Origin of the sequence: Prescottella soli (assembly GCF_040024445.1) — a bacterium.
Classification (GTDB): domain Bacteria; phylum Actinomycetota; class Actinomycetes; order Mycobacteriales; family Mycobacteriaceae; genus Prescottella; species Prescottella soli.
In genome coordinates this window covers 1,600,814-1,656,429 of sequence record NZ_CP157276.1, presented here as the reverse complement: position 1 = coordinate 1,656,429, position 55,616 = coordinate 1,600,814, and the positions used below count along the sequence as shown (strand labels likewise).

General features: G+C 69.6%; 55 protein-coding genes (1 of these 55 cut by a window edge). 27 read left to right on the top strand and 28 right to left on the bottom strand.

Annotation, left to right across the window (positions count from 1 at the left end; all coding sequences use genetic code 11):
• Positions 1–85: 85 nt before the first annotated feature.
• Positions 86–1,930 carry a DUF4873 domain-containing protein gene (locus ABI214_RS07770; protein WP_348608272.1) on the bottom strand — a complete coding sequence of 615 codons (1,845 nt, stop codon included), beginning with the start codon at positions 1,928–1,930 and terminating at the stop codon, positions 86–88.
• A complete protein-coding gene (locus ABI214_RS07765) occupies positions 1,927–2,823 on the bottom strand; it encodes an AurF N-oxygenase family protein (RefSeq protein ID WP_348608269.1) in 897 nt (298 codons plus the stop codon). The genes ABI214_RS07770 and ABI214_RS07765 overlap by 4 nt, the downstream gene beginning before the upstream one ends.
• Before the next feature lie 202 nt (positions 2,824–3,025).
• Here ABI214_RS07765 and ABI214_RS07760 point away from each other — a divergent pair, with 202 nt between their 5' ends.
• Entirely contained in the window at positions 3,026–3,634 is a 609-nt protein-coding gene (locus tag ABI214_RS07760) for a TetR/AcrR family transcriptional regulator (protein ID WP_408585953.1), read from the top strand.
• A 3-nt stretch (positions 3,635–3,637) separates the two neighbouring features.
• On the opposite strand, the gene ABI214_RS07755 is transcribed toward ABI214_RS07760, so the two are convergent.
• From ABI214_RS07755 to ABI214_RS07745, 3 genes are all read right to left on the bottom strand, one after another.
• Entirely contained in the window at positions 3,638–3,964 is a 327-nt protein-coding gene (locus tag ABI214_RS07755; RefSeq protein WP_348608266.1) for a cupin domain-containing protein, read from the bottom strand.
• Positions 3,965–4,078: 114 nt separating this feature from the next.
• On the bottom strand, positions 4,079–4,561 hold the full coding sequence (locus ABI214_RS07750) for a dihydrofolate reductase (RefSeq protein WP_348608263.1): 483 nt from the start codon (positions 4,559–4,561) through the stop codon (positions 4,079–4,081).
• Positions 4,561–5,319, bottom strand: a complete 759-nt coding sequence (locus ABI214_RS07745) for a thymidylate synthase (protein WP_348611397.1) — start codon at positions 5,317–5,319, stop codon at positions 4,561–4,563. Before ABI214_RS07745 ends, ABI214_RS07750 begins: the two co-directional genes overlap by 1 nt.
• A gap of 97 nt (positions 5,320–5,416) precedes the next feature.
• On the opposite strand from ABI214_RS07745, the gene cobF reads away from it, so the two are divergent.
• The 6 genes from cobF to ABI214_RS07715 all read left to right on the top strand — a co-directional run bounded on the left by cobF (position 5,417) and on the right by ABI214_RS07715 (position 11,175).
• Complete coding sequence (gene cobF / locus ABI214_RS07740) at positions 5,417–6,157, top strand: precorrin-6A synthase (deacetylating) (RefSeq protein ID WP_348608260.1); 741 nt, start codon at positions 5,417–5,419, stop codon at positions 6,155–6,157.
• Between the two features lie 176 nt (positions 6,158–6,333).
• Positions 6,334–7,467 carry an acyl-CoA dehydrogenase family protein gene (locus ABI214_RS07735; protein WP_348608257.1) on the top strand — a complete coding sequence of 378 codons (1,134 nt, stop codon included), beginning with the start codon at positions 6,334–6,336 and terminating at the stop codon, positions 7,465–7,467.
• Positions 7,468–7,491: 24 nt separating this feature from the next.
• A complete protein-coding gene (locus ABI214_RS07730) occupies positions 7,492–8,529 on the top strand; it encodes an SDR family oxidoreductase (RefSeq protein ID WP_348608254.1) in 1,038 nt (345 codons plus the stop codon).
• A complete protein-coding gene (locus ABI214_RS07725; RefSeq protein WP_348608251.1) occupies positions 8,529–9,776 on the top strand; it encodes an aspartate aminotransferase family protein in 1,248 nt (415 codons plus the stop codon). The genes ABI214_RS07730 and ABI214_RS07725 overlap by 1 nt, the downstream gene beginning before the upstream one ends.
• Positions 9,777–9,797: 21 nt before the next feature.
• Entirely contained in the window at positions 9,798–10,268 is a 471-nt protein-coding gene (locus ABI214_RS07720; protein WP_348608248.1) for an SRPBCC family protein, read from the top strand.
• 40 nt (positions 10,269–10,308) lie between these two features.
• Complete coding sequence (locus ABI214_RS07715) at positions 10,309–11,175, top strand: Fpg/Nei family DNA glycosylase (protein ID WP_348608245.1); 867 nt, start codon at positions 10,309–10,311, stop codon at positions 11,173–11,175.
• Here the strand turns inward: ABI214_RS07715 and ABI214_RS07710 are convergent.
• Genes ABI214_RS07710 through ABI214_RS07690 form a run of 5 tightly spaced genes read right to left on the bottom strand, consistent with a single transcriptional unit; the run spans position 11,158 to position 18,170 of the window.
• Positions 11,158–11,598, bottom strand: a complete 441-nt coding sequence (locus tag ABI214_RS07710; RefSeq protein WP_348608242.1) for a GtrA family protein — start codon at positions 11,596–11,598, stop codon at positions 11,158–11,160. The two genes, ABI214_RS07715 and ABI214_RS07710, sit on opposite strands and share 18 nt — an antisense overlap.
• A 58-nt stretch (positions 11,599–11,656) precedes the next feature.
• Positions 11,657–13,126: a carboxylesterase/lipase family protein gene (locus ABI214_RS07705; protein WP_348608240.1), complete on the bottom strand. Its 1,470-nt coding sequence runs from the start codon at positions 13,124–13,126 to the stop codon at positions 11,657–11,659.
• Positions 13,123–14,664 carry a carboxylesterase/lipase family protein gene (locus tag ABI214_RS07700; RefSeq protein ID WP_348608237.1) on the bottom strand — a complete coding sequence of 514 codons (1,542 nt, stop codon included), beginning with the start codon at positions 14,662–14,664 and terminating at the stop codon, positions 13,123–13,125. Before ABI214_RS07700 ends, ABI214_RS07705 begins: the two co-directional genes overlap by 4 nt.
• A gap of 60 nt (positions 14,665–14,724) precedes the next feature.
• Entirely contained in the window at positions 14,725–16,467 is a 1,743-nt protein-coding gene (locus ABI214_RS07695; RefSeq protein ID WP_348608234.1) for an N-acyl-D-amino-acid deacylase family protein, read from the bottom strand.
• A 44-nt stretch (positions 16,468–16,511) separates the two neighbouring features.
• Entirely contained in the window at positions 16,512–18,170 is a 1,659-nt protein-coding gene (locus tag ABI214_RS07690; RefSeq protein WP_348608231.1) for a class I adenylate-forming enzyme family protein, read from the bottom strand.
• A gap of 157 nt (positions 18,171–18,327) precedes the next feature.
• Between ABI214_RS07690 and ABI214_RS07685 the strand changes: the two genes are divergently transcribed.
• A complete protein-coding gene (locus ABI214_RS07685; RefSeq protein ID WP_348608228.1) occupies positions 18,328–18,963 on the top strand; it encodes a TetR/AcrR family transcriptional regulator in 636 nt (211 codons plus the stop codon).
• A 105-nt stretch (positions 18,964–19,068) separates the two neighbouring features.
• Here the strand turns inward: ABI214_RS07685 and ABI214_RS07680 are convergent, their stop codons facing one another.
• Genes ABI214_RS07680 through ABI214_RS07670 form a run of 3 tightly spaced genes read right to left on the bottom strand, consistent with a single transcriptional unit; the run spans position 19,069 to position 20,810 of the window.
• Positions 19,069–19,527, bottom strand: a complete 459-nt coding sequence (locus tag ABI214_RS07680) for an SRPBCC family protein (protein ID WP_348608225.1) — start codon at positions 19,525–19,527, stop codon at positions 19,069–19,071.
• Positions 19,528–19,567: 40 nt separating this feature from the next.
• A complete protein-coding gene (locus ABI214_RS07675) occupies positions 19,568–20,206 on the bottom strand; it encodes an RES family NAD+ phosphorylase (protein WP_348608222.1) in 639 nt (212 codons plus the stop codon).
• A 7-nt stretch (positions 20,207–20,213) separates the two neighbouring features.
• A complete protein-coding gene (locus tag ABI214_RS07670; RefSeq protein WP_348608219.1) occupies positions 20,214–20,810 on the bottom strand; it encodes a hypothetical protein in 597 nt (198 codons plus the stop codon).
• Positions 20,811–20,928: 118 nt separating this feature from the next.
• On the opposite strand from ABI214_RS07670, the gene ABI214_RS07665 reads away from it, so the two are divergent.
• Both ABI214_RS07665 and ABI214_RS07660 read left to right on the top strand, forming a co-directional pair.
• A complete protein-coding gene (locus tag ABI214_RS07665) occupies positions 20,929–21,594 on the top strand; it encodes a class I SAM-dependent methyltransferase (protein ID WP_348611394.1) in 666 nt (221 codons plus the stop codon).
• Between the two features lie 100 nt (positions 21,595–21,694).
• Positions 21,695–21,865 (top strand): hypothetical protein, encoded by a 171-nt coding sequence (locus ABI214_RS07660; protein ID WP_348608216.1) that lies wholly within the window; start codon positions 21,695–21,697, stop codon positions 21,863–21,865.
• On the opposite strand, the gene ABI214_RS07655 is transcribed toward ABI214_RS07660, so the two are convergent.
• From ABI214_RS07655 to ABI214_RS07625, 7 genes are all read right to left on the bottom strand, one after another.
• Entirely contained in the window at positions 21,839–23,290 is a 1,452-nt protein-coding gene (locus ABI214_RS07655) for a dihydrolipoyl dehydrogenase family protein (RefSeq protein WP_348608213.1), read from the bottom strand. The two genes, ABI214_RS07660 and ABI214_RS07655, sit on opposite strands and share 27 nt — an antisense overlap.
• Before the next feature lie 52 nt (positions 23,291–23,342).
• On the bottom strand, positions 23,343–24,125 hold the full coding sequence (locus ABI214_RS07650) for an ABC transporter permease (protein WP_348608210.1): 783 nt from the start codon (positions 24,123–24,125) through the stop codon (positions 23,343–23,345).
• Positions 24,122–25,084, bottom strand: a complete 963-nt coding sequence (locus ABI214_RS07645; protein ID WP_348608207.1) for an ATP-binding cassette domain-containing protein — start codon at positions 25,082–25,084, stop codon at positions 24,122–24,124. The genes ABI214_RS07650 and ABI214_RS07645 overlap by 4 nt, the downstream gene beginning before the upstream one ends.
• The gene (locus tag ABI214_RS07640; protein ID WP_348608203.1) at positions 25,084–25,956 is read right to left on the bottom strand and encodes a DUF4097 family beta strand repeat-containing protein; all 873 of its coding nucleotides are present in this window, start codon (positions 25,954–25,956) and stop codon (positions 25,084–25,086) included. Before ABI214_RS07640 ends, ABI214_RS07645 begins: the two co-directional genes overlap by 1 nt.
• 46 nt (positions 25,957–26,002) lie before the next feature.
• Positions 26,003–26,527 (bottom strand): hypothetical protein, encoded by a 525-nt coding sequence (locus ABI214_RS07635; protein WP_348608200.1) that lies wholly within the window; start codon positions 26,525–26,527, stop codon positions 26,003–26,005.
• Positions 26,528–26,613: 86 nt separating this feature from the next.
• Complete coding sequence (locus ABI214_RS07630) at positions 26,614–27,882, bottom strand: hypothetical protein (protein ID WP_348608197.1); 1,269 nt, start codon at positions 27,880–27,882, stop codon at positions 26,614–26,616.
• Positions 27,883–27,899: 17 nt separating this feature from the next.
• On the bottom strand, positions 27,900–28,667 hold the full coding sequence (locus tag ABI214_RS07625; protein ID WP_348608194.1) for a crotonase/enoyl-CoA hydratase family protein: 768 nt from the start codon (positions 28,665–28,667) through the stop codon (positions 27,900–27,902).
• A gap of 77 nt (positions 28,668–28,744) precedes the next feature.
• Here ABI214_RS07625 and ABI214_RS07620 point away from each other — a divergent pair, with 77 nt between their 5' ends.
• Positions 28,745–29,353 carry a TetR/AcrR family transcriptional regulator gene (locus ABI214_RS07620; protein WP_348608191.1) on the top strand — a complete coding sequence of 203 codons (609 nt, stop codon included), beginning with the start codon at positions 28,745–28,747 and terminating at the stop codon, positions 29,351–29,353.
• 66 nt (positions 29,354–29,419) lie between these two features.
• A complete protein-coding gene (locus ABI214_RS07615; RefSeq protein ID WP_348608188.1) occupies positions 29,420–30,220 on the top strand; it encodes an FAD:protein FMN transferase in 801 nt (266 codons plus the stop codon).
• Between the two features lie 9 nt (positions 30,221–30,229).
• On the opposite strand, the gene pgi is transcribed toward ABI214_RS07615, so the two are convergent.
• Positions 30,230–31,879, bottom strand: a complete 1,650-nt coding sequence (pgi, locus tag ABI214_RS07610) for a glucose-6-phosphate isomerase (RefSeq protein ID WP_348608185.1) — start codon at positions 31,877–31,879, stop codon at positions 30,230–30,232.
• Positions 31,880–31,981: 102 nt separating this feature from the next.
• Between pgi and ABI214_RS07605 the strand changes: the two genes are divergently transcribed.
• The gene (locus ABI214_RS07605; RefSeq protein ID WP_348608182.1) at positions 31,982–33,433 is read left to right on the top strand and encodes an NAD-dependent succinate-semialdehyde dehydrogenase; all 1,452 of its coding nucleotides are present in this window, start codon (positions 31,982–31,984) and stop codon (positions 33,431–33,433) included.
• Positions 33,434–33,520: 87 nt separating this feature from the next.
• On the opposite strand, the gene ABI214_RS07600 is transcribed toward ABI214_RS07605, so the two are convergent.
• Complete coding sequence (locus ABI214_RS07600) at positions 33,521–33,814, bottom strand: chorismate mutase (protein ID WP_348608179.1); 294 nt, start codon at positions 33,812–33,814, stop codon at positions 33,521–33,523.
• Positions 33,815–34,141: 327 nt separating this feature from the next.
• Here ABI214_RS07600 and pcrA point away from each other — a divergent pair, with 327 nt between their 5' ends.
• The gene (gene pcrA / locus ABI214_RS07595) at positions 34,142–36,604 is read left to right on the top strand and encodes a DNA helicase PcrA (protein WP_348608176.1); all 2,463 of its coding nucleotides are present in this window, start codon (positions 34,142–34,144) and stop codon (positions 36,602–36,604) included.
• Positions 36,605–36,681: 77 nt separating this feature from the next.
• On the opposite strand, the gene ABI214_RS07590 is transcribed toward pcrA, so the two are convergent.
• On the bottom strand, positions 36,682–37,782 hold the full coding sequence (locus ABI214_RS07590; RefSeq protein WP_348608173.1) for a M23 family metallopeptidase: 1,101 nt from the start codon (positions 37,780–37,782) through the stop codon (positions 36,682–36,684).
• Positions 37,783–38,045: 263 nt separating this feature from the next.
• Between ABI214_RS07590 and ABI214_RS07585 the strand changes: the two genes are divergently transcribed.
• From ABI214_RS07585 to sucD, 4 genes are all read left to right on the top strand, one after another.
• Positions 38,046–38,612 carry a hypothetical protein gene (locus tag ABI214_RS07585; RefSeq protein ID WP_348608170.1) on the top strand — a complete coding sequence of 189 codons (567 nt, stop codon included), beginning with the start codon at positions 38,046–38,048 and terminating at the stop codon, positions 38,610–38,612.
• Positions 38,555–39,049 (top strand): hypothetical protein, encoded by a 495-nt coding sequence (locus ABI214_RS07580; RefSeq protein ID WP_348608167.1) that lies wholly within the window; start codon positions 38,555–38,557, stop codon positions 39,047–39,049. Before ABI214_RS07585 ends, ABI214_RS07580 begins: the two co-directional genes overlap by 58 nt.
• Positions 39,050–39,193: 144 nt before the next feature.
• Positions 39,194–40,363, top strand: coding sequence for an ADP-forming succinate--CoA ligase subunit beta (gene sucC, locus ABI214_RS07575; protein WP_280762628.1), 1,170 nt, complete (start codon positions 39,194–39,196; stop codon positions 40,361–40,363).
• Positions 40,364–40,378: 15 nt separating this feature from the next.
• Positions 40,379–41,281 (top strand): succinate--CoA ligase subunit alpha, encoded by a 903-nt coding sequence (sucD, locus tag ABI214_RS07570; protein ID WP_280762629.1) that lies wholly within the window; start codon positions 40,379–40,381, stop codon positions 41,279–41,281.
• 99 nt (positions 41,282–41,380) lie between these two features.
• On the opposite strand, the gene ABI214_RS07565 is transcribed toward sucD, so the two are convergent.
• The gene (locus tag ABI214_RS07565) at positions 41,381–42,010 is read right to left on the bottom strand and encodes an IMPACT family protein (RefSeq protein ID WP_348608162.1); all 630 of its coding nucleotides are present in this window, start codon (positions 42,008–42,010) and stop codon (positions 41,381–41,383) included.
• 82 nt (positions 42,011–42,092) lie between these two features.
• Between ABI214_RS07565 and ABI214_RS07560 the strand changes: the two genes are divergently transcribed.
• The 5 genes from ABI214_RS07560 to purH all read left to right on the top strand — a co-directional run bounded on the left by ABI214_RS07560 (position 42,093) and on the right by purH (position 48,295).
• Positions 42,093–43,484 carry a DUF2252 domain-containing protein gene (locus tag ABI214_RS07560; protein ID WP_348608159.1) on the top strand — a complete coding sequence of 464 codons (1,392 nt, stop codon included), beginning with the start codon at positions 42,093–42,095 and terminating at the stop codon, positions 43,482–43,484.
• 82 nt (positions 43,485–43,566) lie between these two features.
• On the top strand, positions 43,567–44,439 hold the full coding sequence (locus ABI214_RS07555) for a DUF5336 domain-containing protein (protein ID WP_348608156.1): 873 nt from the start codon (positions 43,567–43,569) through the stop codon (positions 44,437–44,439).
• 70 nt (positions 44,440–44,509) lie between these two features.
• Positions 44,510–46,051: a cell division protein PerM gene (locus tag ABI214_RS07550; RefSeq protein ID WP_348608153.1), complete on the top strand. Its 1,542-nt coding sequence runs from the start codon at positions 44,510–44,512 to the stop codon at positions 46,049–46,051.
• Positions 46,052–46,140: 89 nt separating this feature from the next.
• Positions 46,141–46,749 carry a phosphoribosylglycinamide formyltransferase gene (gene purN / locus ABI214_RS07545; protein ID WP_348608150.1) on the top strand — a complete coding sequence of 203 codons (609 nt, stop codon included), beginning with the start codon at positions 46,141–46,143 and terminating at the stop codon, positions 46,747–46,749.
• Positions 46,742–48,295 (top strand): bifunctional phosphoribosylaminoimidazolecarboxamide formyltransferase/IMP cyclohydrolase, encoded by a 1,554-nt coding sequence (gene purH / locus ABI214_RS07540; protein WP_348608147.1) that lies wholly within the window; start codon positions 46,742–46,744, stop codon positions 48,293–48,295. The genes purN and purH overlap by 8 nt, the downstream gene beginning before the upstream one ends.
• A 44-nt stretch (positions 48,296–48,339) precedes the next feature.
• On the opposite strand, the gene ABI214_RS07535 is transcribed toward purH, so the two are convergent.
• Both ABI214_RS07535 and ABI214_RS07530 read right to left on the bottom strand, forming a co-directional pair.
• Positions 48,340–48,585, bottom strand: coding sequence for a hypothetical protein (locus tag ABI214_RS07535; protein ID WP_348608144.1), 246 nt, complete (start codon positions 48,583–48,585; stop codon positions 48,340–48,342).
• 334 nt (positions 48,586–48,919) lie between these two features.
• Entirely contained in the window at positions 48,920–49,885 is a 966-nt protein-coding gene (locus tag ABI214_RS07530) for an alpha/beta hydrolase family protein (RefSeq protein ID WP_348608141.1), read from the bottom strand.
• Between the two features lie 85 nt (positions 49,886–49,970).
• Between ABI214_RS07530 and ABI214_RS07525 the strand changes: the two genes are divergently transcribed.
• The gene (locus tag ABI214_RS07525) at positions 49,971–51,365 is read left to right on the top strand and encodes an ATP-binding protein (protein ID WP_408585967.1); all 1,395 of its coding nucleotides are present in this window, start codon (positions 49,971–49,973) and stop codon (positions 51,363–51,365) included.
• 24 nt (positions 51,366–51,389) lie between these two features.
• Entirely contained in the window at positions 51,390–53,333 is a 1,944-nt protein-coding gene (locus tag ABI214_RS07520; RefSeq protein ID WP_348608135.1) for a vWA domain-containing protein, read from the top strand.
• 9 nt (positions 53,334–53,342) lie between these two features.
• On the opposite strand, the gene ABI214_RS07515 is transcribed toward ABI214_RS07520, so the two are convergent.
• Positions 53,343–53,729 carry a VOC family protein gene (locus tag ABI214_RS07515; protein ID WP_348608132.1) on the bottom strand — a complete coding sequence of 129 codons (387 nt, stop codon included), beginning with the start codon at positions 53,727–53,729 and terminating at the stop codon, positions 53,343–53,345.
• Positions 53,726–54,028: an ArsR/SmtB family transcription factor gene (locus ABI214_RS07510; RefSeq protein ID WP_348608130.1), complete on the bottom strand. Its 303-nt coding sequence runs from the start codon at positions 54,026–54,028 to the stop codon at positions 53,726–53,728. Before ABI214_RS07510 ends, ABI214_RS07515 begins: the two co-directional genes overlap by 4 nt.
• 142 nt (positions 54,029–54,170) lie before the next feature.
• On the opposite strand from ABI214_RS07510, the gene ABI214_RS07505 reads away from it, so the two are divergent.
• Both ABI214_RS07505 and ABI214_RS07500 read left to right on the top strand, forming a co-directional pair.
• Positions 54,171–55,589 (top strand): amidase, encoded by a 1,419-nt coding sequence (locus tag ABI214_RS07505; protein ID WP_348608127.1) that lies wholly within the window; start codon positions 54,171–54,173, stop codon positions 55,587–55,589.
• Between the two features lie 21 nt (positions 55,590–55,610).
• Positions 55,611–55,616: the 5' portion of a response regulator transcription factor gene (locus tag ABI214_RS07500; RefSeq protein WP_348608125.1), read on the top strand. 690 nt of this gene lie beyond the right edge of the window; 6 of the gene's 696 nt are visible here — the first part of the coding sequence; the start codon lies at positions 55,611–55,613; its stop codon lies beyond the right edge, outside the window.

The following is a 55,616-nucleotide window of genomic DNA, read 5'->3' as shown; positions in this document are numbered from 1 at the left end:
TTCGGTAGAAATCGGGTGTAACACGTTCCACCCGGCCGCCGATTCATTCCGTGACGTTGTCGTGAGTGGGATCGTGGTGGCTCCCTCACAGCACGTGGCCGTCCGGCGTCGATCCTCGGGGGAGGGGGTCGGTGCCGGACACCCCTTCCGTGGGGCCTCCGTAGACCACCAGGTCGACGAGGGAGAACGGTGGTGCGCCGACTCCGGTGATCCGGAAGTGCCCCCACGGGTCCTGTTCGGCGAGGGTCGCGTCCACGGCGCGACCCTCGCCGATCCGGAGCGTGGGCACCCCGGCGTCCGGCCGCTTCAGGTCCGCGATGCGCTCGTCGCCGATCACCCGGCCGTACCAGTGGTAGCGCCCGTCGAGCGGGTCCATGTGCCCGGTCAGGTGCACGTCGACGTCCAGGGTGCGACCGCCGCCCTCGAGCACGGCGGGCCCGCGGTAGTCCTCCTCGTCGCGTTCGGCCGCGCTGCTCAGGTCGAACGCGTCGACGTCCGGGTGCCGTGTCCGCAGCCAGTACGACACGCTCGACCTGGGCCACGCCGCACGGTTGCGGCCGGTCCGGTCGAGGTACCAGCTGTCGCAGCCGCCCGAGTTCCACACCGACCGCTCGAGCTTGTGGTGGATGCGGCGGTTGAAGTCCCGCTGGGTGCCCGCCCGGACCTCGATGCGGGTGGCGTCTCGGCGGTCCATCATCTGCAGGCACTCGAGGACGTAGTGCGACTGCGCCTCGATGACGAACACGATGGACTGGTTCCCGCCGCCCGAGTTGGGGCCCATCATGAGGAAGAAGTTCGGGAATCCGCTCACCGCCATCCCCAGGTACGCCTCCATGCCGCCGCGCCACGCGTCCTGGATGGTCAGCCCGCCCCGGCCGACGATGTGGTCGGTCTCGAAGCGGTCCTCGATCGCGAAGCCGGTGCCGTACACGACGACGTCGGCGGCGCGTTCGACACCGTCGATGGTGCGGATGCCGGTCTCGGTGAAGCCGTCGATGCGCGCTGTCACCAGGTCCACGTCGTCGCGTTGCAGCGCCGGATAGTAGTTGCTGGACACCAGGATCCGTTTGCAGCCGATCGTGTAGTCCGGTGTCAGGGCCGCGCGCAGTTCCGGGTCGGGCACCTGGCGGCGCAGCAGTCCGCGGGCGACGCGCTCGAGCACCGTCATCAGCCGGGGATGCATGAAGCCCGCGATCAGCGACTCGTGGCTCCAGTAGATCGCGCCGCGGTACGCCTTCTGACTGCCGGGGACGGTGCGGAAGAGGCGCTTCTCGGTCGGCGTGATCGGTCGATCGAGTTTCGGGACGATCCAGTGCGCGGTGCGCTGGAAGACGTCGACGTGTGCGGCCTCCTTCGCGACTTCCGGCACGAACTGGACCGCGCTGGCGCCGGTCCCGATCACCGCCACCCGCTTGCCGGCCAGATCGACCGAGTGGTCCCACTCCGCGGAGTGGAAGGCCGTGCCCGTGAAGCGCTCCCGACCGGGGAAGTCGGGGATGCTGGGCTTGTGCAGGGGCCCGAGCCCGGCCACGACGATCCGCGCACGGTACGCGTCCCCGCCGCGGGTGCGGACGGTCCAGCGGTCGTCGGACTCGTCGAAGTCGTAGGCCACCACCTCGGAGTCGAAGCGGATGTGCGGGGTCAGGCCGTACGCGTCGACGATCCGGCGGATGTAGTCGAGGATCTCGGGCTGCCGCGCGTACATCCGCGTCCACCGCCGGTTCGGGGCGAACGAGAACGAGTACATCAGCGACATCACGTCGCACCCACAGCCCGGATAGGTGTTCTCGCGCCACGTTCCGCCGACCTCGGACGCCTTCTCCAGGATCACGAAGTCGTCGATTCCCGCCTCCTTCAACCGGATCGCCATGCACAGGCCCGAGAATCCGGTGCCGACGATCGCCACCCGCGCGGTCTCGCGTCCGGTCACAGGAATCCCGCCCGGCGCCACATCGCCCGGGAGCTGCGCCGCATCAGCCCGGTGTCCTCGAGAAACTCCGCGAGACCGGCGAACCCGCGGCGCTGATTCTCGCGGAAGTACGGGTTCGCGCGGGCCTGCCGCCGGGCCTCCCGCGCGTCGAGTCCCGCCCGCCGGTACATGGCCGGGTTCGTGAACAGCCGCTCGAGCAGCAGGCCGCCGACACCCTGCGCGGTGCCCACCCAGATCTTCTCGACGCGGTGGGTCTCGGCCACCCGTCGCCGCACGCCGGCCCGCGCGAACTGGATGTGGCGGGCCTCCTCGGTGACATGGATGCGCATCAGGCGCGCGATCAGCGGCTGCAACTGCGGGTCGTCGACGACGCGGCGCTGGGTGGCGTCGAAGATCTCCTCGCCGATGAGCGCCGCCACCCACAGCATCGTGCCGCGGAAAGTCTTGGACAGCAGGTTCACTGCGGTCGCCTGGTACCAACGCAGCTGGAAGGGTTTGGCGCCCATGCGTTCGATCGCGCGGCCGAACATGGCCATGTGCCGACACTCGTCGCCCATCTCGGTGAGGGCGTAGCGGGTGTGCAGCGAACCCGGGTCGTTGTGGAGCAGGTGGCGCAGCAGCGCCTGGTTCAGGATGTTCTCGAACCAGGTGCCGACGCCGAGGATGTTCGCGGACTCCTGGCGGGACAGTTCGATTCGCTGCTGCTCGCCCATCGAGTCCCACATCGGCGTGCCGTACAGCGAGAGTATGTGCGGTGGCAGGAAGTACTTGCCGTCCTCGAGCGGCGCGTCCCAGTCGATGTCCACCACCGGGTCGTAGGAGCGTTTGACCGACCCTTTGAGCAATCTGTCCGCGACCTGCTCCCCGGCGTGGGGTTTCGCAGTCTGCGTCATGACCGTCCCTCCTGGGCGGACCCCGCGCGGCGGGCCGGCGGGGCGGGAACGACGCCGTGGTCGACACGGCGCCTGCTGCCGGTGTCCCTTAGAACGTAAGCGCGCCCGGGGCCGAACGTCAACGGTGTCTGTGATCGACCGGCACACCAATCGGTAGCAACAGAACCGGCCGGTAGGTTGGTTCGGCGCTAAACTCCGAGCGGTGAGTTCCCGAGCACAAGATATGAGCCCCACCGCTATTCGCGAACGCATCCTTGACGCTGCCGAGGCGTGCCTGATCGAGTTCGGTTACGGCTCACGGTTACACGCGTTGATCGCCGAACGAGCCGGACTGTCGCGGCCGACGCTCTACAAGTACGTCGGCGATCAATCCCAGATCTTCGACGCGCTGCTGCAGCGTGAGATCACGCGGTTCTTCGCGGTTCTCGATCCTGTTCTGCGCCGCCAGGATCGGCTCCAAGCCGGGTTCGTCGATTGCATCGTATTCGCGGTCGGCTACGCACGTCGGCACCCGGTGCTGCAGAAGGGCCTGCGGGACGATCCGGCGACCGTGCTGCCGTGGTTCACGGTGTTCTCGGCTCCGCTCGTCTTGCGCGGGGCCGAGTTCCTGGTTCCGCACTTCGAACGGATGTGTGCCGGTGACCGGACCGCCACGCTCGGTCCCCACGCGATCAGTGAGTGGGCCTTCCGCCTGGTGGCGTCGCTCGTCACCACCAACAGCGGCATCGACACGGGCGACGAACGAGCGCTGCGCGAGTTCGTGAACGGGCTGCTGTCGATCGGCGCCGTCGCCGCGACCGAGGTGGCGTGACCGCTACTTGGTGACCGTGAGGAGGAAGGCGACGTCCTCGAGCGCCTCGACGCTGTGCCGCGCCGCGGGAATGATCAGCATGTCCCCGCTGGAGCCCTTCCACGAGTCCTCGCCGCAGATCAGTGCGAGCTTGCCGCTGAGCACCAGGATCGTCGCCTCACCGGGACTGTCGTGCTCGGCGAGGCTCTTGCCTGCGCTCAGTGCGATCACGGTCTGGCGGAGATGACGTTGATGGCCGCCGAAGACGGTCTGCGAGCTGCGTCCGCTCGACGAAGTGGAGGCCAGCTTCAGTTGCTGGCGGGCGAGGGCCGTCAGTGAGGTCTTGTCCATCACATGCCACTCCGATGCGTCGGGGACGAACGGGACACTGCTTCCGCAGTATGACCCACCACGCCGGGGACGGCCCGGTTATCGGCCTAACGGTTCGGCCACCGTCCCGGTGGTTCAGCCGCGCACGTACGTGAGGAAGCGATAGCGCAGTTCCGACTTCTCCGAGATGTGCCAGTCGCCCTCGTCGCCGACCACCCACTCGTCGCCGATCGTCGGGGCGAATGCATCACCCTCGATCTCCGCGTCGATCTCGGTCACCGATAGTAGATCCGCGAACGGCATTGCCGCCGTGTAGATCTGGCTACCGCCGATCACCCAGGCGGTGTCGCCTGCGAGTGAGAGTGCCTGCTCGACCCCGTGTGCGGTCTCGACTCCGTCGGCCGCCCACCCGTCCTGGCGGGTGACGACGATGTTCCGACGACCCGGCAGCGGGCGGAACCGGGACGGGAGTGAATCCCACGTCAGTCGGCCCATCACCACCGGGTGGCCCATTGTGGTGTCCTTGAAGTGGGCCATGTCCTCGGGGACGCGCCACGGGATGGTGTTGTCGCGGCCGATCACCCCGGCCGTCGTCTGGCCCCAGATCAGGCCGATCATCAGACGGCCACCGGTGCCTTGATCGCCGGATGGTGCCGGTAGTCGACGATCTCGACGTCCTCGAAGGTGTAGTCGAAGATCGACTCGCGCTTGTTCAGCTCGAGCGTCGGGTAGGGGAGCGGCTCGCGGGACAGCTGCTCGGTGACCTGGTCGATGTGGTTGTCGTAGATGTGGCAGTCGCCGCCGGTCCAGATGAAGTCGCCCACCTCGAGCCCCGCCTGCTGCGCCACCATGTGGGTGAGCAGTGCGTAGCTGGCGATGTTGAACGGCACGCCCAGGAACAGATCCGCGCTGCGCTGGTACAGCTGGCAGCTGAGCTTGCCGTCGGCGACGTAGAACTGGAAGAACGCGTGGCACGGCTGCAACGCCATGTCGTCGAGGTCGGCGACGTTCCACGCCGAGACGATGATCCGGCGCGAATCCGGGTTGGTCTTCAGGGTCTCGATGACCTTGGTGATCTGGTCGATGTGCTCGCCCGACGGCGTCGGCCACGACCGCCACTGCACGCCGTACACCGGGCCCAGCTCGCCGTCGGCGTCCGCCCACTCGTCCCAGATGGTGACGCCGTGCTCCTGCAGCCACTTGACGTTGGACTCGCCGCGCAGGAACCACAGCAGCTCGTAGACGATGGACTTGAGGTGCACCTTCTTGGTGGTGACCAGCGGGAAGCCCTCGGCGAGGTTCCAGCGCATCTGGTGCCCGAAGATGCTGCGCGTCCCGGTTCCGGTGCGGTCCGCCTTCGGCGTTCCGGTGGTCATGACGAGACGGAGGAGGTCTTCGTAGGGGGAGTGCACGGCCGCCAGTCTAGTGGGCGGGCATCCTAGCGCCGGGCACCGGCAGGTAGCGTCGCCGAACATGCGTGAACTGCTTGTGATCGGCATCGGTGCCGGCGACCCCGACCAGGTGACGATCCAGGCTGTCAAGGCCATGAACAGGGCCGATGTGTTCTTCGTCATCGGCAAGGGCGACGAGAAGCAGGAACTCGTCGACCTGCGCACCACGATCCTGTCCGAGCACATGGACCGCGAGTACCGGATCGTCGACATCGTCGACCCGCCACGCGATCGGACGCCGTCCGACTACCAGGGTGTCGTCGACGACTGGCACGACCGCCGCGCCCAGGTGTTCGAGGAGCGCTTCGCCGCCGAGGACGGGGTCGGCGCGATCCTCGTGTGGGGCGATCCGTCGCTCTACGACAGCACGCTGCGGATCGTCGAACGCGTCCTCGCGCGCGGCAACGTGAGCTTCGACTACTCGGTGATCCCCGGGGTCACCAGCATCCAGTCGCTCGCCGCGCAGCACCGGATCGTGCTCAACCGGATCGGTGAGCCCGTTCACGTCACCACCGGACGGCGGCTGCGCGAGGGCTTGCCTGACGGCGTCGACACCGCGGTGGTGATGCTCGACGCCGAGTGCAGCTTCACCCACGTTCCCGGCGAGGATGCCGAGATCTGGTGGGGCGCGTACCTCGGCCTGCCCGACGAGGTCCTGATCTCCGGCAAACTGCGCGAGGTCGAGGACGAGATCGTCCGCGTGCGGGCCGAAATGCGCGAGCGCAAGGGCTGGATCATGGACATCTACCTGATCCGTCGCTGACGGGCTGCACCCCAGGGTGGGAATCCCTCACCCCTACGGGTGTGGCGGTGAACCCTCGGGTCGCTGTTCGGCGGGACGCCGTCGGACGAGGTTGGAAACCGGAAGATTTGGACATTCCGACCTGGGGCGACGACCTCGCTCCGAGTCCTACACCTGGACGGAAGGTGTGAGGAGAAATGCGGTTTCTCGAAACCGAGCGCGACGTGCTGAAGCGCAGTCTGCCCGGTCTGGACGAGGCGCTGACGGCGATAGCGCCAGGGGACCTGGAGCGGCGGGGCAGCCCGGGCACCACGGCGTTCCGTGAGGCCGGTGGGCCCGGCCTCCTCGTGCCTGCCGACCTGGGCGGGATCGGGGCAAGTCCGCTCGAGGCGGTCCGGGTGCAGCGCGCCATCGGCTCGCGGTCCCCGTCGCTGGCGGTTGCCACCACGATGCACCACTTCTCGGTGGCGAGCCTCGTCGCCGTGAGCGAGACGAACACCGGCCTGGACTGGATGCTGCTGCAGGCCATCGCTGCCGACAACCTGTTGCTCGCATCCGGTTTCGCGGAGGGGCGTCCGGACGGGCAGATCCTGAAGCCGACCATGACCGCCACCCCTACAACCGACGGTGTCCGGCTCAGCGGGGTCAAGAAGCCGTGCAGCCTGTCGCGGTCCATGGACCTGCTGACAGCCAGTGTCATGCTCCCCAGGCCCGACGGTCCCGGCGAGCAGCTCGCGGTCGCGCTCATCCCCGCGAAGGACGACGGCGTCTCGGTCAGCCCGTTCTGGTCGAGCTTCGCGCTCGCTGGTGCCGAAAGCGACCAGGTCACCATCGACGATGTGCTGGTGCCGTCGGATCTCGTCGTCACCACGTCGGTGACTGAAGGCGAACAACTCGACGACATCCAGAATGCCGCCTTCCTGTGGTTCGAACTACTCGTGACCGGTTCCTACCTGGGAGCCGCCAGCGCCCTGGTGGAGCTGGCGCTCGGTTCGGACCGGATCAGCGAATCCGACCGTCTCCGACTGGTCGTCACGTTGGAAGGCGCGATGGCGGCGGTGGAGAACATCGCCCGCCGGATGACCGACGAGCTGGACAGCCGGAAACTGCTGATGGACGCGCTCCTGGTCCGGTACGCCGTGCAGGACGCGATCGCCGCCGCAGTGCCCCGGGCGGTGGAGTTGCTCGGTGGGCTGAACTTCATCACCTCGGATCGCGTCGGCTATCTCGCTGCCGCAGTGAACGGACTGGGCTTCCATCCGCCCGCCCGAGCCAAGATGGCCGGCCCGTTGCTGAGTTACCTCGACGGGAACTCGCTCACGATCTCCTAGTGAAATGTATTGGAGGACAATGACATGAAGCGCACTCTGCTGCTCACCGGTGGCTCCGGCGTCATCGGCAGGGCGATGCTCGACGCCATGGCCGAGGACTTCGACATCGTCTGCCTGCGCGGTAGACGCCCGATCGACGATCCACGGGTTGGCGAGTTCGCCGGTGACTTTTCGCACCCCACGCTGGGCCTGCCGGCTGCGGAGTACGCCGGCCTGGTGGACCGAGTCGATGTCGTGCTGCACGGCGCGGCGGTGACCAAATGGAGCGTGGACCCGGAGCAGCTGCGGGCGGTGAACGTCCAGGGACCCGCGGCGATGCTGCGCGTGGCGGCCGACGCTGGTGCCCCGCTCTACTACCTGAGCACGGCCTTCGTCGCCCGTCAGGCCCCGTCCGACGAGCGTTTCGCGGGGTTGGCCGCCTACCTCGAGTCCAAGACGGAAGCGGAAGAGTTGGTCCGCGCTGGTACGGTTCCGGCGGTCATCGTCCGACCGTCGGTGGTGACCGGGGATTCCCGCGACGGCCGGATGGCCGCCTTCCAGGGATTGCACCGGATGTTGGGGAGTGCGATCAGGGGCGACCTTCCGGTGGTTCCTGGGGAGATCGGGTCCCTGGTCGACACGGTTCCCTTGGACATCGTCGTCGATGCCGTCGGCAAGCTCATCCGTGAGCGTGTGACACAGGGCGAGTACTGGCTGACCGCGGGAGATCAGGCACTCACATTCACCGACATCGCCGAGGTGTGCGAGGACGTGTCCCGGCTTGCGTGGATCGGCGCGACGCGGCCACGGTTCATGCCGTTCGAGTCCGTCGATCGGTTGTTGATGCCGCTGCTGGACGACCTGATCTCGGATGGTCGACGACAGATGTTCACCGACTTCCTCGAGTCGGTGTGGGTGTTCCAGTCCAGCGACGCCATGCCCAGTGACCTGGACAGGCTGGGATTCGGGAGCCGCGCCTCCCGGGCCGCGCTCATCGAGGCACTCAGGCGCTCGTTGATCTACTGGGCCCAGGTCAAGAAGCTACTGCCAGCGCAGACGCCGCTGGTCGAAAGCGCCGTCTGATGAGCGCCGGCATGATGCTCGATTCCGGTGCGCTCACCGACAACTACCGGAGGCACTTCGGCAGCGGCCGGGCGGCACTCGGTCGGCTGATCGGGGACCTGGCCGAGGTGGAGTCGTCCGGTGCCTGGATCACCCTCGCGGACGGCCGACGCGTCCTGGACTTCGGTGGTTACGGGGTCTACCTGCTCGGACATCGCCATCCCTCCGTCGTGGAGGCGGTGTGTGCCCAGGTGCGACGGCACCCGATGGCCTCCCGGGTGTTCCTGGATCCGGTAAGCGCCGGCGCCGCGGCCGCGCTCGCCGAGGTCACCCCGGGGGACCTGGATCTGGTGCACTTCGTCAACTCCGGTGCCGAAGCCACCGAGTGTGCGTTGAAACTGGCCCGTGCCCACGGCAAGACAGCCGTGATCACGACGCGCGGCGGATTTCACGGCAAGACGCTCGGCGCCCTGAGCGTCACCGCGAATGCCGTTCTGCAGCAGCCCTTCCGGCCGCTGCTACCGCACGTCATGGAGGTCGCCTTCGGTGATCCGGCCGAGCTGGAGGTGGCGTTGCGTGCAACCGGCGGCCACGGCTGCTTCATCGTCGAACCGGTGCAGGGCGAGGGCGGCGTGAACGTGCCGCTTCCCGGTTACCTGCGCGCCGCCGCCGACCTGTGCCGCCGATACGAGGCGTTGCTGGTCGTCGACGAGATCCAGACCGGTCTCGGCCGACTCGGCTGCTGGTGGGGTGTGGACGCCGAGGGGGTCACGCCCGACCTGCTGCTGGTGGGCAAGGGACTCTCCGGGGGCGTGATGCCGATAGCCGCGGTGGTCGCCACGCCGGAGGCCTACGCCCCGTTCGCCCGGGATCCCTACTTGCACACCTCCACGTTCGCGGGGTCGCCGGCGGCATGCGCCGCCGCACACGCCGCGATCGACGTGATCCGGGACGAAGACCTCCCGGCGCGCGCGGCCGAGCTCGGAGACCACCTCCTCGCGGGCATCCGGACGGCCGTGGACCGGCACGGCGGCGGCCGGGTGACCCAGGTGCGCGGCCGCGGTCTGCTGCTCGGCCTCGAGATGGCCACGAGCGGCCTGGTCGGAGAACTGTTCCTGAACCTGCTCGAACGCGACATCCTGGCCAACCACTCGTTGAACGCGGCCGACGTGCTGCGCCTCACCCCGCCGGCGATCCTGACAGTGGAGGAGGTCGAGCTCTTCCTCCGCGCCTTCACCGAGGCCCTCGCGGACCTCACTCTCACCTGAATACGAATCCTTGGAGTTCCCATGCGTCACGTAGTCATGCACATCCGCGCCGAGCACGTCCGGCCCGACGCGGCCTATGCCCGGATCAGCGACTTCGCTCGCTATCCCGAACTCACCGACACCGTCCTCGCCCTCGACGTCGAACCCGCGCAGGCGGACGGATCGGTGATCTCCAATTGGCTGGTCCGATTCCGCAAGGGCACACTGCGCTGGACCGAGCGGGACGTGCTCGATCCGGTTGCCCGCCGCATCGAATTCGCCCAACTTGCCGGGGACTTCGTGACAATGGAAGGCTCGTGGCAGTGCGACGCGGACCCCGATCGTGACGGCGTGCTGATCCGGTTCGAGACCCGGTTCGACCTCGGGATACCGAGCCTGGCCGAGATCCTCGACCCGGTCGCGGAGTCCACGTTGCGCAACAACATCCTGCGCATTCTGACGGGGCTGCTGGGCGGTGTGGTCGAGGTCGGGCCGATGAACGAACCTGTCTGACCGCGCCCCGGCTGTCGGTGCCCGCGCCTACGCTGATCACATGCCCGAACTGCCCGAGGTGGAGGCCCTGGCACAGTTCCTGCGCAACCATGCCGTCGGCGCGGTGGTGGGACGCGTCGACGTGGCCGCGCTGAGTGTGCTCAAGACGTTCGATCCGCCGATCAGCGCCCTGCAGGGCCGGAACGTAACCGGGGCACGCCGCTTCGGCAAGCACCTCGCGATGGACTGCGACGGACTGTGGCTGATCACGCACCTGTCCCGCGGCGGGTGGCTGCGCTGGATCGACAACCCCGGCCCCGCGTCGCCGAGGCCGGGGAAGGGGCCGCTCGCGCTGCGCGTGCACTTCTTCACCCCCGACGCGGACACACCCGCGTTCGATCTCACCGAGGCCGGCACCAAGAAGCGGCTCGCGGTGTGGGTGGTGGCCGACCCGCAGGAGGTGCCGGGCATCGCCAGGCTCGGACCCGACGCGCTCGAGGTGACGCGACCGCAGTTCGGCGAACTCCTCGGCGGGACCAGCGCCCGGATCAAGACGGCGCTCGTGGACCAGTCGTTGCTGGCGGGGATCGGCAACGCCTACTCCGACGAGATCCTGCACGCGGCCCGGCTCTCGCCGTTCGCGACCGCGTCGAAGCTGACTCCCGACGAGGTGGACACGCTGTACGACGCCATGCGCTCCGAACTGTCCGACGCCGTCGAACGCTCGGTGGGGCAGGAGGCCGCACGCCTCAAGGGCGAGAAGCGGGCCGGGATGACGGTGCACGCCCGCACCGGGCTGCCGTGCCCCGTGTGTGGGGACACGGTGCGGGAGGTGTCGTATGCCGAGCGGGCGTTCCAGTACTGCCCGACGTGCCAGACCGGCGGCAAGATCCTCGCCGATCGGCGCATGTCACGACTGCTGAAGTAACGGCTGGCGCCGGCCGAACACCCAGCCGCGGAGCGCGATGAACCGCAGGGCGCCGACGACACCGCTGACGGCGATCACCAGCGCGATCGACACCAGGCCGGATGCGTCCGGGAAGAAGAAGCCCAGCAGCGCCAGCGAGAGCGAACTGACGATCAGGCCGAGGAGCGCGAGCGCGCCGCCCTCCCACTGGGCGGCGAACCAGGGCACCCGGTCGGCTGCGCGGAAGGTCCGGCGGCGGTGGAGTTCGTTGGCCAGCACGGTGCTGGTGGCGACCCCCACGGCATTCGCCAGCAACGTCCCGTAAGCGTCCAGTGCGACGAACGACAGCGCGTACACGACGTTGCTCGATCCGCCGACGAGGGCGAACCGGGTCAGCTGGGCGAACCATCCGTCGCCGCCCAGACGCAGGTCGAGCATCGACATCGAGGTCTCCCACAGCCTGAAATTTGGTTGCGATCCGCAACGGTATACCACCGGGGGTTCAATGCCGGTGCCGGTATCCGTGCCACGCTTCGCGTCGGCTCCGCAGCGGATCGCATTCGACGCGGCAGACCTCGTCGATGATCAGCGTGTCGCGGCGTTCGAGCGAATACTGCGGCCACGCCCCGAGGGGGTGCCCGTCGCGCGCGAAAGCGAGCCAGTGACCCTGCAGCGTGTCGGTGACGGCACGCATCCCGCGGCGTCCGCCCAACGCGGTGAGGATGCGGGCAGTGCGGCCCCGCGACCCGAACACCGGGAACAGTTCCGTGGCGTGCGTCGCGCCGAGACCTGTGAGCCGCAGCAGGCGCGGAGCGAAGTCGTAGCGGTACATGTACGTGTCGCTGTGCCGGGTGTGGGCATGCGCGCACCGCAGCGACGGCTCCCAGAAAACGACGTCGCCGCCGAGGTCGGCGGCCGCGCGCCGGCCCGGGTAACCGGGGTACGCGCCGATCGCGCGGGCCTTGATCGCGGGATCGGTGCCCTCGAACATCTTCTCGATCCGGGCCTCGTTCGTCGGCAGGATGTCGAGGAGCCGCGAGAAGATCCGACCCTCCTGCGCGTTGGTCCCGATGACGAGCGGCACCCGGTGTTCGGAGCCGGCCTCGAACGCGTTCAGCGGGTGCTCGGGGAGGAGGTAGTCGCCGGCCACCGGCGCGAACGGCCGTGTGCCCGGCACCTCGTCGGCGCCGCGGATGCTGAGCGTCGCGGCGGTCTCCACGAGCGTGTCGGGGTCGGCGGTGGCGAGGAACGAGGCGGCGTCCGGGCGGGACACGCCGGCGACGTCGAGGAACTCGCGTGCCCACCGCGCGGCCAACTCCGGTCCGTTGGACGTGGCCGGAGGCGGACTCTGCGCGATGACGCGGGCGAACAGCCCCTGCGCCGCGGGAACGCACATCAGGGTCATCACCGCGTCCGCGCCCGCGGACTCCCCGAACAGCGTGACGTTGTCCGGGTCGCCGCCGAAGGCGGCGATGTTGCGCTGCACCCACTGCAGGGCGGCGAGCTGATCGCGCAGCCCCAGGTTGACGTCGAAAGGGTGCTCGGGGGTGGAGAATTCGCGGAAGTCGAGGTAGCCGAGTGCCCCGAGCCGGTAGTTGAGCGAGACGAACACGAGGTCGCCGCGACGCACCAGCGATGCACCGCTGTACAGCAGGTCCGCCGACGTGCCGGCCGTGTGCGCGCCGCCGTGGATGTAGACCATGACCGGCCGGGCGACGTCGCTGGGCGCGGAGGGTCGGAGCACGTTGAGCGTCAGGCAGTTCTCGTCGCCCTGCCGGCGTTGCTGCGGGGCCGGGGGACCGAACCGGGCGGCATCCCGGACGCCGGTCCACGCGGGCACGGGCTCTGGCGCGCGCAGGCGCAGCGGGCCGACGGGCGGGGCGGCGTACGGAATTCCCCTCCACGACAACAGGTCCGGCAACCGTCGACCACGGACGACGCCCTCGGCCAGGGCGACGTCCACGCCGGTCACGGAAGGGACTCGGCTTCGGCCGCGCCCTCGCCTTCGTAGCCGAGATACCCGGACCACGCGATCCGGCGCTCGCGGCCGGGATCGCGCTCGACGCGGGTGGGGACGTCGAAGATCAGGGTCCGTCGGTGCTCGGCGTCGTACCGCGGCCACCACGGGGTCGGGACACCGCCCCGGGCGAACGAGATCCAGTTCTCCTGGACTCGATCGGTGACCGCCCGCAGGCGACGTCGGCCACCGGGGGCGGTGAGGGCCCGGCCGGCGGCGGAGTTGCCGTACCCGAACACCGCGAACATCTCGAGCGCGTGCGTGGCCCCCAGGCCGAGCCAGTGCATGAGGCGCGGTGCGTAATCGAAACGGTAACTGTAGGTGGGGGAATGGGCGGAGTGTGCGTCGGCGATCTCGACCGACGGTCTCCAGAACGTCAGATCGCCGCCCAGGTCGATCGCCGCTGCCGCGTCCGGGTAGCCGGCGTACGCGCCGACGACCCGCGCCAAGGCCTCCGGGTTGGTGAGCTCGAACATCGCCTCGATGCGGGCGGCGTTGCTGGGCAGGGCGTCCAGCATCTTGGGGAAGAGCGTGCCCTCCTTGGCGTTGGTGCCGATGATCATCGGCACCGGATGCGCACGCCCGGCCGTGAATGCCGCCAGCGGCGACTCCGGCAGGAACTCGCCGTCCACCACCGGGCCGAGCGGGTGTAGTCCGGGCGTCTCGGCGAGAACCTTGGCGCCCAGCCGATTTCCGGCCTTCCCGAGTTCGGCCGGCGTCGCGGAGTCGAGGGCCCGCGCCGCGTCCGCCGGATCGTCGGAACCCAGCAGCGTCATGAACTCGCGGGCCCAGCGTTTCGCCCGCCGGCCGTCGCTCACGAGCACCGGCGCCGAACTCTCCGCGATCGCCCGCGCGAACAGCCCCCGCGCGGCCGGTGTGGCCATCAGCGTGGTGACCGACGTGGCGCCCGCGGACTCCCCGAACAGCGTGACGTTGTCGGGATCGCCTCCGAAAGCGGCGATGTTGCGCCGCACCCACTGCAGCGCGGCCACCTGGTCCCGCAGGCCCAGATTGGAGTCGAACGGCCGCTCGGGCGTGGAGAACTCGGTGAAGTCGAGGTAGCCGAGCGGGCCCAGCCGGTAGTTGATCGAGACGTACACGAGGTCGCCGCGCCGCGCGAGGCGGTCCCCGTGGTAGATCCCCAGTGCGGTCGTGCCCAGGACGAACGCGCCGCCGTGGATGAACACCATCACCGGTCGCGGCGCGGCGCTCGGCCCCGCCGGGGCGAGCACGTTGAGCGTGAGACAGTCCTCCGAGATCGGCTGGCGCTTGCCCGGCCGCAGCGTCACGCCCATCGGGGCCTGCGGAGCGGCGGCGCCGAACTCGCCGGCGTCGCGGACCCCGGTCCACGGCTCGGTGGGCTGCGGCGCCCGCAACCGCAGCGGGCCCACCGGCGGGGCGGCGAACGGTATTCCGCGCCAGGCGAGCAGGTCACCGATCCTGCGGCCCCGGACGACGCCGTCGGCGGTGGTCACTTCGAGACTCGGGGTCATGGCCGCGACTATACGACGATCCGGGCGCCCGGCCGGTCGGGTTGCCGGGCGCCGTGACCGTCAGCGGGCCCGGAGGAACTGCCCGGTGCGCTCGGTGCCCAGGGCGGGTGCCGGTTCTCCGTTGCCGAAGACGTACTCGCCGCCCACAAACACCGCGGACACGGCGTCGTCGTTGCGGTTCACCATCCGGGACAGGTTGTCGTACTCGGGGACAGGGCTCTCGGCGTACGTGTCGAGGGAGTCGTCGAGGTGCTCGGGGTCGATGACCACCAGGTCGGCACGGTCACCCTCGCGCAGGTGCCCGGCGTCCAGGCCGTACCAGTCGGCGAGTTCACCGGTGACCCGGCGCACCGCCTGCTCGACCGACAGGAACGGCGCCCCGGCCCGTTCGGCGTCGTGGACGCGGCGCAGGAAGCGCAGCCCGAAGTTGTAGAACGCCATGTTCCGCAGGTGCGCACCCGAATCTGAGAAGCCCAGCTGCACACCGGGATCGGCGGCGAGCGCGTTCAGCACCTCGGGACGGTGGTTCGAGATCGTGGTCCGCCAGCGCACCTTGGGGCCGTACTCGACCACCAGGTCGAGGAACGCGTCGACGGGATGCACGCCGCCGCGGTCCTCCCCGACCTGACCGAACGTCTTCCCGATGACCGAGTCGTCGGGGCACTCGACGATCTCGGCGTCGAAGAAGTCGCGATGCCACACCCGCGGCCCGTACTTCTGGTCGTAGTCCTTGCGAAAGCGTCGGCGGTAGTCCGCGTCCGCCAGCAGTTCGCGGCGCGCGTCGATCTGGTTCGACAGGTGCAGGGCCGCCGCGCCGGAGCCGAACTCCTCGAACACCGGCAGGTCGATGCCGTCGGAGTACACCTCGAACGGCACCGGCAGGTGCTGCCAACGGAAGTCGCCGCCGAGGCCGTTGAGGACCTTCGCCATCAGCGGGAAGATCTTCACGATACCGGGGATCGCCTTGACGTCGGCGGCCGAGAGCAGGCTCGTCTTGAGCGGCTTGCGGAAGATGCCGAGGCTGCTGAGCGCCATCACCATCATGCTCTGCGGGCGGGCCACGTCCGGGCCGCCCTGCAGCGCCCGGCGACGGCGTCGCAGGATCGCGTTGAGCCGGCGACGCTCCCGGGCGGTCGCATACGTCGACGGCAGCGTGCGGGACCGGCAGACCTCGCCGTCGAGCTTGTCGAACATCAACTGCTGCGACGACATTCCGACGAACCCGGCGTCGAGCGCCTCGGTCAGCTGCTGCTCCATCGCGGCGAGTTCGGACGCGGTGGGCTTGACCTCCTTGCGGGTGGCCCGGTCCAGACCCATCAGCGCCGCCCGCATGTCGGAGTGGCCGATGAACGCGGCGACGTTCGGTCCCAGCGGCAGCGATTCGAGCGCATCGACGTACTCGCGTGCCGAGTTCCACGTCTTGCGCTCCTCGAGCCCGTCGACGACGTGGCGGCGCGGGATCGCCTCGACCCGGCCGAACAGGTCACCGGCGTCCGACGGCCCGACGTGGACGGTCGACAGCGAGCACGATCCGACGAACACGGTGGTGATGCCGTGGCGCACCGACTCGTCGAGCTGCGGGCGGAGCAGGACCTCGACGTCGTAGTGGGTGTGGATGTCGAGCATGCCGGGGATCACCCATTTGCCGGCCGCGTCGATCACACGGGGACAGTCGGTTTCGTCGAGCGGTTCGGTGGAGACCGTCGCCACCCGGCCGTCTCGGATGCCGAGGTGGCGGGTCGCGGACGGGGCGCCGGTGCCGTCGAACCACCGGCCGTTCTTGACGATCGCGTCGAAACTCATCGGGGTCTTGCCTCTCTCACCGCTAGGACGGGAAATACGTTCGCTCACAGGGCGATCTGAGTGCGGATCGTCTTGCCGGTCGCGTTGCGCGGCAGCGAATCGGTGGTGATCTTCCATTGCGTGGGCACCTTGAAGTACGCGAGCCGTTCGGCCGCGAACTCGCGCAGCTCGTCCTCGGTCACCGTCATCCCAGGCCGTGGGACCACCACCGCGCCCACTTCCTGCCCGAGGTCGGGGTGATCGACTCCCACCACCGCCGATTCCGCCACCGCGGGGTGCTCGTCGAGGCACTGCTCGATCTCGACGGGGTACACGTTCTCGCCGCCGCGCAGAATCAGGTCGGAGCGCCGCCCGGTGAGCCGGACCATGCCGTTCTCGATCACGCCGAAGTCGCCGGTGTGCAGCCATCGGTCGGTCCGGATCGCGTCCGCGGTCGCGGCGTCGTTCTCCCAATAGCCGAGCATCACGTACGGGCTGCGCACACAGATCTCGCCCTCGATACCGTCGGCCACGGGCTCGCCGAGCGGGTCGCGGATCTCCACGGTGACGCCGATGATCGGGCGGCCGAGGGTGCCGGGAAACGCCTGCAGATCCATCGGGGTCGCGACCGAGATCGCGGTGCTGCACTCGGTGAGTCCGTAGCTGTCGACCAGCGCATTGCGGGCGAATGGCAGCCTCTCACGCAGTCGCTGCTGGAATCCCGGCGACGACGGCGCCGAGGCGAGCGCGAACGCCGTGAGCGACGACAGGTCGTACCGCGAGATGTCCTCGTGCTCGAGCAGTCGACCCGCCATCGTCGGCACCGCTCCCCAGTTGGTCACCTTCTCGCGTTCGATCAGCCGCAGCACCCGGTCCGCGTCGAACGAGCCCTGATAGATGACCACCGCGCTGCCGGTCGCGAGCCGCGGGACGACGAGATTGTGCAGGCTGGAGATGTGAAACAGCGGCGAGGTGAGCAGGTAGCGCAGATCGCTCGGGCCGTCACTCGGCGGCGCACCCGCGAAGGCGGCGGCGAGGGTGTCGCTGTAGCGGTGATAGTCGATGACGGCCAACAGGTTCCGGTGCGAGTGCACCGCGCCCTTCGGGCGACCGCTGGTTCCGCTGGTGTAGAGGATCACCGCCGGGTCGTCCTCGAGCACATCGGCCCGCGGCAGGTCGGCGCCTGCGAACTCCTCGATCAGACGGGGGACGTCGTCCTCCATCGTCATGACGGGGACGTCGAGGTCGAGGCCGTCGAGGAGTGCGGCGCGCTTGGCGTCGACGACGAGGACGGACGGCCGGGTGTGGCCGACGCCGTACTCGATCTCCCGCGGTGCCCACCACGCGTTGAACCCGACGGCGATCGCGCCCAGCGACTGGGCGGCCCAGAACGCCTCGACCCACTCGGGGGTGTTGGCCGCGAGAATGCCGATCCGGTCGCCCTTGCCGACGCCGAATCGTTCGCGCAGCGCGGTCGCCAGTGCAGCCACCGCCGCGTGGTGGTCGGCGTAGCTGATCCGGCGGTCCTCGGTGACGAGGTAGTCGCGATCACCGAACGCGGCCGAGGCGGCGAGTACGTCGCCGAGGGCCCGGTCGCGGTTCTTCATCACCGGGATCCGGGCGCCGAGGACCTCCTCGACGCCCAGTTCGAACCGCCCACCCGGTCCCGTCAATCCGGCCATCACCTGCGCGATGTACGCCTGGGGGTCGAGAGACTTCGTCACGGCGGTTCCTTTCGGATCGGGGCTGTCACCGGCACAATCGACAGTGATGTGCGTCATACTCCGGTGTGACTGACGATGTGTCAAGTGAGTGACGAACCGTCGCTTGGGTGACGGGCCGACTTGCCTGGGTGCGTGGACGTGGGCGATCGTGGATGCCGTGGGACCTGTTGCGGACGACACCAAGGGCAGGCGCGGGAAACTGCGTGACGAGCAGAAGCGCTGGACGCGTGCCCGGCTCCTGGAGGCCGCGCGCGAGCTGTTCTCCACGCGTGGGTACGCGGCGGTCACCGTCGACGACATCGCAGCCGCCGTGGGCTGCAGCCGTGCGACGTTCTACCTGCACTTTCCCAGCAAGGTGGAGATCCTGCGGGCCATCAGCCTGGAGAAGATGGTGCCGAGCGCCTTCGCGTTCTACGAGGACCTCGATCGGGTGCTCGCCACCGGCTCGCGGGCCGAGTTCACGGCCTGGGTCAACCGGGCTATCGACTGGTTCGACGCATGCAAGGACATCCTGCCCGCGTGGGACGAGGCGGTCGCGCTCGAACCCTCGTTCCGCGAGACGTCCCGCGATGCGATCCTGGCCCTACCCAACTCGATGACGCAGTACCTGGCGCGTTGGCCGCAGGACCGGCAGGACGAGGCCCGGTTGCGCGTCGAACTGCTGGTCACGCAGCTCGAGCGGTTCTTCACCAGGTGGGCGGTGCAGGGGACGATCGAGGTTCCCCGCGAACGGGCGGCCGAAGTCCTCACCGACATCTGGTTCCCGGCGCTGACCCCGCCGATCGCCCCCTGAGCCCCGCGGCCGCGGTTGGATCGGCCTGAGCGCCCATTCCTCGGGTCGTCTGGCGGGAAACCGCGTGCGACGGTGAAGGAGTGGGCGCTCAGGCCGATGACCTGCCTACCCGTGCTCGACGAGCGTGGCGAGCCGGTCCAGTGCCTCGGCCCACCCCAGCTCGTTGTCGTCCGGATCGACGCCCGGCGGCAGCCCGTCGTGCTTGGCGGTCAGTTCGGTGCCGCCGCCGTTGTCGCGCAACGTGATCGACAGCCTCATCTCGCCCCACATCGCGGGGTCGTCAGTCTCGAACTCGAGGACCTCCACCATCCGTTCGTCAGGGACGATTTCGGCGAAGTGCCCGTGGTAGGTGTCGGTGTGGGCGCTGGACTTCCCGGTCCGGTCGGGGGAGTCGTAGGTGAGCGAGATCCGGAACCGGCCGCCGACCCGGGCGTCGAACTCGTGCACCTCGGCGGTCATGCTCGCCGGCACCCGCCACGTCGCGATCGCAGTTGGATCGGTCAGCGCGCGGAAGACCCGCTCGCGTGGCGCGTGCAGTACCCGGCGAGTTCGCGTCGTGGACACACCGAAAGTGTTGCACGCGAACGTTGCGGGTGTGACGGGGTCAGGGGGCAAGGGCCGCGTTGTGGGCGGTGAGCAGTGCCCCGAGAAGGTAGTGACCGTCTGCGGAGTCGAGCGGGACCACGCCGCCGACGGCTGCGACGGCGGGATGCGCCCGCGTGGCCGGGGAGTCGGCGAGCATCCAGGCGAGGTTGTTCTCGTCGTGCCGGGGTCGATACTGCAGGCCGTCGATGCCGGGGTTGGCCGCGAGGATCGCGGCGGCCCAGCGGCGGGCGTGAAGGTAGCCGGACGGATCGCACTTGGTGAGCCACACACCGGCATTGATCCGCGCGGCTCCGGTTCCGGTCAGATCCGCCACCCGAACGGAGCGAGTGGTACGTAGCTCACTCAGTACGCGGCCTCGGATCTGCACACGTGGAATCAGCCTCGGGGACTGGTCGATCGGCAGGCTTCGGCACAGCGTCTCCGCCACCGCGGCGGCCGGGCTGTCGCCGGCGTAGAGGTAGGAATAGGAGCCGTCGAGGCTGTCGAACCGGCCGCCGAGCCGGGCACGCGGCCGCGGCGTCGGATTGAGGTCGGCGGCGCCGCGCGTGTCGCTGTGGATGCGCCACACCGACGTCTCGGCAGGCACGTCGACCAGCAGGGCGGGAGGGAGGTGTGTGGGCGGATCCGGGTACTCCACCGGCCGCTCAGTCCGTGACCAGGTCGTCGGCCATGTCCCGCAGGTCCTGTTCGTGGCCCCCGGCGACGGCGAGTTCCGAGGGCGACCGCGGATCGTCCGCGAACGCCGTGGGGTTCAGCCACCACGACGCGGCACCCCACGGATCGTCCTTCGCCCCGATCACCTGGTTGATCTCGGCGACGATCGGTCGCACCTCCCGGCGCTCGGTGTCGAACTGGAAGGCGGGGAAGAGTTTGTGCCCGGCCGCGGGCAGAGCCACGACGCTGCCCGCCGCTGCGAGACGGCTGGCGGTGTTCCGGCTGGTGGCCGACTTTCCGAGGGCCCGGCTGACTGCGGTGGAGTCGAGCATCTGGTGTTCGTCGACGAGCGATCGCAGCGCCGAGGACACGATGCGGGTGCGCGCGACCGCGGCGGCGGCCGGGTTGGCGACCGCGCGCTCGTGCTGCAGCGCCAGCGCCGGACCCATGGACAGCAGCGCGGTCACGTCGTCGCGCACCGGCCGCAGATTCGGCCGTCGCGAGAACTCCTCGGCGAGCAGTTCGACGAGGTCCTGATCCGACAGGGCGTGGATCGTGTCGCGGGCTCGGTCACGGTTGGCGAGCATAGTCACACCTCCAGATGTGTGCCACCAGCGTACCGCGTACCGGGCGTGTCGGCCAGGGGCGAGGAACGTGTTGGACGTGCCGCGGCGGGTTGTTCCGCCCCAGGGTCTCCTCGGGGTGATGATCGACGGCATGGAGAACGTGGGGGCCCGAACCGGCGACATCGTACGAGAGGCATATACGGCCCGATCCCGCGAGTACGTCGATCTGTTCGGCTCGATGACATCGACGCACCCGTCCGATCGGACCCTGGTGGGCAGTTGGGCCGAGCCCCTGACCGGACCCGTGCTCGACGCCGGCTGCGGGCCGGGACAGTGGACGGACTTCCTGACCGGGTGCGGCGTCGACGCGAGCGGAATCGACCTGGTTCCCGAGTTCGTCGACCGGGCCCGCACGCGGTATCCGCACCTCTCCTTCGGCCTCGGCAGCTTCGAAACTCTGGACGCCGGGGCGGAATCGCTGGGCGGAGTCCTCGCCTGGTACTCGCTCATCCACCACCGACCCCAAGACATCCGGATCCCTCTCGCGGAGTTCGCACGCGTGATCCGACCGGGAGGAGGGCTGCTGGTGGGCTTCTTCGAGGGGCCGGTGGTGGAACCCTTCGATCACGCTGCCACCACGGCCTATCGATGGCCGGTGGCCGAACTGCGCCGGGAGCTGGCCACAGCGGGTTTCGAGGTGATCGAGACCCACACACGAACGGGAAGTGGCTACCGGCCGCACGGCGCTGTCACGGCACGTCGGCAGAATCGCGACTCACGGCTCGTCCATCACGGAACTCGGTGAGGTCGGCTCCCCGGCCGACCACAGTCTCTCCGCCAATGCGCGCGAGCGCTGCGCGAGCTCCGGGGGATCGAGTATCTCGAAGTCGTGTCCCAGCAGGTTCATGTGCATCAGGACGGCATCGAGGCCGGCGTCGCAATCGGTGTGGGGTGATCACCGCACCGCCATCACCGTCGTGTCCACCGCGGGGCACGCCCGCCCGGGCGCGCTCGTCGAGATCGACGCGGTCGCCGTCGTCCCCGATCGGCTACCGGGCGCGCCGGGCCTCGAGTAGCCGCAGCCACACCTCGCTCACCGTCGGGTACGACGGGACCGCGTGCCACAGCGTATCGAGCGGCACCCGGCCGACGACGGCGACCGTTGCGGCGTGGATCAGGTCGGAGACGTCGGGGCCGACGAACGTCGCGCCGACGATCGTGTCGGTGGCGCGATCGATCACGAGCGACGCGCGCCCCGAGTAGTCGTCGCGGGAGAGCGCGGCACCGGCGACGTCGATGTCGATCGCGACCACCTCGACGTCGAGTCCGTCTGCGCGGGACTGGCTTTCGGTGCGCCCGACCGATGCCACCTCGGGCGTCGTGAAGACCACCTGTGGCACCTGGCCGTGGTCGGCCGACGCGACGAACCGGGGGCCGTCGAGCGGACGGCCCTCCGCGCGGGCCGCGATCACGTCGCCGCACACCCGAGCCTGGTACTTGCCCATGTGCGTCAGGAGGGCGCGGCCGTTGACGTCGCCCACGGCGTACAGCCAGTCGCCGTCCACGCCCTGCACGGTCAGATGGTCGTCGACGGAGAGGTAGCCGTGATCGGGCAGGCCGGCGTGCTCGAGTCCCAGTCCCGCGGTGGCGGGGGTGCGCCCGGCCGCGACGAGGATCTCGTCCACGGTCAGTGCCGGGTCGCCGTCGTCACCCCGGACCGTCAACGTCACCGGACCCCCGTGGACACGTCCGATCCCGGTGTCGGAGACGTCGGAGCGTGCGACGGCTGCGAGCGAGGTGCCGAACCGGACGTTCATCCCGTGCTTGCGCAGCTTCTCCTCGACCATCTCGCCGGCGAACGGTTCCGTGCGTCCGAGCAGCCCGGAGCCCCGCACGAGCAGGGTCACCTCGTCGGCGCCGAGTTCGTGCAGCCATGTCGCCGCCTCGCACGCCACCACACCGCCGCCGACGATCGCGAGTCGCTTCGGCACCTCCCGGACGTTGGTGGCGTCCCGCGACGTCCACGGCAACGCGTCGCGCAGGCCGGGGACGTCCGGCACGCTCGCGGTGGTGCCGGTCGCGACCACCACCGCGTGCCGGGCCCGCAGCACACGGTCGCCCACGGTGACCTCCCGGACCCCGGTGAGCTTCGCGCTCCCGCGGATGACGTCGATTCCGACCGAATCGGCCCACAGCACCTGTGACGAGTCGTCGAGGTTGTTCGTGAAACCGTCCCGTCGGGCGAGTACGGCCTGAACGTCGAGGCCGTAGGCGTTGACCTTCTCCTCGACGCCGGGCATGTGGCGGGCGGTGCCGAGCACCTCGACCGGCCGCAGCAGCGCCTTCGACGGCATGCACGCCCAGAACGAGCATTCGCCACCGACCAGCTCGTGTTCGACGAGTGCCGCGGTGCGGTCGCTGCCGGCGATGGCGTAGGCGGCCGCGTTCTCCCCGGCCGGGCCGCCTCCGATCACGATGACGTCGAACTCTTCGTCAGCCATGGATCCACGGTAGGCCGGGGAGGATCGTTTCGCGCGACTTCCCATGACCCGATCAGCGGATCGCGCGGCGCTCGTACTGGCGCTTCGCCCAGATGTACCCGAACAGTGCGATCGCGACGGTCCACGCCACCGCGAGCACCCCGTTGTTGCCGATCGGGCCGCCGAGGAGAAGTCCGCGCAGTGTCTCGATGACCGGACTGAACGGCTGGTACTCGGCGAACCACCGCAACCCGGTCGGCATCGAGTCGGTCGGCACGAACCCACTGCCCAGGAACGGGAGCAACATCAGGAACATCGGCAGATTGCTCGCGGTCTCGACGCTGCGCGACACCAGACCGAGCGCAACCGACAGCCATGTGAGCGCGAACGTGAAGCCGGCCAGCAGGCCGATCGCGGCGAGCCATTCGACTGCGTCGGCGGTGGGACGGAAACCGACCAGAACGGCCACGCCCGTCACCACGGCCAGTGCGAACATCGTCTGGATCATGCTGCCGACGACGTGCCCGGTCAGCACCGAGGCTCGGGAGATCGCCATCGTCCGGAACCGGGCGATGATGCCCTCGGTCATGTCCGTCGCGACCGAAATCGCCGTTCCCTGAGCGGCACTCGCGATCGTGATGAGCATGATGCCCGGCGTGACGAAGTCGAGGTAGGCGTCGCGCCCACCGCCGAGACCGGCGCCGAGCGTGCCGCCGAACACGTAGACGAACAGCAGCAGGAGTACCACCGGCATCCCCACGAGCAGAATCGTCATCGACGGGTAGCGCGCCATGTGCCGGACGTTGCGGCGCAGCATCGTCGCCGAGTCCTGTAGGGCGTAGGAGACTGTGGTCATCGCAGGGCATCCTTCCGGGTGGGGGAACCTTCGGTCAGGGCGAGGAAGACGTCGTCCAGATCGGGGGTGTGGATCGACAGGTTCGTGACCTCGATCGCGTCCTCGTCGAGTCGGTCGAGGATCGACCGCAGCGACGGCACGCTGCCGTCACCGGGGACGTCGAGAGTGAGGCCGTCGTCGTCGCGTGGGACGACTCCGAGTGATGCTGCGGCCGTGGCCAGTTCGCGAGGATCGGCGAAGGAGAGCTGGACGTGCCCGCCCGGCACCAGTCGCTTGAGGTCGGCGGGCGTGCCCTCGGCGACCACACGACCGTTGTCGAGCACCGCGATGCGGTCGGCGAGCTGATCGGCCTCCTCGAGGTACTGGGTGGTGAGGAAGATCGTGACCCCGCCGGCCACCAGGTCCCGCACGATGTCCCACATCGTGCGTCGGCTGCGCGGATCGAGACCGGTCGTGGGTTCGTCGAGGAAGATGATCCGCGGCCGGCCGACGAGGGTCATCGCCAGATCCAGGCGGCGACGCATGCCACCGGAGTACGTTCCGGCGGTCTTCGACGCGGCGTCGGCGAGGTCGAAGCGTTCGAGCAGTTCGGCAGTGCGGCGACGCTCCTCGCGGCGCCCGAGATGATGCAGATCGGCCATCAGGGCCAGGTTCTCGGCACCGGTGAGAAGGTTGTCGACCGCGGAGAACTGGCCGGTGACGCCGATCGCGGCGCGGATCGCGTCCGGTTCCTTCGCCAGGTCGTGCCCGCCCACCCGGATGTCGCCGGCGTCGGGGTGGACGAGGGTGGACAGGATGTGGACGGTGGTGGTCTTGCCGGCGCCGTTGGGGCCGAGGAGCGCGAAGACCGAACCCCCCTCGATGTCGAGGTCGATTCCGTCGATAACGACCTTGTCCCCGAAGGACTTCCGCAGGGACCGGACTCGAATGTCCGATGTGGTGAGCGTTGCTGTGGTCATCACTCCGCCTTGTCGCTGGTGGGCTGGTCGGGGGTGGAGCGTCGAACGAGGATGTCGCCGAAACCGGTGTGCGCCTGGATCTCGACCGACTCGTCGGTCGAGACGGGGCCTGCGGTTTCGGTCAGCAGGTTCTGAACCTTTCCGAACGAGGTGTGGACGTCGAGGCGTGCCGCGGTACCGCTCCGGATGCCGATCTCGATCTCGCCTCGCGCGGTCCGCAGGTTCGCCGCCCCGCGCGCGATCTCGCCGATCCTGATGTCCCCGTTGGCGGTTGCGGCCTCGACGTCGTGTCCCACCCTGTCGACGACGATGTCGCCGTTGGCGGTCTTGGTCCGCAACGATCCGGTGACCGTACCGATCCGGTTGCGGCCGTTGGAATTCTTGACGACGGCGCTGCCCGCGATGCTGCGCACGTCGATCCGACCGGATCCGGTGCTGACCTGGGCATCGCCGTCGACGTGCTCGATGGTGACGGCGCCGGCAGCGGTGCCGACGTGCGCGGTACGGGTCTCGTCGAGGCGGACATCGCCCGTCGAGGTCTTGATTCGGCAGTCGCCGAGTGCGCCGGTGGCGCGGACGGCGGCGACCGAGGCGTCGGCCTCCAGGCCGGAGCCGGTCGGGAGTTCGACGGTCACGTCGACCGATCCGGCCTTGCCCCACAGAACGCGGGGACGGGGAGCGCGGACGACCAGCCGGCCGGACGCGTACTCGACCCGGGTCTGCTCGGCGGCACGCACGTCCGCGTCGCGAGTGGGGTCGCTGGGCCGTACCTGCACGACCGTGTCGTCGCGATCGGTCGCCGTGACGGTGGCGTCGCCGACGGCGAGTTGGAGGATGGCCGAGATCGGTTCCGGGGTGGTGAAAGTGGGCATCGTGATCCTCTGGGTGTGATGGAGGGTGCTGTCTGTGACGGCGGGGTCAGCGGACCCAGCCGGTGAATCGGTCGCCGCCGGTCGGGGCCCGGCGCTCGGGGCGCCGCGTCGTGGTGTTCTCGTCCAGTGCCGCCGTTGCGGCGCGGACGAGCCACGAATTGACCGACAGTCCGGCCGCGCGTGCCGCGTCCTCGACGCGGTCCTTGAGGTCCTGCGAGAGCCGGAGATTGATCCGGGTCATCGGGCCGTCCTCGACATCCGCGGGACGGGTGGACGGTGCCGTCGGCGCTTCCTGGGGGGCTGCAAGCTCGTCGAACGCCGGCGGTGCCGGTGGGGGAGTGACGACGAAGCCCGGTTCGCGTCCCCGCAGGCGCAGGTCCACCGAGCCGGGGGCGAGGTCGCGGGTGATTTCGTTCGCGGCCGCCGACAGGGCGTCGAGCAGAGCCAGGCGTACCGCCGAATCGAGCGGGGCAGTCAGCCGCTCGGCGACCGCCCGGGCCTCCGGACCGCCGGCCTCGGCGGCTACCGCGAGGTCGTTCTGGAGTGCGGTTACATACGGTGTCAGATCCATGGCATCACTATGGCACCAGTTTGGTGCCATGTGAAGGCCTTTGTTGAACTTCCCAGGTCAAAGTGGTGCCATCATGGCACCACTCGTCACCACGAGTGTGCCGTCAGTCCTCTCGTCGCGAGTTCGGACACCACGAGATCTCGGAGCTGCTCGCCGCTGTCGAAGTGGTCCGGATCGATCCCGACCAGCGACAGCGTGTACCTGCCGTCGCACGTGCACAGGTAGGCCGACAGGTGGGTGGTGGTCCGCGCGGGGCGGTCGGCGGAGATCCCGGGGTGCATCGCCCGCGTCGCGACGCCGGTGGTCCGGTACGGGCCCAGCAGCGCGAGTGCGTCCGGCAGCCGGCCGATGTTCGAGCACAGGGCGTCGAGTTCCCCGGCCCCCGCGGTCAGGCGCGCGGCGATTCGATCCGGGAGGATCTGCACGGTCTCCTCGGGGAACCCCGACGGTGCGCCCATCGGTCGGGCGGCGAAGGCCTCGCGGCTCGACCGGCGTATGTCGGAGAGTGAATCGGTCGGTGTCGCAACCACTTCGGTGATGACCATCGCATTGTCGACGGCGTCGGAGTTGCGCGTGTCGACCGGCACGCTGATGTGCAGCGGCATCGGCACCCCGGCGGCGTCGGCGATCGCGGTGACGAGCGCGAGGAACAGTCCGTTCGCGGTGCCGCCCTCGGCGGCTGCCGCGGCGTCCCACTCCGTCGCGTCGACATCGACGATCGCCGTGCACGTTCTGGTCGTGAGATGCGTTCGCTCCGGCCGTGGTCCGGGGTTGGCCTCGACGAACTCGCGCAGTTCGCGGCGCCGCCGGGCACTGAACAGGAGACCCAGCGACGCGCGGGCGCCGCCGATCAACACGGTCCCGACGGTCCGGACCGCGTCCGCGACATCCCAGGTGCGCAGCGGGACGGGCGCCGGGGGCCTGCCGGTGAGCGCCGAGTCCACCGCCGCCGCGAGGCCGCGGGCGTCGGCGACGACGTGCGAGCACACCAGCGAGAGCACGGTGCCACCGCCGGCGACGGGCGCGGCGGACAGTGCCCACCCGGGGCCGAACTCCGGGTCGACGTCGACGTCGGCCTGTGCGTCGGCCCACTGCACGACGTCGTCGACCGGTATCTGCGCGTAGCGGAGTGGGCGGGCCTCGGTGCTCGCCTCCCACCGAGGCCGGGCACCGGGTATCCGGGGGCGGACGACGCGGCGGCCCAGGGCACCGCGCGAGAGCGCGTCGTGCACCGATTCGAGGACCGCGGCGTCCACGACGTCCGCGGTACGCCACACGCCCTGCATCACGATCGGGACGCCGTACCCGTGATGCCGGCGCAGGAAGATCTCGTCCACCATGGTCAACCGGTCCATGCCGACGGACGCTACCGCTACTGCTGGTCGAACTGCCCGTGTCGTCCCTCGCCGGCGGCGAATCGGGCCGCGCCGGTGAGTGCGTCGACCGTCACCGCGACCATCCCGTGCCGGAACTCCGAGGCCAGCGCTTCCGCCTCGGCCAGACCCTCCTGGTCGAGCAGCGACATCCGGTCCTCGCGCAGGCACGTCTGCGGGAAGCGGGCGAGTTCGGCGGCCAGTTCCTCGGCGGTCGCGCGCGCCTGCCCGGTCGGCACCACCCGGTTCACCAGGCCGATCGCGAGGGCCTCGTCGGCGCCCACCGCGCGACCGGTCAACACCAGGTCCATCGCTCGGCCGGCCCCGACGATCCGGGGCAGCCGCACCGTACCGCCGTCGATCAGCGGGACGCCCCAGCGTCGGCAGAACACCCCGAAGATGCTGTCGGACTCGGCGATTCGGAGATCGGCCCACAGCGCCAACTCGAGCCCGCCGGCCACGGCGTGCCCGGACACCGCGGCGATCACCGGCTTGGACAGCCGCATCCGGGTCGGCCCCATCGGCCCGTCACCGTCCGGGGTGACGTGGTTGGACCGGTCGGTGCCCAACGCCTTGAGGTCTGCGCCCGCGCAGAACGTGCCGCCCTCGCCCCACAGCACCGCGACGGCGGCGTCGGGATCGGCGTCGAATTCCCGGAACGCCGCCGCGAGGGCGGCGGCGGTGGGCCCGTCGACCGCGTTACGCACCTCGGGCCGGGACAACACGATCGTCGTGACTGGCCCGGATCGTTCGGTGCGCACCGGCATGGCTCGACGCTACCCGGGCCCGGCGGGGCGTCAGGACCGAATCGCGACTTCGCTGCCAGCCCTGGTTCACTACATGCATGGCCTACCGTCGGACCCCCGCAGTCGAGGCACGCCTCGCTGCGCAGCGTGACGCGATCTTCGAGGCCGCGGTCGCGGTGCTGTCCGAGTCGGGCTACCAGGGGCTGACCATCGCCGCCGTCGCGAACCGGGCGCAGGTCGCGACGGGAACGGTGTATTCGCACTTCACCGGCAAGTCGGATCTGGTGGTCGCGGTGTTCCGGGAGATCGTCGGCCGGGAGGTGGCGGCGGTGAATTCCGCCGCCGGGCCGGGCCGGTCGGCCGGCGAACGCATCGCCGCGGTGATCGAGACGTTCGGCGGGCGCGCGATGCGGAACCCGAAACTCGCCTACACCCTGCTCGCCGAACCCGTCGACGCCGCCGTCGACGCCGAACGGTTGATCTTCCGGCGCACGTTCGCCGACGCATTCGCCGCGGCGGTCGCCGCGGGTGTCGCCGCCGGGGAACTGGCGCCGCAGAACGTCCCCCTCGTGGCGGCCTCGCTGGTCGGCGCGACCGCGGAGGTCCTCGCCGGGCCGCTCGCCTCCGGGCAGGACGCCCCCGGCGTGATCGACGACCTCGTGCGGTTCGCGCTCACGGCCGTCGGAGCTGTGCCCGTAAAACGGTGATCAGGAGGTTTGCGCGGTGAGCGCATACTGAGTGCGGCACAATCCCGATCCGTACGGAGCACGGTCATGCTGGTCGACACGCATTGGAGCGCCTGGAACGACGAGATCGAGGTGCAGGTCACCGAGGGCGCCGCGCTGGGCCCCGCGGTGGCGCTGGTGGGAACGGTGCTCGCCGAGGCGGAGGCGGCCTGCAGCCTCCAGCGCGGCAACGCCGAGATCCACGCCCTCAACCTCGCACAGGGGCTGCCGGTGCGCGTGAGTGTCTCCCTGGCCGGGCTGCTGCGGTCGGCCCTGTGGGTGGCCCGGATGACCGACGGTGCCGTGAGTCCGCTCGCGATCGAGGAATCGCCGGCCGGCGTTCCGCCCATCCACCCCGAACCGACGTTCGCCGACGTCCAGATCGACGACGCCACCGTCCTGGCTCCGTGGGGTGTCTCGTTCGACATCGCCGACACCGCGAAGGCCGACACCGCGGACCGGGCGGCCGCCCTGGTCGCCCACGAGCTCGAGTGCGGCGTGCTGGTGCGCGTCGGTTCCGTCCTCGCGACCGCGGGACACCCTCCGGCCGGCGGTTGGCAGGTGGCGGTGCCCGGTAACGGCGCGGTGGAGCTGCGGGCGGGCACCGCGATGGCCTCCGTCGGCGCCGATCTGACGTACGGCGGGCACGATGCGGTCAGCGGTGAGTGGGAGCAGGTTTCGGTGATGGCCGACGACGCGCTGTGGGCGTACGGCGCCGCGGCCGCGTCGATTCGGCGCGGCGTGGGCGCGGTGCCGTGGCTCGAACAGCAGGAACTCGGTGCGCGGCTGGTAGACCGGCTCGGTCGGGTCTACACGACGCACGGGTGGATTCACCCGCACGCCGCATAGCGGCGGATGTCAGACGGCGCGACCGCGCCGACCCCGATACCAGCGCACCAGCGCGTCGGTCGACGAATCGTCCTGCCGCGGGGGCGCTTCCGGTGACGTCAGCACGGGACCCAGTTCGAGGGCCTGCGCCTTGCCGAGTTCGACGCCCCACTGGTCGAACGAATCGATGCCCCAGATCACCCCGGCCACGAACACCTGGTGCTCGTACAGTGCGATGAGCTGGCCGATCGTCGACGGCGTCAACCGCGGCGCCAGGATCGTCGTCGAAGGGCGGTTGCCCGGCATGACCTTGTGCGGCACCAGTTCCGGCGCCGTTCCCTCCGCCGCGATCTCCTCGGCGGTCTTCCCGAACGCGAGCACCTTGGTCTGCGCGAACAAATTGCTCACGAGCAGGTCATGCATGCTGCCGGTGCCGTCCGCGGTGGGCAGGTCGTCGGTGGGCTCGGCGAACCCGATGAAGTCGGCGGGCACCAGGCGGGTGCCCTGGTGCAGCAGCTGGTAGAACGCGTGCTGGCCGTTGGTGCCGGGCTCGCCCCAGAAGATCTCACCGGTCTTGGTGGTCACAGGGGTGCCGTCGGCACGCACCGACTTGCCGTTGGACTCCATCGTGAGCTGCTGCAGGTAGGCGGCGAACCGCGCGAGGTCGTTCGAATACGGCAGCACGGCACGGGATTCCGCATCGAAGAAGCTCGAGTACCAGACGCCGATCAGGCCGAGCAGCACCGGTGCGTTCCGTTCGAGCGGCGCGGTCCGGAAGTGCTCGTCGATCGTATGGAAGCCGCTGAGGAACTCCGCGAACCGCTCCTTGCCGATCACGGCCATCACCGACAGGCCGATCGCCGAATCCACCGAATACCGGCCGCCGACCCAATCCCAGAAGCCGAACATGTTGGCGGTGTCGATGCCGAACTCGGCCACCCGCTGCTCGTGCGTGGAGACCGCGACGAAGTGCTTGGGCACCGCCGTCTCGCCGAGTTCGTCGACCAGCCAGCGGCGGGCCGCCGACGCGTTGGTGAGCGTCTCGAGCGTCGAGAACGTCTTCGACGCGACGACGAACAGCGTCGTGGCCGGGTCCAGGTCGGCGAGGGTCGCCACGAGATCCGCCGGATCGACGTTCGAGACGAACCGGGCCGAGATGCCCGCGTCGGCGTAGTGGCGCAGCGCGCCGCACACCATGACCGGACCCAGATCGGAGCCACCGATGCCGATGTTGACGACCGTGCGGATGCGCTCGCCGGTGGCGCCGCGCCACTGCCCGGATCGCAGGCGGTCGGTGAAATCGCCCATGCGCCGCAGCACCGAATGCACGTCGGCGACGACGTCCTGGCCGTCGACCTCCAGCTCGGCGTCGGCGGGCAGCCGCAGCGCGGTGTGCAGCACCGCCCGGTCCTCGGACGTGTTGATGTGAGCGCCCGCGAACATGTCGTCGCGCCGCTGCTCGACTCGCGCAGCGCGCGCCAGATCGACCAGCAGGGACAGGGATTCGCGGGTCACCCGGTGCTTGCTGTAGTCGATGTACAGGTCGCCCGCGGATACGGTCAGCTCGGTGCCGCGTTGGGGATCGTGCGCGAACAGGTCTCGCAGATGGGCAGATTCGATCACTCGATGATGCGCATCCAGGTTCTTCCAGGCTGCGGTCCCGGTGATGTCTGTGCTCATGATCAGCAGCTTATCGGCACCACGCCCGCGGAGCGGGCCGACTCTCGTCGAATGGGCCCGAGCGCCGCTCGCAGGACGCCGAGCAGGCGCATGATGAAGGATATGAACACAGCCGAATTGATTCGTGCCGTTCCTACCAAACTCTGGATCGGGGGAACCCCCGTCGACGCCGAGAACGGAGCCACTTTCCCCGTTCACGACCCCGCCACCGGCGAGGTTCTCACCCATGTCGCCGACGCGAGCCCGGCTGATGCCGTCAAGGCGCTGGACGCCGCGGTGGCGGCCCAGCCGGACTGGGCCGCCACCGCGCCCCGCGAGCGTTCCGAGCTTCTGCGCTCGGTGTTCGAGAAGATCTCCGCCCGGGCGGAGACGTTCGCCCAGCTGATGACCTTGGAGATGGGCAAGGCACTGCCCGAGAGCCGCGCCGAGGTGAAGTACGGGGCCGAGTTCTTCCGCTGGTTCGCCGAGGAGGCCGTGCGGATGGAGGGCCGCTACCAGTCCGCTCCGGCCGGCAACGGGAGGATCCTCGTCACCAAACAGCCCGTCGGTCCGTGCCTGGCCATCACCCCGTGGAACTTTCCGCTCGCGATGGGCACGCGCAAGATCGGGCCGGCGCTGGCCGCGGGCTGCACGATGATCGTCAAGCCCGCGTCGGAGACGCCGCTGACGATGCTCGCGCTCGCCGAACTGTTCGTCGAGGCGGGCCTGCCGCAGGGCGTGCTGTCGGTGCTGCCGACGTCGCACTCGGGCGCCCTCACGGGGCCGTTGCTCGAGGATCCGCGACTGCGCAAGCTCACGTTCACCGGCTCCACAGGCGTCGGCCGAATGTTGGTCGAGAAGTCGGCGAAGGGGTTGTTGCGCACCTCGATGGAGCTCGGCGGCAATGCGCCGTTCGTCGTGTTCGACGACGCCGACGTCGACGCTGCCGTCGACGGGGCGATACTCGCGAAACTCCGCAACGGCGGTGAGGCATGCACCGCCGCAAACCGTTTCCACGTCGCCAACGCCGTCCGGGCGGAGTTCACCGCGAAGCTCACCGAACGCATGGCAGCGTCGAAGCTGGGCCCCGGAATCGACCCTGCGACGACGCTGGGCCCCCTGATCAACGCGGACCAGCTGGCGACCGTCACCGAGTTGGTCGACGACGCCGTGCAGGCCGGAGCGAAGGTGCTGCTCGGTGGGCAGGCGCCGGGCGGGCCGGGCTGGTTCTACCCCGCGACGGTGCTCGCCGACGTGCCGGCGTCGGCGCGGATCCTGCGCGAGGAAGTGTTCGGTCCCGTCGCCGCGATCGCCGGTTTCGATACCGAGGCGGAGGGGATCGCGGCCGCCAACGACACCGAGTTCGGCCTGGCCGCGTACATCTACACCCGAGACCTCGACCGTGCGCTCCGCGTGTCCGACGCGCTCGAGACCGGCATGGTCGGTGTCAATCGCGGCGTCATCTCCGACACCGCGGCACCGTTCGGCGGCGTCAAGTCGTCCGGCTTCGGACGCGAGGGCGGCAGCGAGGGCATCGCGGAGTACCTCGAGACCAAGTACATCGCGCTCACCTGAGACGAGGCCGAGCCTCGACGGCTCGTCTCTCGACGCAAACGAAAACCGCCCGGTCCGTTATGGGCCGGGCGGTTTCGGGTGGGGTGCTCAGTGCCCCAGTCGTCCGCGTCCGAGGCGCAGCAACAGCATCGCGAGGGTGTGCCCCTCCTGGCCGAGCTCGCTGAACCGCTCGAGGACCTTCATCTCCCGGCTGTGGACCAGGCGGGGGCCACCGGATGCCATCCGGGTGCGGCCGATGATCTGGGACACCTCGCTGCGACGCTTGACGGCGGCGAGGATCTCGGCGTCCAGGCGGTCGATCTCCTTGCGGAGTTCGGCGATCTCCGCCTCGCTCGAAGGCAGGGGCGACTCGGATGAAGGCGTTGCGATCGGACTGCTCATAATCTTCTCCTCGTGTCGGAACGTAGGTTCGTTCGGTTCCCTCGAGTCGTTACGAATCCGGGTCCAGCTCACAAGAACGCCCCGGGATCCGGTGTGGACCTCGGGGCTCGCGGGGGATCAGGCCGCGGGCACCGTCGGTCGGTACCCGCTGGGAAATCGCCAGTGCTCGCGTGGCGAGCGCCATCGGATACCGGGCCCTCCCTCTGCGGCAATGATCATTGCTCCAGTTTGCCACGCAAAGGAGTGCAACCCAAGCAGAGGTGACTGCCTTCACCGTCGTCGGGCCCCTGCCACAATGTCGGCCTTCGCCGGTAGCGTGGACAGACGATGAACACGATTCCCGGCTCCACGATCGGTGCGGCAGGCCGTTCTCACGCCTCGTCCGACGCCCTGCTCGAAGGTCTCAACCCCCAGCAGCGGGAGGCAGTCCTGCACGCGGGGGCGCCGCTGCTCATCGTCGCGGGCGCCGGGTCCGGCAAAACCGCCGTCCTGACCCGGCGGATCGCCTATCTGTTGGCCGAGCGGGGCGTGATGCCCGGTCAGATCCTCGCGATCACGTTCACCAACAAGGCCGCCGCGGAGATGCGCGAACGCGTCGCGCAGTTGGTGGGTCCGCGCGCCAACAGCATGTGGGTCTCGACGTTCCACTCGAGCTGCGTTCGGATCCTGCGCGCCCAGTCGGCGCTGCTGCCGGGCCTGAACTCGAACTTCACGATCTACGACGCCGACGACTCGCGCCGCCTGCTGACGATGATCTCCAAGGACCTGGAGATCGACACCAAGCGCTACTCTGCTCGGCTGCTCGCGACCAAGATCTCGAACCTCAAGAACGAGCTGATCGACCCGGAGGAAGCCGCGGCGGACGCGGCCCGTGACTCCAACGACCTCGACAAGCTCGCGGCGCGTGTCTACGCGCTGTACCAGCAGCGCCTGCGGGCCGCGAACGCGCTCGACTTCGACGACCTGATCGGCGAGACGGTATCGCTGCTGCAGCGGCACCCGCAGGTCGCCGAGTACTACCGTCGCCGGTTCCGGCACGTCCTCGTCGACGAGTACCAGGACACCAACCACGCCCAGTACGTGCTGGTCCGTGAGCTGGTGGGGGAGCCGACCGACGACCCGCACACCGTCCCGCCGGCCGAGTTGTGCGTCGTCGGCGACGCCGACCAGTCGATCTACGCGTTCCGTGGTGCGACGATCCGCAACATCGAGGAGTTCGAGCGGGACTACCCCGATGCCCGGACCATCCTGCTCGAACAGAACTACCGGTCCACGCAGAACATCCTGTCGGCCGCCAACTCCGTCATCTCCCGCAACACCGGTCGCCGCGAGAAGCGGCTGTGGACCGACTCGGGCGAGGGCGAACTGATCACCGGCTACGTCGCCGACAACGAGCACGACGAGGCGCAGTTCGTCGCATCGGAGATCGACCGCCTGGTCGACGCCGGTGAGACCAAGTTCGGCGACGTCGCGGTGTTCTACCGGACCAACAACTCGTCGCGGGCGCTGGAGGAGATCTTCATCCGCCTCGGCATCCCGTACAAGGTGGTCGGCGGCACGCGGTTCTACGAGCGCAAGGAGGTGCGCGACATCGTCGCGTACCTGCGCGTGCTCGCCAACGAGGACGACGCGGTGAGCCTGCGGCGCATCCTCAACACCCCGCGCCGCGGTATCGGCGACCGCGCCGAGGCGTGCGTGTCGGTGTACGCCGAGCAGAAGGGCGTCGGATTCGCGCAGGCGCTGCGGGCCGGCGCCGAGGGCGTGGTGCCACTGCTCAACACCCGGTCCCAGAAGGCGATCGCGTCGTTCCTCGAGTTGCTCGACGGGCTGCGCGCGCTGATGGCGTCCACCGACGCCGACGGAAACGACCTCACCGACATCGGCGAGATCATCGAGGCCGTCCTGGACCGCACCGGGTACCGGCGCGAACTCGAGCTCAGCAGCGACCCGCAGGACGGCGCACGACTCGACAACCTCAACGAATTGGTAAGCGTGGCAAGAGAGTTCAGCTCCGATGCGCGTAACGCCGCCGCCTTCGCCCAGGAGAATGCGGCGCCCGACGACGTCGTGGACGACGAGGGCATGCCCGACCCCGGTTCGCTGGCGGCGTTCCTCGAGCGAGTCTCGCTGGTCGCGGACTCCGACCAGGTGCCCGATTCCGGCGAGGGCGTCGTCACGCTCATGACGCTGCACACCGCGAAGGGCCTCGAGTTTCCCGTCGTGTTCGTCACCGGTTGGGAGGACGGGCAGTTCCCGCACATGCGGGCGCTCGGTGATCCCGCCGAGCTGTCGGAGGAGCGTCGCCTCGCCTACGTGGGCATCACGCGGGCGCGGCACCGGCTGTACCTCACCCGGGCGGTCGTGCGATCCGCGTGGGGGCAGCCCGTCACCAACCCGGAATCGCGCTTCCTGCAAGAGATTCCGGCGGACCTGCTGGACTGGCGCCGTGAGGATCCCGGTGTCCTCGGCGGTGGCGGAGCGATCGGTGGCGGTCGCCCGCGCGGTCAGGGCTACGGCGGATCGGGTTACGGCGGTTCAGGATTCGGTGGTTCCGGCTTCGGTGGCGGTGGTCGGGCCGCCGGCTCGTCGCCCAGCTTCGGGGCGCCGCGTGGACGCAACAACAACCTGGTGCTCGCGGTCGGTGATCGGGTCAGTCACGACAAGTACGGTCTCGGCAAGGTCCTCGAGACGAAGGGCAGTGGTCCCACCGCGACCGTCACGATCGACTTCGGGTCCGCCGGCAAGGTGCGGCTGATGCTGATCGGCGGCGTGCCGATGGTCAAGCTCTGACGTCGCAGCACAAACGCCTGCGGGCCACGCGAAATCGCGTGGCCCGCAGGCGTTTTTCGTGACTGTGGGATCGAGCGTCAGGGCTGCTCGACGCCGAGGCTGATGCCCCGGGTCGCGAGCCACGGAATCGGATCGATCTTGTTCTCGCCGGCGAGATGGACCTCGAAGTGGAGGTGCGGGCCGGTAGAGAAGCCGCGGTTGCCCATCGTGGCGATCTGGTCGCCGGCCATGACCTTCTGGCCGACCGTGACCAGAGTGGTGTCGATGTGGCCGTACACGGTGATGGTGCCGTCGGAGTGCAGGAGGCGGACCCACATGCCGAAGCCGGAGGCCGGGCCGGAGTCGATGACCTGGCCGTCGGCCACCGCGTAGATCGGGGTGCCGATGGCGTTGGCGATGTCGACACCGGCGTGCAGCGTGCCCCAGCGGGAGCCGAACGACGACGTGTAGGTGCCGTGGGCGGGCAGCGCGAACAGCGGGCGGCGGGCGGCGGCCTCGCGGGCGGCGCGCTCCTCGCTGAAGCGCTGGCCCTTGGCGAGGAGGTTCGAGAACTGGCCCAGATCGGTCGGGCTCGCGACGGCGAGGACCTGCGGTGCCGAGCTGTCGGAGGAGGTCTGTGCGACGTCGCTGAACTGGGCGGCCTGCGGAACGGCGGTGGCGGCGACGGAGCCGGAAGCGGTGAGTTCGACCTCGGAGTGGTCGGCATTGTCGGCCGGGCCGTTGGTGGCTGCCTGGCCTGCGGCGACGACTGCGCCGGCGGCGACCGCGATGACGGCGGCGCGGCCCTTGAGGGCGGAGGGGGGAGCGGGGAGGCGGTGCTGGCCGCCGCGGCGGGGAGCGACGACATCGGCTGTCGGATCGATCGTCCCCGCGGGGGTGAAGAACTCGGTTGGCGGCTCGTCGGTGTCGACGGCGTCGTGGTGATTCTGGGGCTTGGAACTGTGGAACATGGCGCTACGAATCTCAGAACCTTCCGCCTCGGGGTAACGAACCCCCGAGGGCGTCGGATAGTTGGTTGCGACGCCGTCCGCCCGTTCCGACAGCTTGACCGGAGACGGCTCCGCTGCTGGATTGCAACGCTCGAACTCGTGATCTGCCGCAGCCGGGAACCTGGAGGCTTCCGGGTCAGCGTGTTGATTCACAAAACGGCTGGCGGTGAACTGAGTGCGGTGGCGCATGTGCCCTTCCGTCCTCCTGCCCGTGACCTGCCTGTGACTTAGACCCTGGCGACGGTAACGAAACGGTTGCAGGGGAGCAACCCGTAAGACCGGACGAAACGGGAGATGTGACTGGCGTCACAGCGTGAGCTGGGCGGATGCCGAACATCCCAAATGGTCTCGTTCATATATCGGGACGGCCCCGCGGTGTTACAACTCGTATATCCGCGGCCGACATTCCGGTTCGACCGACGATCGGTCGCGCACCCGATACCGTCGCGCGGGTGGATTCCCCAACCGAATTGCGCGCGGCCCCCGAAGTGATCGAGCCCACCGGAAAACGACCGACCGACCGGCCGGCGGGGCGCGGTGACGCCGGCCCCGGGCTGCTGCCGTACGTGGCCGTGGCGCTCGCCACTGTCGGCGCGCTCGCGGTCGCCGCAGGAACTCTCGGTTCGGTCGCCCGCTCCGCATCCGACGGGACGCGGATTCCGGCAGTCGGCACGGCCGCCGTCGTTGCAGTGGTCCTCGCGCTGTCCGTTCCCGTCGTGGCCGGGATCCTCGCCGTGCGGCGGTCGCCGGCGGGAGCCGCGCTGCTCGTTGGGGCCGGCCTCGTCTCGGCCGGGTTGTGCGTGATGGACGTGCAGCTGTGGACCGGCCCGATCGATGCCAACCGGCTCGAGCTGTTCCGTCCCGTGACGGCCGGCGGAATCGAGGCCGGTCCCGGTGCCGCACTCGTCCTCGCGGGGCACGTGTGCGCCGTGGTGGCCGGAATCATCGCGTTAAACTGGGGGTGGGCAGCATCGTCGTCACGTTCGCGGTCGTCGCGGCGGTCGGTGCCGGCGTCCTGACAGGAATCGCGGGCGCGGTCGAACGTGACGACATCGATACGTCGGAGCCGCACGATCCCCCGCAGCGACTGCTGGGCGTCGGGGCGGCCGCCGCCGTCGTGACCGTGCTCGGATACGCGCTGCCGCTGTACCAGGGAAGCGACGGCACCGCGGCCGCGCTCGGTCGCCTGCCGTGGGGCTGGGACGCGTGGGGGCAGGTGCTGTCGGTGGTCGCGATCGTCGTCGCGGTGCTGGTCGCGATGGGTGCGCGGCCGGCGCGCGGGGCGGCGCTCCTGGTCGGTGCGACCGTCGTCGCAGCCCTCCACGTGCTCGCGTGGCCGTTGTCCGCGGGGCGTCTGACGGATCCGGTCGTTGCCTCCGGCGCAGCACCTGCAATCCTTGCGGTAGTGCTCCTCGCGGTGAGCGCGGCGCTCGTCGGGCGCCGCGACCGTCGTTGAGGCGTGCATCGACGGCTGTCGTCGCGTGACATATCCCACATAGCATGTGGGCGGGCGATAGTCGATTGATTGAACTAGTTAAAGTCCGACACGGACCCGCTCCTACCCCTGAGCGGGCGTCAACGCAGACGAGACGGTGAGCAGATGGATCTCTTCGAATACCAGGCGAAGGAACTCTTCGCCAAGCATGACGTGCCGACGTCGGCCGGCCGTGTTACCGACACTGTCGCCGGTGCCCGCGAGATCGCGGAGGAAATCGGCAAGCCGGTCATGGTCAAGGCGCAGGTCAAGGTCGGTGGCCGCGGCAAGGCCGGTGGCGTGAAGTACTCGCCCGACGCGGACGCCGCGCAGGCGAACGCCGAGGCGATCCTGGGCCTGGACATCAAGGGTCACGTCGTCAAGAAGCTGCTGGTCGCAGAGGCGAGCGACATCGCTGAGGAGTACTACATCTCCTTCCTGCTCGACCGCACCAACCGCACCTACCTGGCCATGTGCTCGGTCGAGGGTGGCGTCGAGATCGAGGTCACCGCCGAGGAGAACCCCGACGCTCTCGCGAAGATCCCCGTTGACGCTGTCAAGGGTGTCGACCTCGCGTTCGCGCGCAGCATCGCAGAGGCCGGCAAGCTGCCCGCCGAGGTGCTCGACGCCGCGGCCAACACGATCCAGAAGCTGTGGGAGGTCTTCATCAAGGAAGACGCTCTCCTGGTCGAGGTCAACCCGCTCGTCCGTACGCCCGACGACCAGATCCTGGCCCTCGACGGCAAGGTGACGCTGGACGAGAACGCGGCGTTCCGTCAGCCCGGCCACGAGGCTTTCGAGGATCGTGACGCCACCGATCCCCTCGAGCTCAAGGCCAAGGAGAACGACCTCAACTACGTCAAGCTCGACGGCGAGGTCGGAATCATCGGTAACGGCGCCGGCCTGGTCATGTCGACCCTGGACGTCGTCGCCTACGCGGGCGAGAAGCACGGCAACGTCAAGCCCGCCAACTTCCTCGACATCGGTGGCGGCGCCTCGGCTGCCGTCATGGCTGCCGGCCTGGACGTCATCCTGAACGACGCGCAGGTCAAGAGCGTCTTCGTCAACGTCTTCGGTGGCATCACCGCGTGTGACGCCGTTGCCAACGGCATCGTCGGCGCGCTCGAGACCCTGGGCGACGAGGCCAACAAGCCGCTCGTCGTGCGCCTGGACGGCAACAACGTCGAAGAGGGTCGTCGCATCCTCGCCGAGGCCAACCACCCGCTGGTGACGGTCGTCGCAACCATGGACGAGGCTGCCGACAAGGCTGCCGAGCTCGCCTTCGCAGCGAAGTAAGGGACACACACAACAATGGCTATCTTCCTGACCAAGGACTCCAAGGTCATCGTCCAGGGCATCACTGGCGGCGAGGGCACCAAGCACACCGCGCTGATGCTCAAGGCCGGCACCCAGGTCGTCGGTGGCGTCAACGCCCGCAAGGCCGGCACCACGGTCTCGCACACCGACAAGGACGGCAACCAGGTCGAGCTGCCGGTCTTCGCGACCGTCGCCGAGGCCATGAAGGAGACCGGCGCGGACGTCTCGATCGCGTTCGTTCCCCCGGCCTTCTCGAAGGACGCCATCGTCGAGGCCATCGACGCGGAGATCCCGCTGCTCGTGGTCATCACCGAGGGCATCCCGGTGCAGGACTCCGCTTACGCGTGGGCCTACAACGTGGAGAAGGGCAACAAGACCCGCATCATCGGCCCCAACTGCCCGGGCATCATCACCCCGGAGGAGGCCCTCGTCGGCATCACCCCGGCGAACATCGCGGGCAAGGGCCCGGTCGGCCTGGTCTCCAAGTCGGGCACCCTGACCTACCAGATGATGTTCGAGCTGCGTGAGTACGGCTTCTCGACCGCCATCGGCATCGGCGGCGACCCGGTCATCGGCACCACCCACATCGACGCCATCGAGGCGTTCGAGAAGGATCCCGAGACCAAGCTGATCGTGATGATCGGTGAGATCGGTGGCGACGCCGAGGAGCGCGCCGCTGACTACATCAAGGCCAACGTCACCAAGCCGGTCGTCGGCTACGTGGCGGGCTTCACCGCTCCCGAGGGCAAGACCATGGGCCACGCCGGCGCCATCGTCTCCGGTTCCTCGGGCACCGCGCAGGCCAAGAAGGACGCCCTCGAGGCGGCCGGCGTCAAGGTCGGCAAGACGCCGTCCGAGACCGCGGCTCTCGCCCGGGAGATCCTGAAGAACCTCTGATCCGCTGTGCGGTGGGCGCTCGCAGCGCTCACTCTGGGATCTCACGAACGGCGCTCGCAGCCAGGACGTTTCGTCCGGTTGCGGGCGCCGTTCGGCGTTTCACACGTCGACCCACCGGACGCCTGCCGGTGTGAGTTCGCTGGTGCCGGCGGTGAGCTCGGCGACGACTGCGGCCAGCCGCTCCGGGTCCTTCGTCGCGAGAGTGAAGGTGACCTCGGCGCCGTACGCGGTGTCGACGACGGCGATCCCGCGGCCGCGGAGCTCGGCCTCGATCCTGCCCGCGGTGCCGTGCCCGACGTCGAGGGACAGCAGTTCGAGGCGCTCACGGCTGAGCAGTGTCGGCTGTGCGGCATCCGCGGCAACCGCCACCGCCCCCGAGTAGGCGCGCACCAGTCCGCCCGCGCCGAGTTTGATGCCGCCGAAGTAGCGCGTGACGACGGCCGCCACGTCGACCAGTTCCCGCGCCCGCAGCACCTGGAGCATCGGCACCCCGGCCGTCCCGCCGGGCTCGCCGTCGTCGCTGGACCGCTCGGCCCGGTCCGAGGGCTCGTTGCCGGTGACGAATGCCCAGCAATGGTGCCGCGCGTCGGGATACAGCCGTCGCTGCTCGTCGACGAACTCGTGCGCCTCGGCCGGGGTGTCGACCCGCCGCAGCGCCGCGATGAACCGGGAGTGCTTCACCTCGGTCTCCACGACGACGTCGGAACCGGCGGGCAGCGTGAAAGACATGCTTCATCTTCCCTGTTCTCGTGTCCCGGCCACGTAGCGGGGAGACAATGGTGCGGTGCCGACCGAGCCGAGGCGGGGCGCCATGACCGACGTAGTCCAATTTCCCAGCCGGACCGACCGAGCGCGCTGCGGGAAGGAGGCACGCCGACGCGTGCCGTTCGATACGCTCGCCGACATCGGCCCCGACGCGGCCCGCGACCCGCTCGGCCTGCTCGCCGACCAGGCGCGGACCCGGGTTCCCGATCTCGTGCCGGTGCGGTACTCGCGAATGGCCACGACGCCGTTCACCTTCCTGCGCGGGTCGGCGCTCGTCATGGCCCACGACCTCTCGCGCGCGCCGGACACGGGCCTGCGGGTGCAGCTGTGCGGGGACGCCCATCTCGGCAACTTCGGGATCTTCGCGACGCCGGAACGTCGACTTGCGTTCGACCTCAACGATTTCGACGAGACCTATCCGGGCCCCTTCGATTGGGACGTCAAACGTTTGGTCACGAGCGTCGAGGTCGCGGCTCGGCAGATCGGATTCGGCGAGAAGCGTCGCTCACGCATCACCCGCGCCTGCGTCGCCGAGTACCGGGAGACCATGATCAGCCAGGCGGGCCAGGGCAATCTGGCGGTCTGGTACGCGCACGTCGACCCGACGACCGAGCTGGCGCAACTGCGCGACGAGCTCGATTCGACGACGCGCAGGACCAGCCGAAAAACTGTCGAGAAGTCTTGGCGCTACGGCAGTTTGCAGGCGTTGGAAAAGCTCACGGCTGTGGTGGACGGTCGCCGTCGGATCGTCAGCCGACCGCCGCTGATCGTGCCGATCGAGGAGGTCTTCGCCGACGAGGACGCAGACGCGATGTACCGCGAATTCCGGACTCGGCTCGACGAGTACCGGGCCACGCTGCACCACGCGAGCGAGGTCCCCTTCGGACAGTACGAGTTCGTCCAGGCGGCACGGAAAGTCGTCGGGGTGGGCAGCGTCGGCACCCGCTGCTGGATCCTGCTGATGCGCGGTGCGGACGACGACGATCCGCTGATCCTGCAGGCCAAGGAGGTGGAACGGTCGGTGCTCTCGCGGTATCTCGACGGCCCGTCCTACCCATGCGAGGGTCGACGGGTCGTCGGCGGGCAGCGGGTGATGCAGGCGGCGAGCGACATCTTCCTCGGCTGGCAGCAGGGTGAGGGGTTGGACGGGGTGCGCCGGGACTACTACCTCCGTCAACTGCGCGACGCCAAGGCGTCCGCGTCGGTCGAGTCGATGACGCCGTCCGGTATGGAGATGTACGGCCGACTGTGCGGGCGAGTGCTCGCCCAGGCTCATGCCCGTTCCGGTGATCGGGTCACGATCGCCGCGTATCTGGGATCGGGGTCCGGATTCGACGAGGCCGTCACCGCTTTCGCCCGCGCATACGCGGATCGCAACGCGGGCGACCATGCGGCACTGGTCGATGCGCTCGGTTCCGGACGGATCGCGCAGGCGTGAGCGCCGGCGGTCATCGATCACTTGGCTGCGCCGAACTGAGGGTAGCGTTCATGGCGTTGCGATTTCTCGACGAGGAGCAGACATGACTTACACCGACGGAGGGTCCTACGGGCAGCCTTCGCACGCCCCGAGCACGGACGGGACGAAGGGGCTGTCGTTCTATCTCGGACTCGGCGTCCTCACACTCGGCGTCGTGAATTTCCTGCTCGGGTTCTCCCCGTACGTCGAGAACTCGACCACCGTCGGCTTCGGATTCTCGTTCACGCAGGACGCATTCGAGAGCGGTGGTGCGCTCCCGCTGGCGTTCCTGTTGACCGGCGGTCTGCTCGCCGGGCTGTCGCTGCTGCCCAAGCAGGAACACACCGCTCCGGCAGCGGTCGCGTCGGTGGTGGGCTTTCTCGTGTCGTTCGTCTTCATGCTGAGCCTGCCCGGGGGCGGCAGCCTCGCCGGCGGCGGGATCGCGATCCTGGTCCTCTCGTTCGTCCAGGCGGTGATCGCGGTCGCCGTGTTCCTGTTCGGCGCGGACATCGTCAAGATGCCGCAGCCGCGCCCGTCTCGCACCCACGTCCACCCGACCGCGTACGGCCACCCGCAGGGATACAACCCCCAGGCCCCGCAGCAGGGCTACGGCACGCCCCAGGGCTACGGCGCCCCGCAGGGCTACCAGCAGCAGATGCCCGGCTACGGCCAGTCCGCGCAGACGCCGCAGGGCTACCCGCAGCAGCCGACGGCCGGGTACGGGCAGTTCCAGGCGTACCAGGCGCAGCAGCCGACGCAGCACATGCCGCAGCAGTCGCCGGCACCGTCGACTCAGCCGCAGACCCCGCAGACCCCGCAGACCCCGCAGACCCCGCAGCCCGGCGAATCGTCCGGCGCACCGGCAGCGGACGCGACCGGCGCACCGACGCAGGCATTCGATGCGCAGACGCACAAGGATGACGACGAGAAGAAGTGACGCAGTGCGCCCCACCACGCGTCGGCGCGCCTGAGGGGCGTCGCCGCGAGCGGGTGCGACCCTCGATCCGATGACTTCTCTGCTTGCTCGCGGCACCCGCCGCGATACTTCCGGCCGCCCCGACCCCACGTCCGAGCAGGTGCGTGCACTGGTCGGGGTGGCGCTGCGCCCCACCGGCGTCTCGATCGTCCTGATCAGCGCGGCCGTGCTCGTCACCTTGGTGTCGTCGAACAGCGACCTGACAGGTGCGGTCGGTGCCATCGCGGCGAGCTGGCTGGCGCTGCACCAGGTGCCGCTGACCATCACCGACGCACCTCTCGGGATTCTTCCGCTGCTGCCGACGGCGCTGCTCGTGTGGGCCGTCGCGCGCGGCTGTGCCCGGGCGATGACCCCGCGGTCGACCCTGCGGGACGCGGCGCGCGTCGTCGCAGCCGCGGTCGCCGGTCCGCTGGCGGCGACGCTGATAGCGCTAGCGGTGATCACCGACGCCACCGTCGTGATCCCGTTGGCGGCGCCGAGCGCGCTCGAGGCCCTCGTAGGCGTCGTGGGCATCCATCTCGTCGCGGCGTGCGCCGGAGTCGCGGTGGTGATCGGTCGGCCCGAGTGCGCCCGGTTGGGTGCCCCGGATTGGCTGCCCTCCGCCGCCGGGCCCGCCGCGCGCGCGGCAGGACTGCTCTTCGCGGCCGGTGCCGCCGCGACGGTCGCGTCGCTGGTGTGGTCGTGGTCCGAGGTCGGTGGCCTTCTGGACGACAATTCCGGATTCGTCGGGGTCCTCGGCCTGACCGTGCTCTCGGTGTTGTACCTGCCGAACGTCGCGGTCGGTGCCGTCGCGGTGCTCGTCGGCGGCACCGCACACGCGGGCGGGACGGCGGTCAGCGTCTTCGAGGTCGTCGCCGGGCCGGTGCCGCCGGTCCCGGTGCTCGGCGGTGTCCCCACCGCGCTGGTCGGCAGCGCGTGGCCCGTCCTGCTCGTCGTACCGGTGACGGTGGGGGCCCTGCTCGGCCGGGACTGTGGGCGGTTGCGCCTGCCTGCGGCGGAGACCGCGTACACGGTCCTGTGCGCCGCGGCGGGCGTCGGTGTGTCGGCCGCGGTGGTCGGTGCCCTGGCGGGCGGCGACATCGGGTCGTACGGGTTCGTGGGGGTCGAACCCCTCGCCTTCGGCCTGGTCACGTTCGGCTGGCTGGCCGTACCGGGTGTCCTCGTCGGGGTGCTCCTCGCGCGTCGGGTCGGCACCGAATCCGCCGGTGACGAGGCGGAGACGACGGCCGGGGAAGGTACAACGCCCGAGACGGCGGCCAGTGAGCCGAGCTTCGAGGTCAAGCGACTCGAGCGTCCTGCGATGCGGTACCGGTCGGAGCCCGTTCCCGAGCTGGAGCAGTCGGCCGCGGAGACGACGGAGACGACGGAGACGGTCGTCGACGCCGAGATCGTGTCGGAGCCGACGGACCCGGTCGTGGTGGGCGAGTCCGCCACCGGGGAGGCCGCAGACCCGGTGCAGACGGTCGAGGCCGTTGTCGACGCGGTCGTCGAGGAGCCGGAGAACGACGCCGCGGAGGGCGCCGAGTCCGCCGAAGGCGACCTGCCGGACGGTCCGGTGACCCCCAGCGACTAGGCTCTTACCCGGCCCGTGATGCGGCCGGAACCGTCTCGAAAATCAGGAGTAGTGCGCTGACTGCCACGCGTGACCAGCTGCGGCCCACAGTGCCCGCTCGGATCGTCGTACTCGCATCGGGGACGGGCAGCCTGCTGCAGGCGCTCATCGCCGCCACGCGCGCCGACGGGTACCCCGCGACCATCGTCGCGGTCGGTGTCGACCGCGACTGCGCTGCGACCGAGCACGCCGCCGACGCCGGTATCGCGCACTTCCGCGTCGCGCTGCGCGATCACGCCGACCGTGCCGAGTGGGACCTGGCGCTCACCGAGGCCGTCTCCGCGCACCAGCCCGACATCGTCGTCAGCGCCGGTTTCATGAAGATCCTCGGCCCCGCGTTCCTCGGGCGCTTCGGTGGCCGCATCATCAACACGCACCCCGCGCTGCTGCCGTCGTTCCCGGGTGCACACGCGGTGCGTGACGCGCTCGCGTACGGCGTCAAGGTGACCGGCTCGACGGTCCACCTGGTCGACGACGGCATCGACACCGGCCCGATCCTGGCGCAGGAACCCGTCGCGGTCCACGCCGGCGACGACGAGGCGACCTTGCACGAGCGCATCAAGACTGTTGAACGACGACTGCTGGCCGAGGTCGTGGCCGCTGTCGCCCTCCGAGGTGTTGTTTCCGATGGACGAAAGGCCGTGATCCCCAGTGAGTGAACGCAAGGCTGTGCGCCGCGCACTCGTCAGCGTCTACGACAAGACCGGCCTGGTCGAACTGGCCACCGGCCTGCACCAGGCCGGCGTGGAGCTGGTCTCCACCGGCTCCACCGCAGCCAAGATCGCCGACGCCGGCATCCCGGTCACCAAGGTCGAGGACCTGACCGGCTTCCCCGAGTGCCTCGAGGGCCGCGTCAAGACGCTGCACCCCCGCGTGCACGCCGGCGTCCTCGCCGACACCCGCAAGCCGGAGCACCTCGCGCAGCTCGAGGAGCTGGGCATCGAGGCGTTCCAGCTGGTGGTCGTCAACCTGTACCCGTTCACGCAGACCGTCGCGTCGGGTGCCACCCCGGACGAGTGCGTCGAGCAGATCGACATCGGCGGCCCGTCGATGGTCCGCGCTGCCGCGAAGAACCATCCGTCTGTCGCGGTCGTCGTGGACCCGAAGAAGTATGAGGGCGTCCTCGCTGCGGTCGAGGCCGGTGGCTTCAACCTCTTCGAACGCACCGCGCTGGCCGCACAGGCGTTCCAGCACACCGCGTCCTACGATGTCGCGGTCGCGTCCTGGATGACGGAGACGCTGATCGAGTCGGACGAGCAGTTCCCGCGGTGGATCGGCGCGACGTGGGAGCGTTCCGCGGTGCTGCGCTACGGCGAGAACCCGCACCAGGCGGCGGCGCTGTACGACAGCCCGGCCGGCCCGGCGGGCCTCGCGCAGGCGAAGCAGTTGCACGGCAAGGAGATGTCGTACAACAACTACACCGACGGTGACGCCGCGTGGCGCGCCGCGTTCGACCATGCCGAGCCTGCTGTCGCGATCATCAAGCACGCCAACCCGTGTGGCATCGCGGTCGGCGCCGACATCGCCGAGGCGCACCGCAAGGCGCACGCGTGCGACCCGGTCAGCGCGTTCGGTGGCGTCATCGCCGCCAACCGTGAGGTCACGGTCGAGATGGCCGAGCAGGTCGCGGACATCTTCACCGAGGTCATCATCGCCCCGTCGTACGCGCCGGGTGCCGTCGAGGTGCTGACTCGCAAGAAGAACATCCGCGTGCTCGAAGCTGCCGCGCCCACCGCGACCGGCATCGAACTGCGCCCGATCTCCGGCGGCACGCTGCTGCAGGAGCGCGACGTCCTCGACGCCGACGGCGACAACCCGGCCAACTGGACGCTCGTCGTCGGTGAGGCCGCGGACGAGAAGACCCTCGCGGACCTCGAATTCGCGTGGCGCGCATGCCGTGCCGTGAAGTCCAACGCGATCCTGCTCGCCAACGACGGCGCCTCGGTGGGCGTCGGCATGGGCCAGGTCAACCGCGTCGACTCCGCGCACCTCGCGGTGCAGCGTGCCGGTGACCGTGCCAAGGGTTCGGTGGCCGCGTCCGACGCGTTCTTCCCGTTCCCCGACGGCCTGCAGGTTCTGCTCGACGCCGGTGTCCGCGCCGTCGTCCAGCCGGGTGGTTCGGTTCGCGACAACGAGGTCATCGAGGCCGCCCGCGAGGCCGGTGTCACGCTCTACCTGACCGGTGCGCGCCACTTCGCGCACTGATCGACTGCTCTACTGCGCTCCCTCGTCCGGGGTTCGCGTGCCGTTCAGGCCGCGAGTCCGGACGGGGGAGCGTCGTGCTGTGCGGAGGCGAGCAGCGCGCGGGCGCTGGCGTCGTCGGTGCCCGAGATGACCAGGCGCGCCGCGCCGCGGGCGAGCAGTTCGCTGAGCAGCGCCGCCGCGCCGTCGTGACCGGGGTCGACGTGACGCAGATCGATCGTGACGACCTGACCGGACAGATCGCCGGGCAGGTCCTGGGTGGTGGTGCCGGTAGTACCGAGACGAAGCTTCATGTGGTTCTCCTGACTGGAAGCAAATAAAAGAAAAGGCACCCGAGGCGGTGTGCCTTCGGGTGCCCGAGAGAGGTTCCGGTTACGGGGAACTCGTCTCTCGGGGCCACCTGAAGAAGGCTGCGTGGCTGGGCCACGCCGGTACGGCGAAAAATACGTGCTTCGAAACGTGCTTGGCATATGCATGCTTCATGGCAATTGCCGAGTCTTTCGACTGCATCGCGACCGTACCTTTCTCGTGTGTGCCCGTCGGTTAACGGAGAACCATACAGCAGTGTCCGCCCGGCGACATCTCGGTTTTTCGCCGAGCGTGTCGCCCGGGCCACCGGACGTGACGTCAGAGGCTGCGGAGCCAGCCCTCGAATCCGCTCGTGAACTCGGTCGACCACGGCAGCGGCTCGATGTAGTCGGCACCGGTGGAGGCCGCGGCGCCGATCTCCTTGAGCACGTGGTTGGCCGTCGTCATCCGCACCGAGGTGAGAGCGGTGTGGGACAGGGCGGCGTCGAGGGCGTCGACGTCGCTGCTGATCAGCTGGATGTCCTTGGCGGAGCAGCTCGTCACCACTGGCAGTCCGGCGGGCAGGCGTCCCGCGAGCTCACGCGGATCGAGCGCATCCTCCTCCGCGAGAGCCCGCGCGTTCGCCGGCACCAGACCGGCCGCGCGCAGCGGATCGGGCAGGTCGTCGCTGAGTGTGGCGTCGGTGCGCAGCGACTCGACGGCACCGGCCAGTGCCAGGCGCAGTTCGTCGGCCAGTTCGACCGGCAGCTGCCCGGCCCCGACGACCGCGGTGAGCTGGCTGTCGATCTGCGTGGTCAACAGGTCCAGCAGCCGCACCGCGAGCGGCTCGAGCAGGCCGACACCCGCGACGTTCGCGCCGCTGTCGGCGAGGGCGAGCGCGATGAGGGCGCCCTCGCTGTGGCCGACGACGTACACCCGCTCCGGGTCGACGGCGGCCCGGCCGGCGAGGAAGGTCACTGCTGCGGCTGCGGACTCGGTGAACACCGAGAAGCCGAGGTCGCCGATGTCCTCGAGCTCGTACGGGCCGAGCCCGGTGGTGCCGCTGCCGAGCTTGTCGTAGCGCAGGCTCGCGAACCCGTGCTGCTCGAGCAGGTCTGCGAGGAACTCGAGCGTGCCGATGGAGCCCGGCAGCAGCGCGCTGTCGCCGTTGCGGTCGGTGGGCCCGCTGCCGGCGAGCAGCAGCACGGCGGGCACGGGGGAGTCCTCGCCGGCGCCCGCCGGCAGGCGCAGGCTGCCGTGCAGCGTGATGGCGCCGGTGGTGAACGTGATCTCGAAGTCGGCCATGACGTGTGTTTATCAGAGCCGGGTGACCGCGGGTGCGCACGGCGGCTGTCCGGGTGCCGAATCGCCAGAACGCTCGTAACGTGGAGTGGTGACTGCCACACCGCCTGCGCATCTGCCCCGGACTCTCGGCGAACTCCGCGCGTCCGGCCACGTCCAGCGTTCGGTCAAGGACGAGATGCGGGAGAACCTGCTCGCCGCCCTGCGTGACGGGATCGATCCGTGGCCCGGCATCGTCGGCTTCGAGGAGACGGTGCTGCCGCAACTCGAGCGCGCCCTCATCGCCGGTCACGACGTCGTGCTGCTCGGCGAGCGCGGGCAGGGTAAGACGCGCCTGCTTCGCACCCTGTACCTGCTGCTCGACGAGTGGACACCGGTGATCGCCGGTTCCGAACTGGGCGAGCACCCGTACGAGCCGATTACGCCGATCTCGTTGCGGCGGGCGGCGGAACTGGGGGACACGCTGCCGGTCGCGTGGGAGCACCGCAGCGAGCGGTACGCGGAGAAGCTCGCGACGCCGGACACCTCGGTCGCGGACCTCGTCGGCGACGTCGACCCGATCAAGGTCGCGGAGGGACGCAGCCTCGGCGACCCGGAGACCATCCACTTCGGCCTGGTGCCGCGCGCCCATCGCGGCATCGTCGCGATCAACGAGCTACCGGACCTGGCCGAGCGGATCCAGGTGTCGCTGCTGAACGTCATGGAGGAGCGCGACATCCAGGTCCGCGGCTACACGCTGCGGCTGCCGCTCGACGTGCTGCTGGTGGCCAGCGCGAACCCGGAGGACTACACCAACCGCGGCCGGATCATCACCCCGCTCAAGGACCGGTTCGGCGCCGAGATCCGCACCCACTACCCGTCGCTGGTCGAGGACGAGATCGCGGTGATCCAGCAGGAGGCGAACCTGCAGGCCGTCGTCCCGCACCACCTGCTCGAGGTCCTGGCCCGGTTCACCCGGCTGCTGCGCGAGTCCACGTCGGTGGACCAGCGGTCGGGGGTGTCGGCCCGCTTCGCGGTGGCCGGCGCCGAGACGGTGAGCGCGGCTGCGGTGCACCGCAGTGCGGTGCTCGGCGAGGCGGAGTCGGTGGCCCGACCGATCGACCTCGGCACGATCGTCGAGGTGCTGCGCGGCAAGGTCGAGTTCGAATCCGGCGAGGAGGGGCGCGAGCTCGAGATCCTCGAGCACCTGCTCCGGCGCGCGACCGCGGACACGGCCCGCATCCGGCTCGGCGGGATCGACCTCGCGCCGCTCGTGACCGCGGTGGAGCTGGGACAGCCGGTGGTGACCGGCGAACGGGTCACCGCCAAGGCGTTGCTCGGCGAGCTACCCGAACTCGAGGTGCTCGACGAGGTCGCCCAGCGGCTCGGTGCCCGGACCGACGGAGAGCGGGCGTCCGCCGCCGAACTCGCGCTCGAGGGGTTGTACCTGGCCCGGCGAATCTCGAAGAACCCCGACGAGAACGGTCAGGCTGTCTACTCGTAGGCGGGATTCGGACAGGGAGGCACCATGTCTCGCGGCGCACGCTACGGCCCGTACGAGGGCGGCGACCCGCTGGCCCCGCCGGTGGATCTGCGCGAGGCGCTGGCCGCGATCGGCGACGACGTGCTCGAGGGCGCGTCGCCGCGGCAGGCGCTGCGGGAGCTGCTGCGCCGCGGGTTCGGGGAGCGTCGCGGCCTCGACGACCTGGCGGCGCAGGCGAACCGGCGTCGACGAGAACTACTGCAGCGCAACAATCTCGGTGGGACGCTCGACGAGGTGCGAGAGCTCCTCGACCGCGCCGTGCTCGAGGAGCGCAAGACCCTCGCCCGAGCCCTCGACGACGACGCCCGGTTCGCGGAGATGCGGATGGAGGAGCTGCCGCCGTCGACGGCGCAGGCCGTCGCCGACCTCGCCGACTACGACTGGCGCAGCAGCCAGGCCCGGGAGGACTACGAGAAGATCCGCGACCTGTTGGGGCGCGAGCTGCTCGACCAACGGTTCGACGGGATGAAGCGGCAGCTCGAAGGCGCCACCGACGCGGACCGCGAACGCATCCGGGAGATGCTCGAGGACCTGAACTCGTTGCTGGACAGTCACGCCCGTGGTGAGGACACCACCGAACAGTTCCGGGACTTCATGAACCGACACGGCGAGTTCTTCCCGGAGAACCCGCGCAACACCGACGAGCTGCTGGACTCGCTGGCCCGACGGGCCGCGGCGGCGCAGCGGCTGCGGAACTCGCTCACCCCCGACCAGCGCGCGGAGCTGGACGCGTTGGCGCAGCAGGCCTTCGGTGATCCGTCGCTGATGAACCAGCTGGACCGCCTCGACTCGCACCTGCAGGCGGCGCGGCCCGGCGAGGACTGGACCGGGTCGGCGCAGTTCCGCGGCGACGAGGGACTGGGACTGGGGGCGGGGACGTCGGCGATCGCGGACGTCGCCGACCTGGAACGGCTGTCGGAGCAACTGTCGCAACAGTATCCGGGAGCCCAGCTCGACGACATCGACACCGAGACGCTGGCGCGGCAGCTCGGCGACCAGGCGGTGGCCGACGAGCGCACCCTCGCGGACCTCGAACGGGCACTGCAGCAGCAGGGGTTCTTCGACCGTGCCCCGGACGGCCAGTGGCGGCTGTCGCCCAAGGCGATGCGCCAACTGGGCCAGACGTGGCTGAGGGACGTCGCCGGACGTCTTGCGCACCGCGGTGGCCAGCGGGATACCCGCCGCGCCGGCTCGATGGGCGAGCCGACGGGCGCGTCGCGGCCGTGGGAATTCGGCGACACCGAACCGTGGGACGTCACGCGAACCCTCACCAACGCGATCCTGCGCGAGCCGGGCCGGATGCCGGTGCGGATGACGGTGGCGGACGTCGAGGTCGCCGAGACCGAGCAGCGCGCGCAGGCGGCGGTGGCGCTGCTGGTGGACACGTCGTTCTCGATGGTGATGGACGGACGCTGGGTGCCGATGAAGCGCACCGCGCTGGCGCTGAACCATCTGGTGACCACGCGGTTCCGGGGAGATGCGTTGCAGCTCATCGGGTTCGGCCGCTACGCCCAGACCCTGTCGGCGGCCGAACTCGCGGGCCTGGACGGGGCGTGGGACCAGGGCACCAACCTGCACCACGCACTGCTGCTCGCGGCGCGGCACCTGCGACGGCACCCGAATGCGCAGCCCGTCGTGCTGATCGTCACCGACGGCGAGCCCACCGCCCACCTCGAACCCGACGGGCAGGCGTTCTTCGACTACCCGCCGAGCGCGCGCACCCTGGGCCTGACGGTGCGCGAACTCGACACCCTCGCCCGCCTCGGCGCACAGGTCACCATCTTCCGGCTCGGCGACGACCCGGGACTCGCCCGCGTCGTCGACCGGATGGCGGAGCGGGTCGGCGGCCGCGTCGTGGCACCCGACCTCGACGGGCTGGGCGCCGCGGTCGTCAGCGACTACATGCGGATGCGCCGACCCGGCCGGTGACCCGGGACGTCAGGCGTGGGCGGCGATCTGGATGAGGTTGCCGCACGTGTCGTCGAAGACCGCGGTGGTGACCGGCCCCATCGCGAGTGGTTCCTGCGTGAACACGACGCCGAGTGCCTTCAGGCGCTCGTACTCCGCGTGGACGTCGTCGACGGCGAAGGACGTGCACGGGATCCCGTCCGCCACGAGGCCCTGCTTGTAGGCCTGGGCGGCCGGGTGCTCGTCCGGTTCGAGGACCAGTTCGGTGCCGTCGGGATTCTCGGGGGACACGACGGTGAGCCACTTGTGCTGTCCCAGAGGGACTTCGGTCTTCTTCACGAAGCCGAGGACGTCGGTGTAGAACGCGAGCGCCTTGTCCTGGTCGTCGACGTGCACGCTGGTCAGGTTGATCCTCATTGCGTCTCTTCCTCTCTGTCGCGGTGGGGTGCGGGTATCGGCCAGCGGTCGACGATCGTCCGCAGCGGGGTGGTGTCGAGGTGGTGGAACTTGTAGCGGCCCTCGCGGCGGGTCCGGAGGAGGCCGGCGTCCTCGAGCACCGTGAGGTGCTGGGAGACGGCCTGCCGGGACGATCCGAATCCGTGTTTGGTGACCAGGCGGGTGCACAGTTCGAACAGCGTCTGCCCGTCCCGGTCGATGAGCTCGTCGAGGATCGCACGTCGCGTCGGGTCCGCCAGCGCTCTGAACAGGTCACCCACGACCGAAACGATAGGCAAGTGGTTGCTTGCATGTCAATGGGTCGGTCCGGCCACCATCGGTCATTCGACCGATGGTGTCGGTGTGACCGCGGTCATAGCGTGGCGTTCGTCTCCGAAACACGTCACCGGAAGGGCGGTTCCCATGAACACATCGGGTCTGGGGTGGATGTCGGCAACCGAGATGGCCGCACAGGTCGCCTCGAAGAAGTTGTCGCCCAACGAGATCGCCGAGGAGATGATCCGTCGGGTCGACGAGGTCAATCCGTCCGTCAACGCGATCGTGCACTTCGACGCCGACCAGGTGCGTCGGGACGCCGGCGAACTGACGCGCGCGCAGGACAGCGGCGAACCGTTGGGTCCGTTGCACGGCGTCCCGTTCACGATCAAAGACCTCACCGACGTCCGAGGCCTCCCGACGACGTTCGGCCTGAAGCCCATGCGCGACAACATCGCCGAGCGCGACGCGGTGATCGTCACCCGGCTGCGGCAGGCCGGTGGCCTCTACCTCGGCAAGACCAACACCCCCGAGAGCGGCTACTACGGCGGTACCGACAACCACCTGTTCGGCCCCACCCACAACCCGTGGAAGCCCGGCCACACCGCCGGCGGATCCAGCGGTGGTGCGGCCGCGGCCGTCGCTGCCGGACTGGGCCCGCTGGCCGAGGGCAGCGACGGCGCCGGGTCGGTGCGGATCCCGTCGGCGCTGTGCGGAGTCGTCGGACTCAAGCCGACGACCGGCGTGATCCCGCAGACGATCCTGCCGGGCCGCTACAACAACTGGGCCTACCACGGCCCCATCACCCGGACCGTCGCCGACAACGCGCTGATGCTCGACGTCCTTGCCGGGCCCGATCATTCGGATCCGCTGAGCATCGAGCGCGTCGAGTCGTCGTACGTCGAGGCGGCGCGGGGCGGCATCGACGGACTGCGGGTCGCGTGGTCGCCGAACCTCGGCCTCGGCCACGTGGAACCGGATGTCGCGGCGGTGTGTGCCGAGGCGGTCGCGTGTTTCGAGGACTTGGGCGCCAAGGTCGTCGAGGCGACGCCGGAATGGGGTGACCCGTCGGAGGCGATGTGGCACGGCATCTGGGTGCCCGGATTCGCCGGCGAGCACGACATGCTCGACTGGGACTCGCTGCACGGCCAGGTCGACGACAACCTGATCGAACTGATCCACGAGGGCCGTCGCCTCACCGGGGTGGACTACGGTCGCGCCGACGCGTTCCGCGGCCGGATGTGGGACACCTGGACCGAGTTCATGAACGACTACGACGTCCTGATCTCGCCGACCCTCGCGTCCGCGACGTTCCCGCTGACCCAGTTCGCGCCCGACTGGTTGCAGGGCAAGTCGCTGCGCGAGCAGTTGCTCGACTGGCTGCTGACCTACCCATACAACATGCTGAACAATCCGGCGATCACGGTGCCGGCCGGATTCACCGCGGACGGGCGACCCGTCGGCCTGCAGATCGCGGCGCGGCACCGGCAGGACGCACTGGCGCTGCGGGTCGCAGCCAACCTCGAGCAGGCGCGGCCGTGGGCGGACCGTCGTCCTGTGGCGTAGGTCACCGGTAGATTCGGCGCCATGAAC

Coding starts and splice junctions, on each gene's coding strand:
- ABI214_RS07765 (WP_348608269.1), bottom strand. CDS start 2,823: ATGACGCAGACTGCGAAACCCCACGCCGGGGAGCAGGTCGCGGACAGA.
- ABI214_RS07755 (WP_348608266.1), bottom strand. CDS start 3,964: ATGGACAAGACCTCACTGACGGCCCTCGCCCGCCAGCAACTGAAGCTG.
- ABI214_RS07750 (WP_348608263.1), bottom strand. CDS start 4,561: ATGATCGGCCTGATCTGGGGCCAGACGACGGCCGGGGTGATCGGCCGC.
- ABI214_RS07745 (WP_348611397.1), bottom strand. CDS start 5,319: ATGACCACCGGAACGCCGAAGGCGGACCGCACCGGAACCGGGACGCGC.
- cobF (WP_348608260.1), top strand. CDS start 5,417: ATGCGTGAACTGCTTGTGATCGGCATCGGTGCCGGCGACCCCGACCAG.
- ABI214_RS07735 (WP_348608257.1), top strand. CDS start 6,334: ATGCGGTTTCTCGAAACCGAGCGCGACGTGCTGAAGCGCAGTCTGCCC.
- ABI214_RS07730 (WP_348608254.1), top strand. CDS start 7,492: ATGAAGCGCACTCTGCTGCTCACCGGTGGCTCCGGCGTCATCGGCAGG.
- ABI214_RS07725 (WP_348608251.1), top strand. CDS start 8,529: ATGAGCGCCGGCATGATGCTCGATTCCGGTGCGCTCACCGACAACTAC.
- ABI214_RS07720 (WP_348608248.1), top strand. CDS start 9,798: ATGCGTCACGTAGTCATGCACATCCGCGCCGAGCACGTCCGGCCCGAC.
- ABI214_RS07715 (WP_348608245.1), top strand. CDS start 10,309: ATGCCCGAACTGCCCGAGGTGGAGGCCCTGGCACAGTTCCTGCGCAAC.
- ABI214_RS07710 (WP_348608242.1), bottom strand. CDS start 11,598: ATGTCGATGCTCGACCTGCGTCTGGGCGGCGACGGATGGTTCGCCCAG.
- ABI214_RS07700 (WP_348608237.1), bottom strand. CDS start 14,664: ATGACCCCGAGTCTCGAAGTGACCACCGCCGACGGCGTCGTCCGGGGC.
- ABI214_RS07695 (WP_348608234.1), bottom strand. CDS start 16,467: ATGAGTTTCGACGCGATCGTCAAGAACGGCCGGTGGTTCGACGGCACC.
- ABI214_RS07670 (WP_348608219.1), bottom strand. CDS start 20,810: ATGCTCGCCAACCGTGACCGAGCCCGCGACACGATCCACGCCCTGTCG.
- ABI214_RS07665 (WP_348611394.1), top strand. CDS start 20,929: ATGATCGACGGCATGGAGAACGTGGGGGCCCGAACCGGCGACATCGTA.
- ABI214_RS07660 (WP_348608216.1), top strand. CDS start 21,695: ATGTGCATCAGGACGGCATCGAGGCCGGCGTCGCAATCGGTGTGGGGT.
- ABI214_RS07655 (WP_348608213.1), bottom strand. CDS start 23,290: ATGGCTGACGAAGAGTTCGACGTCATCGTGATCGGAGGCGGCCCGGCC.
- ABI214_RS07650 (WP_348608210.1), bottom strand. CDS start 24,125: ATGACCACAGTCTCCTACGCCCTACAGGACTCGGCGACGATGCTGCGC.
- ABI214_RS07645 (WP_348608207.1), bottom strand. CDS start 25,084: ATGACCACAGCAACGCTCACCACATCGGACATTCGAGTCCGGTCCCTG.
- ABI214_RS07640 (WP_348608203.1), bottom strand. CDS start 25,956: ATGCCCACTTTCACCACCCCGGAACCGATCTCGGCCATCCTCCAACTC.
- ABI214_RS07635 (WP_348608200.1), bottom strand. CDS start 26,527: ATGGATCTGACACCGTATGTAACCGCACTCCAGAACGACCTCGCGGTA.
- ABI214_RS07630 (WP_348608197.1), bottom strand. CDS start 27,882: ATGGACCGGTTGACCATGGTGGACGAGATCTTCCTGCGCCGGCATCAC.
- ABI214_RS07625 (WP_348608194.1), bottom strand. CDS start 28,667: ATGCCGGTGCGCACCGAACGATCCGGGCCAGTCACGACGATCGTGTTG.
- ABI214_RS07620 (WP_348608191.1), top strand. CDS start 28,745: ATGGCCTACCGTCGGACCCCCGCAGTCGAGGCACGCCTCGCTGCGCAG.
- ABI214_RS07615 (WP_348608188.1), top strand. CDS start 29,420: ATGCTGGTCGACACGCATTGGAGCGCCTGGAACGACGAGATCGAGGTG.
- pgi (WP_348608185.1), bottom strand. CDS start 31,879: ATGAGCACAGACATCACCGGGACCGCAGCCTGGAAGAACCTGGATGCG.
- ABI214_RS07605 (WP_348608182.1), top strand. CDS start 31,982: ATGAACACAGCCGAATTGATTCGTGCCGTTCCTACCAAACTCTGGATC.
- ABI214_RS07600 (WP_348608179.1), bottom strand. CDS start 33,814: ATGAGCAGTCCGATCGCAACGCCTTCATCCGAGTCGCCCCTGCCTTCG.
- pcrA (WP_348608176.1), top strand. CDS start 34,142: ATGAACACGATTCCCGGCTCCACGATCGGTGCGGCAGGCCGTTCTCAC.
- ABI214_RS07590 (WP_348608173.1), bottom strand. CDS start 37,782: ATGCGCCACCGCACTCAGTTCACCGCCAGCCGTTTTGTGAATCAACAC.
- sucC (WP_280762628.1), top strand. CDS start 39,194: ATGGATCTCTTCGAATACCAGGCGAAGGAACTCTTCGCCAAGCATGAC.
- sucD (WP_280762629.1), top strand. CDS start 40,379: ATGGCTATCTTCCTGACCAAGGACTCCAAGGTCATCGTCCAGGGCATC.
- ABI214_RS07565 (WP_348608162.1), bottom strand. CDS start 42,010: ATGTCTTTCACGCTGCCCGCCGGTTCCGACGTCGTCGTGGAGACCGAG.
- ABI214_RS07560 (WP_348608159.1), top strand. CDS start 42,093: ATGACCGACGTAGTCCAATTTCCCAGCCGGACCGACCGAGCGCGCTGC.
- ABI214_RS07555 (WP_348608156.1), top strand. CDS start 43,567: ATGACTTACACCGACGGAGGGTCCTACGGGCAGCCTTCGCACGCCCCG.
- ABI214_RS07550 (WP_348608153.1), top strand. CDS start 44,510: ATGACTTCTCTGCTTGCTCGCGGCACCCGCCGCGATACTTCCGGCCGC.
- ABI214_RS07535 (WP_348608144.1), bottom strand. CDS start 48,585: ATGAAGCTTCGTCTCGGTACTACCGGCACCACCACCCAGGACCTGCCC.
- ABI214_RS07530 (WP_348608141.1), bottom strand. CDS start 49,885: ATGGCCGACTTCGAGATCACGTTCACCACCGGCGCCATCACGCTGCAC.
- ABI214_RS07520 (WP_348608135.1), top strand. CDS start 51,390: ATGTCTCGCGGCGCACGCTACGGCCCGTACGAGGGCGGCGACCCGCTG.
- ABI214_RS07515 (WP_348608132.1), bottom strand. CDS start 53,729: ATGAGGATCAACCTGACCAGCGTGCACGTCGACGACCAGGACAAGGCG.
- ABI214_RS07505 (WP_348608127.1), top strand. CDS start 54,171: ATGAACACATCGGGTCTGGGGTGGATGTCGGCAACCGAGATGGCCGCA.